The organism is Labrys methylaminiphilus subsp. lupini (genome assembly GCF_051161885.1).
GTDB lineage: Bacteria > Pseudomonadota > Alphaproteobacteria > Rhizobiales > Labraceae > Labrys.
In genome coordinates, this window is sequence record NZ_JBMDIH010000001.1 from 2,254,578 (window position 1) to 2,310,168 (window position 55,591).

The following is a 55,591-nucleotide window of genomic DNA, read 5'->3' on the forward strand; positions in this document are numbered from 1 at the left end:
GCCCTTTGACGTTCCGATGCAAGGCCTGGGCCTCTATGCTTGCCGCCGCGCAGCCTGGCCGGGTTACAACAAGCTTTTCCGTGGTTTTGGCGGCGAGGAAGGCTATATCCACGAGAAATTCCGCCAAGCGGGCGGGCGCACCCTGTGCCTGCCCTTCCTGCGCTGGATCCATCGCTTCGACCGCCCGACGGGCGCACCCTATACGATCAGTTGGCACGACCGCATCCGCAACTACATGATCGGCTTCGACGAGCTTGGCTTGCCGATGGACGGGATGCTGGCTCATTTCCGCGAGCATGTCGGCCCGAGCGCCGAGCCGATCATCCGGACCTGTTGGGAGGAAGTGGAACGACTGCGCCTCGCGCAGCCGGGCTAACGACGTCGAGTTGGTTTCAATACGGCGCTTTCAGTGCCTGCCGATATCACCCCTCGGAGCCCTGGGCGATCGGCGGCTGGAAGGCCAGGCCCATGTCCCACGGGAAATAGATCCAGGTATCCTGGCTCACCTCGGTGACAAAGGTATCGACCAGCGGGCGGCCGAGCGGCTTGGCATAGACGGTGGCGAAATGCGCCTTAGGCAGGCGGTCGCGCACCACCTTGGCGGTCGAGCCGGTGTCGACGAGATCATCGACCACCAGGATGCCTTCGCCGCCATTGGCGGCCAGCTTCTCGTCGACATCCTTGAGTACCTGCAGGCCGCTCTGGGTCTTGTAGTCGTGATAGCTGGCAATGCAGACGGTCTCGATCAGGCGGATGCCAAGCTCGCGCGAAATGATCGCTGCCGGAACGAGGCCGCCTCGCGTGATACAGACGATCGCATTGAAGGGGCCGCTGCCGGACAATCGCCAGGCAAGCGCACGCGCATCGCGGTGGAACTGATCCCAGGATACGGGGAAGGCCTTGTCCGGCTTGGGCGAGTTCATGATCCGGTCCCTAGCAGAAATTCACCAGCTTCATCCACGGGTGGATGAAGCTAGTGAATTTTGCAAATGTTAAAAGTCCAGCAGACTATGGTTCATGGGATCAAGGATCCCACGAGCCATAGTCTGCTGGTTCGCGGGTCGCTCTTCATAGCGGCGAAATCGAACCGATCAAGCCCCGAATTAGCCCTTCCACGCCATTTTGCGACCGATGAAGGCGCCCCGACCTCAGCGTTTGATGGTGGCGACCATCGCCTCGATGTCGGCCTTGGCAGCGGCGACCTTGGCCGCGTCCTTGCCTCGGATCACCAGCTGGGTCTGAAAGCCGGCCGGGCCGAAGGAGGGATAGGAGCCGATCGAGACCTCGGGATGGGCCTGCGCGATCGCCGCGAGTGGCTCGGCGACGGCGCCCTCGCCGATCCCCGGCCCCGGCGAAACGCTGTCCGATAGCGTGACGGCTCCCGTGCGCATCTTCAAAATGGCATTGTCGAGCATGCGCTGCATGATGTTGGGCACGCCCGCCATCACGATGACATTGCCCAGCATGAAGCCCGGCGCAGCGGAGACCGGATTGTCGACGAGTTCGGCCCCAGCGGGAATGCGCGCCATGCGCAGGCGGGCCGGTGTCAGGTTCACGGCGCCGCCATAATGCCGGGTCATCACTTCGACGGCGCGCTGGTCGATCTCGATGCCGACGTCGAAGGCCTTGGCGACGGAATCGGCGGTGATATCGTCATGTGTCGGCCCGATGCCGCCCGTCGACAGCACATAGTCATAGCGCGCGCGCAGGGCGTTAACGGCCTCGACGATGCGGTCCTCCTCGTCGGGAACGACACGCACCTCTTTCACGTCCACGCCGGCTCCGGTGAGGAATTCGGAGATGTAGCCGATATTCTTGTCCTTGGTCCGGCCCGACAAAATCTCATCACCGACGACGAGGATGGCGGCCGTCACGGATACCGGAGCGACTTGCTCGGGATTTGCAGAGAGCGTTTCCATAGGGCATTTCCGAATGATGTCGCTGTCGAGTGTCAGCGGAAGGTGGCCGACCGTCACTCGATGACAATACGCGGCTGAAGGCGTTGATCAACACCTTCCCCCGACAGACCAGCCCAAACCTGCGCCGCGATGCGGCGATAGATGCCGGCTTCCAGGCTGTCCGGCAAAGTGGCGGTCACCGGCCTGCCGGCATCCGAGCGCTCGCGCACTTCCATGGACAAAGGCAATTCGCCGAGGAAGGGCACGCCGAGTTTCTCGGCCTCACGCCGCGCTCCGCCATGACCGAAGAGATGGCTGACATGGCCGCAATTGGGGCAGGAGAAGGTGGACATGTTCTCGATGATGCCGAGGATCGGGACATTCACCTTCTGGAACATGCCGACGCCGCGGCGGGCGTCTATCAGGGCCAGATCCTGGGGCGTCGAGACGATCACAGCGCCAGCCAGCGGCGTGTTCTGCGCCATGGTGAGCTGCGCATCGCCGGTGCCCGGCGGCATGTCGACCACCATGACGTCGAGTTCGCCCCAGAGGACATCACGCAGAAGCGTCGTGAGCGCCGACTGCACCATAGCGCCGCGCCAGATCATCGCGGTCTCCTGATCGACCAGGAAGCCGATCGACATCGCCTTCACGCCATAGGCCTCAAGCGGAATGATCTTCTTGTCGGCATTCTGTTCGGGCTTGTCGGTCAAGCCGAGGAGTTTTGGAACCGACGGTCCAAATATATCGGCATCGAGCAACCCGACGCTCAGCCCCTGCGCGGCCAGGGCGATGGCCAGATTGCAGGCGGTCGTCGACTTGCCGACACCGCCCTTGCCGGAAGCGACGGCAATGACGCGCTTCACGCCGGGCAGAACCGGGGCCCGCTGCTGCGGCGCGTTGTGGGCGGCGGCCTGCGCCCGCGGGCCGGGCGGCTCCTGGCGCGCGGCACCGGCCGGCCGTTCGGCCGTCAGCCCGACCAGCACATTGGTGACGCCCGGTAGGCCGCGTACCGCATTTTCCGCCGCCGCTCGCACCGGCTCCATCGCCCGCGCCTCGGTCGCATCAATGGCGATGGCAAACATCACTTTCGAGCCGTCGACGCGGATTTCAGTCAGCCGGCCGGTCGAGGGCAGCGATTGGCCGCTTGCCGGCAGCTTGACGAGTTCGAGGGCGCGAATGACATCGGCTGGCGTCAGGGACAAGGAAGGATCCTCACGAAGCAAGGGAAGGTGGCGGCATAGCCGCCCCGGAAGATTCCCTCAAAATTGGGGAGCACGGCCGCGGCATTCAACCACCGCTGGCCTTGGATCGCGGAATAATAGGGCGCGCCGGCACGATTCTCCTATCGGACAGATTGCAGCAAAGGCACGAACGCAAGCCCCGTCACGAACGTGGCAGGCAGCAAACTTTATAGGAGCGCCTACAAACCAAAAGCACCTTGACCACGACACCAGGCAGCGAGACATTCAAGCCCGTCATATCCGTTCAGGGTCGGGGGACGCTCGGGCAGCGCCGTGCAGGCTTTGCCAGCTGGCGCATGCATTCCAGGAGTGACCGGCGATGCCTGTCATCGACCTCGATGTCATCCGCAATGCTGAAATCCATGACAAGCCCTACCGCCACATCATCGGCGAGGGTTTTCTCCGGAAAGACAAGATCCCGTCGCTGCGGCAGGATTTTCCAGCCATCGACAAACCCGGCTTTCTGACCGTCGCCGGCATGGCGCTGCGGGGCAGCTTCCGGGATCTGGTCGAGGAACTCGAAAGCAGCGCGATGGCCAGGTCCCTATCCGACAAGCTCGGCCTCGATCTCGATCCCCTGCCCCGGCTGACGACGATCCGCCGGCTCTCGCAACTCAAGGATGGCCGCATTCATACCGACAGCGAAAGCAAGCTCGCCACGTTCCTCGTCTACATGAACGACGACTGGGATGACGATGGTGGTTGCCTGCGCGTGCTGAACGGGCCTGATGATTTCGACGACATGACGGCCGAAATATCACCCGTCATGGGCTCATGCTTCGGTTTTCGCCGGGCCGCCAATTCCTGGCACGGCCACAAGCCTTTCGCCGGCGAGCGGCGCGTTGTCCAGATTACCTGGCTGAAGGATGCCAGCGAACTCGAGCGCAAGAAGAAGCGCAACAGCGCGGCCCAGTTCTTCAAAGGCATATTCGGACGTTGACAACAGCCTGCCCTGGCGGACTGCTAGGCCCCAGGGCAAATTCACGCCAAATATCAGCTGGCGCTGCGGCTGATCAGGACCAGTGTGAAGAGCATCATGCCCACTGTGGAAGCCGCCGTCCTGACACTGTTCCAGAACGTCCAATCCACCAAAAAGCGCTGCCAAAGTTCACTGGCCTGCGCCGTCTCGGGCTGAGCCGCAGCCAGCGCGTCGTTAAGCGGTACGTTCAAGGCCATGGTCACACCGACGCAGCCGACGAGATAGACCAGGCTGGCGGCGAGCAGCAGCTTGCCGCTCCACTCCCCCAGCCAGAACCAGGAGCCCAGGGCAAGACCGAGGCAAAGCACGGCCGTGCCCATGAAGGCCAGCATGAAGCCGGGATTGATCACGGTGACATTGATCGCCTGCATCGCCGCGATGCCGCTCGCCGGGGCCACGCGCCCGAGGGCCGGCATGACGAAATTGGAGAAGGCAAAGAAAATGCCCGCCACCAGACCGCTGCCGACCGCAGCCATGAAGGTGGTGACGTAAAGGGTGCGCTCAAGCATGGTTTCCTCCCCAGATGCCGGTGGCCGCGGTGCGGGCGACGTAGTCGGCAAAGCGGCGCGGCGGGCGGCTTAGTGCGCGCTCGACCCCATCGGCAATCGGTTCGTTGCGGCCATCGAGCACGGTAGCGAACAGATAGGTGACGAGTTCGATGACCTCAGGCGGCAGGCCCTGCTCGACCAGGCCGGCCCTGTAAGCCTGCTGGGACACCGGCACATAATCGATGCGGCGTCCGGCTGCCTCGGCGATCGCTGCAACGGCCTGCTCGAAGGTCAGGGCTTCGGAACCGGTGATCTCGTAGAGCTGGCGAGAATGCCTGGCATCGGCGAAGGCCGCTACGGCGATTTCAGCGATGTCGTCGGCATCCACGAAGGGCTCGGGCGCAAGCGTATCGGGCAAGACAACCTCCCCGGCCTGGATGGCATCGAGGAAGAAACTCTCGCTGAAATTCTGGAAGAACCAGCTGCAACGCAGGATCGTCCAATCCAGATCCGTGGCCTGCAGTGCCTCTTCCGCTTCCTGGGCTTCCGGCTCGCCCCGCCCGGACAGCAGCACGATCTTGCCGACGCCGGCGGCTTTGGCCTCGGCGAAGAACCGGCTCACCGCCGCCACCGCGCCGGGCAAGGCTAGGTCCGGCTGGTAGGCGACATAGACCGCGGCGATACCGTCAAGGGCGGCGGCCCAGCCTTCCGGCCTTTCCCAATCGAAAGCCGGCTGCGCCTTGCGCGAGCCGAGGCGCACGGACCGCCCCGCCTTTTCCAAGCCGTCGATGACTCGGCGACCCGTCTTGCCCGTGCCGCCCAACACCAGAACCGTACCTCTGGACCAATGTTCATTTGCCATTTCGACCTCCCGCTGATAAACATGAGTAATTCTCATATTTGAGAATGTGATAAATCCTCACATTTTTATTGTCAAGCCATGCCCGCAAAAAGATCTCTGACCGGCTCTCTCGACCAACCGACCACCGCACCGCTTCCCCGACGCGCGCCGGTCCAGCAGCGCAGCCGCGAGCGCATGGACAGGATTCTGGCGGTGGCGACGGCGATGATCGGGGCACGCGGCAGCGACCAGTTGAAGATGGGCGAGGTTGCCGAGCAGGCCGGCATCTCCATCGGCTCGCTCTACCAATACTTCCCCGACAAGAGCGCCATCATCCGCAGCCTCGCCGAGCGCTGCAGCGCCGAGAGCCGCCGCTGCATCGAGGATGCCCTGACACAAGTGCAATCGGTGGCGGAGCTGGAAACGGCCTATGGCTCGCTGATCGACATCTACTACGACATTTACCGGGCCGAGCCGGTGATGCGCGACATCTGGTCGGGCACGCAGGCCGACAAACAGCTCGCGGCCCTGGAACTCGCCGAAAGCCGCATCTGCGGCGGCATGCTGGCCGACGCCATGGCCAGAGCCCATGGCGCACCGGATGGTGCGAGCTATGCCGCCACGGCTTTCCTGATCTGGCAGCTCGGCGAGGCGACGATGCGCCTGGCAGTCTCGGTGGACGAAGAAGAAGGCGCTGCCCTCGTCGCCGCCTTCCGCCGGATGACACTGCGCGAGATCCTCACGCCGCTGCGGGAATAAGTCCCGGTTCCGGGCAGATCACAAGGCAGCCATGCGGTATTCAGAATTTTCTTTCCTGCCCGCATCCCCAGATGGCATAAGAATCGCACACGTTTAATCAGGTAGTTTCATGAGCTTCATCGACGCAGAACTGTCTCCCCAGCGCAAGAACGGCCAGATCAAGATCCATGGCCCGGAGGCCTTTGCCGGCATGCGCGCGGCGGGCAGGCTTGCGGCGCAGGGGCTGGACCTGATGGTGGACGCGGTGAAGCCCGGCGTCACCACTAATCAGCTCGACCGGATGCTGTTCGAATTCGCGATGGACAACAAGGCCTATCCGGCCACCTTGTTCTATCGCGGCTATCGCAAGTCGAGCTGTATTTCGCTCAACCATGTGGTCTGCCACGGCATTCCAGACGACAAGCCGCTGCAGGATGGCGTCATCCTCAACATCGACTACACCGTGGTGCTCGATGGCTGGCATGGTGACTCCAGCCGCATGTATACAGCCGGCGACATCGCCCGCCGCGCCGAGCGGCTGATGGAGGTCACCTATGAAGCGATGATGCGCGGCATCAACGTCATCAAGCCGGGCGCGACAACCGGCGATATCGGCTACGCCATCCAGAGCTATGCCGAAGCCGAGCGCTGCTCGGTGGTGCGCGATTTCTGCGGCCACGGTCTCGGCCGCCTGTTCCACGACGAGCCCAACATCCTCCACTACGGCCGGCGCGGCGAAGGCGTGGTGCTCAAGCCCGGCATGTTCTTCACGGTGGAGCCGATGATCAATCTCGGCCGCCCGGATGTGAAGGTGCTCAATGACGGCTGGACCGCGGTGACGCGTGACCGCTCGCTCTCGGCCCAGTTCGAGCACAGCATCGGCGTCACCGAGACCGGCGTCGAGATCTTCACTCTCTCCCCCGGTGAGTTGAATCAGCCGCCCTACGCCAAGGCTGCCTGAATGAAAGGGCTGCCTGAATGAAGAAGGGGCGCTCGCCATTGTCGGACGCCCCGCTTCCCGGCTTGGGCGAGGCAGCCCTGTTCCCCTCAGCCAGCGAACCGGGGGAGCCGCATTATCATGGCCATCGCGAGAGGCTGCGGCAGCGCTTCGCCGAGGCCGAGGGCCGGTTGCCCGACTATGAACTGCTCGAACTCATACTGTTCCGCTCGATTCCGCGCCGGGACGTCAAACCGCTCGCCAAGGCGCTGATCACCCGCTTCGGCTCGCTGGCGGAGGTCCTGGGTGCGCCGATCGCCCGGCTCAAGGAGGTCGATGGCGTCAGCGACGGCGTAGCCGGCGATCTCAAGATCGTCGAGGCGGCCGGCCATCGCCTCGCCAGAGGCGGCATCGCCAAACGGCCGGTGCTGTCGACCTCGGCAGCGCTCATCGATTATTGCCGCAGCACCATGGCCTTCGCCGAGCGCGAAATCTTCCGCATCCTCTTCCTCGACACCAAGAACGGCCTGATCGCCGACGAAGTCCAGCAACGAGGCACGGTCAATCACACGCCCGTATACCCACGCGAGGTGGTGAAGCGGGCGCTGGAACTCTCGGCCACAGCGCTGATCCTCGTGCACAACCATCCCTCCGGCGATCCCTCGCCCTCCTCGGCCGACGTGTCGATGACGCGCACCATCGCCGATGTCGCCGGGCCCCTCGGCATCGTGGTGCATGACCACATCATCATCGGCCGTGATGGCCATGTCAGCCTGAAGGCGCAGCGCCTGTTCTGAGCGCAGCTCTCATTGGGGGCATTGACCGCGGCTGAAGGCGCCTCTTTCCGGAAACGCCACCAGCTATTCGCTGCGCCGATATTTGCCTGGGAGCAGCGATGCGATGGCGGCCTTCGTCGCCCTCCCCGAGGCGTCCGGCACGATCACCTCGGCCGTCGGCGCATAGTCCGAGATCATCTCGCGGCACATGCCGCAGGGCGCGACGATCTCCATCGAGCCATCGCGATTGTGATAGACCGCGACGATCACCTCGATATCGGAAGAGCCGATCTCGGTGACGGCCCGCCCGATCGCCACCGCCTCGGCGCAAACCGCGATACGCCCCACATTGGCTTCGAGATGAACACCCGTGACGATCTCGCCGCTGCGAAGGCGCAAGGCGGCCCCGACGACATGCCAATCCGGCCGGTAGCGCGCAGCAATCGCCGCCCTGGCCGCTTCGATCAGCACCGTATCATCCACGTTCAGAACAGCCATGAATCCTCGCTTTGTTTACCGGTACCGGCCATGGTTGGAGAATATGACCGATTCCAGCCGGCGATAGCGCATCATGCCCGAATGATGGTAACGCCGAGCGCGCGGAAAGGCTCGACAGCCGGATCGGGCGTATCTTCCTCCACCAGCATGACGTCGATCTCCTCTATCGCCGCGACATGGAAGGGCGAGGCAGCGCCGAGCTTCTCCCGAGACGCCAGCACGACGGTTTCCGCGGCCTGCCGGCGCAGCGCCCGCTTGATGGCGGCCTCCTCGCTGTCGCCGGTGGTCAAGCCGATCTCGGCATGAATGCCCGTCACGCCCATGAAATAGATGTCGGCCCGGATGCGTGCGATCGCTTCGGCAGCGACAGCCCCCACGGCAACCATGGAATGACGGAACAGCCGGCCGCCGATCAGTTCCACCTCGATGCCGGCATGCCCCGCCAGCTCCACCGCGACGTTCGGACTATGGGTCACCACCATGGCCCTGAGGTTGGGGTCGAGATGACGCGCAAGCTGCACCGCCGTGGTACCGCCGTCGAGCATGACGACCTGTCCCGGACGCACCAGGCGCGCAGCCGCGCGGCCGATGGCGATCTTGCCAGCCGCCGAGACGTCGCGGCGCTGAGCGAGATCACCCATGGCCGGCGAAGCCGGCAGCGCGCCGCCATGGACACGCTGCAGCAGCCCCTCGCCCGCCAATTCGCGCAGATCCCGGCGGATGGTATCCTCGGACAGGTCGAGCTCCCGGCTGACCGTCTTGGCGACGACGCGCCCGTCCCGGCAGAGAACCTCGAGAATGTAAGCCTTGCGCTCGCTTGTGAGCATGACGCCGTCCGCCTCACGAATTTTCTTGACTATGCACGAAATTGCACGAAATTTAAGGCCCACTCAAGAAAATTCACGATATTTCGTGCAGAGAGGCTTCCATGAGCTTGGCGGATCGGGTGCGGGTCGAGGATGTCGAACTCCTCTCCGACAACTGGTATGTCCTGAAGAAGACGACGTTTCTCTATCGTCGCGGTGATGGGAGCTGGCAAAGGCAGAGCCGGGAGACCTATGATCGCGGCAATGGCGCCACCATCCTGCTTTACGATCCCTTGCGGCGCACCGTCATTCTCACGCGCCAGTTCCGCTATCCGGCCTTCGTCAATGGCTGCGACGATCTCTTGATCGAAGCCCCGGCCGGCCTGCTCGACAATGCAGGTCCGGAGGAACGTATACGGGCTGAGACCGAAGAGGAAACCGGTTTCCGGATTCACGAAGTCCGGCGTGTGATGGAGGCCTATATGAGCCCGGGCTCCGTGACCGAGAAGCTCTATTTCTTCGTCGCGCCCTACGGCCCCGGCGATCGCGTCGGCGCCGGCGGCGGCCAGGCGGAGGAAGGCGAGGACATCGATCTCCTCGAACTCGACATCGACGAGGCCCTGGCGATGGTTGCGCGCGGCGAGATCCGGGACGGCAAGACCATCATGCTGCTCTACCATGCCGCCTTGCATCTCTTCGGCAAGACGGCGGTCGCCGCGGCGTGACGCCTCGCCCCGGTCGGGCTCGCCTCAACTATCGTGCCGTCTCGATCACGATCTTGCCGAAGGCGCCTCGATCAAGATGATCGAGCGCGGCCGGAAGCTCGGCGAAGCCGTAGCGCTTGTCGATGACGGGTTCGAGGCCAAGCGTATCGACAGCCCGCACCAGATCCTCCTGGGCCCGGCGATGACCGACGCCGATGCCCTGGACCGTCAGGCCCTTGAGCATCAGGGGAACCACCGGCGCCGAGACCTCGATGCCTTCCAGCACGCCGATGACGGAGATGCGCCCTCCCATCGCCGCCGCCTGCACGGACTGCCCCAGGTTGGCGCCCCCTGCAATTTCCAGGATGTGATCGGCTCCACGATCGCCCGTCAGGCGATGGGTGGCCTCAACCCAGTTTTCGCGGCTGCGATCGATGCCATGGTCGGCGCCGAGTTCCCGGGCCCGCGCCAGCTTGTCGGCACTGCCGGACGTGACGATCACCCTGGCCCCCGCGGCCTTGGCGATCTGCAGCCCGAACAGCGAAACCCCGCCGGTGCCTTGCACCAGCACGGTCTTGCCGGCCAGAGGCGTCCCGCGCTCCACCAGCGCGAACCAGGCCGTCAGCCCAGCCACCGGCAAGGTGCTCGCAGCGGCATCGTCGAGAGTGGCTGGCGCAAGGGTGAACCAGTCTTCCGGAAAAGCGACATAGTCCGCAAGAACGCCGGGCCGCATGCCGCCCAAGGTGCGGTAGGGCGGCACGCGGGCCGTACCGTCGTTCAGCCCGTCGATCCAGCCGGGAATGAAGGTGGAGATCACCCGGTCGCCCGGTTTGAATCGCGTGCTTGCCTCTCCAATCGCCTCGACGACACCCGCCATGTCCGATGCCGGGGTGAAGGGGAAGGCCAGAGGCTGGCCGAAACCGGTCTCGATCACCAGCTTGTCGCGGTAGTTCAGGGAAACGGCGGTCACTTTGACCAATATCTCACCCGCCGCCGGCTGAGGCTTCGGCACGTGTTCGAACACGAGCCGATCGCGCCCGATCGCATTCATGGACCACCGTTTCATCTGCTCCGTCATCGCCATTCTCCATCGGCTGTGGGAGCGGCACAGTAATGTTGAATTTCAAGCACCAGTGGCGATATAATTTCCGTTCATTGGTTCTGTTTTATCTACAAGATCGTTCTTGCAATGGTGGATCGTCTCACGGGTGTCTCGGTTTTCGTCGAAGCGGTGGAGGCTGGCGGCTTTGCCGCCGCTGCCCAACGGCTCAACCTCTCGCGATCGGCTGTCGGCAAATCGATCGCCCGGCTCGAAGAACGGCTGGGCGCCCGCCTGTTCCATCGCACCACGCGCAGCCAGGCGCTGACCGAGGACGGCCAGGTCTTCTATGAGCGCTGCCTGCGGGCGCTGGCCGAGATCCGCGACGGCGAGGCCATGCTCGACAGCGGCCGGCGCGACGTCAGTGGTCGGCTGCGCGTCACCATGCCGGCCCTGTTCGGACGTGCCTGCGTCACGCCGCTTCTGCTCAAGCTCGCGGCCCAGCATCCGGCTCTCGAACTCGAGCTCAATTTCAACGACAGGCGCGTCGATCTGATCGAGGAGGGCTATGACCTCGCCATTCGCAACGGCACCCTCGAATCCGACGCGAACCTGATCACGCGCCGTGTCGCCCAGCAGCGCATGACGGTGTGCGCCGCACCTGCCTATCTGCGCGAGCACGGCGCCCCCCTCACCCTCGCCGCCATCGCCGACCATCACGCCATTCTCTACGGCCGTTCGGGCCAGCCGCGGTCATGGCTATTTCCGGTACAAGGCGGGCCTTCCGTCGAGATCATGCCTAGGAGCCGCTTCATCTTCGATGCCCTCGACGCGGTCGCCGATGCGGCGGTGGCCGGAGCGGGCCTTGCCTGGATGCCCTGTTGGCTGGTGGCCGACCGTGTACGCAGGGGCGAGTTGATCCGGGTGCTGACGGAACATCCGGGCCTGGTCTTCGATGTGCATGCCCTCTGGCCACGCTCCCCGTTGCAACCGCTGCGCGTGCGTGCCGCCATCGACATACTCGTCGCGAACCTTTCCCGCTTGATGAGCAACGAGGTCGGCCTCTGAAGGCGTAATGCGGGTAATTTAAGAAGGAAACGCCTTGAACTGGCATAGCCGGGCTTGACCCGGCTATCCAGAAGCCGCCTGCGCGGCGCGGCGATCCAGGCCGGAATGCCATGCCCTTGCCATCGGGCACGAATGGGATTATCCATTAATTAATTAACATATTAAATATCTAAAAATCCCACTCGGTCTTCTCGGCAATGATGAGTGCTTCGAGGCGACAAATCGAGGGCGACAGGAGGAAGCCGTGGCACATCAGGGCTATTCGCAAGGGGATGTCGCTGCGCGGGACTTCGCGATCGATCTGGATACCCAGGCAGTTGGAAACGCAATCCATCGGTTCACCGCGTGGAGGATCATGCCCCTACTGCTGGCGTGCTACGTCTTCGCCCATCTCGACCGCATCAATATCGGCTTCGCCAAGCTGCAGATGACATCCGATCTCGGCTTCAGCAACACCGCCTATGGCCTGGGCGCCGGCCTGTTCTTCGTGGCCTACGCCCTGTTCGGCGTGCCGAGCAATCTGATGCTGGACAGGCTCGGCCCGCGGCGCGGGATCACCCTCATCATGCTCGTCTGGGGAGTTCTCTCGGCCTCGACCTTCCTGGTGACCTCCGCCCAGCAGTTCTACGGCCTGCGTCTCCTTCTCGGCATCGCCGAGGCCGGCTTTTTCCCAGGGGTTCTCGTCTACATCAACCGCTGGTTTCCGCAGCGCCGACGCGGCCAGATCACGGCGCTCTTTGCCCTCGCCGTACCGGCAGCCGGTCTGCTCGGCGGCCCGATTTCGGGCAGCATTCTCGAAAGCTTCAACACCATTGCAGGCTTGCGCGGCTGGCAGTGGATGTTCCTGCTCGAAGGCCTGCCCGTCATCCTGCTCGCCTTCGTGGTCTACGCCGCCCTACCGGACACCGTGCGTGATGCCTCGTGGTTGAGCGAACCACAGAAGGACCACCTGATGGCAACCCTCGCTGCCGAACAGAAGCCGACAGCGAATATCTCGTTATCCCAATGCATTCGGGATCCCAGGGTTTGGCAACTGGTCGGCATCTATTTCGCCGTGATGCTTGCCGTGAACACGATTGCCTTCTGGACGCCGGCCTTGATCAATGGCGCCGGCATTACCAGCGACATAAGGATCGGGCTCCTCAGCGCTGTGCCCTATCTGGCGGGCTGCGTCTTCATGCTCGCCGTCGGCCTTTCATCGGATCGGTTCAGGGAGCGCCGCTGGCATCTTTGCATTCCGCTGCTGATGGCCGCCTGCGGTCTTGCCATCGTCGGCCTCGATCCCGGCAATCCGGTATCGACCATGCTCGGATTGACGCTTGCCGGCATGGGCGCCAGCACCTCCCTGCCCCTGTTCTGGCAATTACCGCCTGCTTTCATGTCTGCGGCTGTCCTGGCAGCCGGCATCGCCTTTGTGAGTTCGCTCGGCAATGTCGCAGCCTTCCTCGCCCCCTATTTCATCGGCTGGATGCGCGATGCGACTCAGAGCTCATCGCTTGCGCTCTACTGCGTGGCGGCTCTCATCGCTATTGGCGGTCTCGCCGTGTTGCGCCTGCCGGCCTCACTCGTCAATCCCCGGTAACCGACTGCCCCCTGATAGGTCGACCGCACTGGAGGCTTCAGCCGCCATTTCAGGCAAACGATGCCAGCGCGGCAGGCAAGTTGCCTTTGCGGTAGGCAAATCCGCAATTCTGCTCACGATCTCATCAATCGATATGCGCAGACCGCTTGCCGCCTTGCACGATCTCGCTCAATGTAACGCCAGATTGCACGTCTGGAGGGAATGCATGGCGGCGTTCGATGAGATGACACTGAGCGACGGTTCCATTCGACCCGCCTACGCCGATTTCGCGCAGTGGCTGTCCACGGCCCCAAAGGAATTACTGACCCATCGACGCAATGAGGCCGAGCTGCTGTTCAGGCGCATCGGCATCACCTTCGCGGTCTATGGCGATAAGGCCGGCGCCGAGCGCCTCATCCCCTTCGACATCATCCCACGCATCCTGGCGGCGCAGGAATGGGCGACGCTCAAGCGGGGCCTCGAACAGCGCGTGCGCGCGCTCAACATGTATATCAAGGACGTCTACGGCAAACGCGAAGTGGTACGCGCCGGCGTGGTGCCGGAAGACCTGATCTTCAACAATCCCGCCTTCCGCCCCGAAATGGCGGGCCAGAGCGTACCGCACGACGTCTATGTCCATATTGCCGGCATCGACATCGTGCGCGTCGACGCCGATACATTCTACGTGCTCGAGGACAATGCCCGCACGCCCTCCGGCGTCTCCTACATGCTGGAGAACCGCGAAGTCACCATGCGCCTGTTCCCGGAAGTGGTGGCACGCCACCGCATCGCCCCCGTCGAGAACTATACGGACGAACTGCTCGCCACGTTGCGCTCGATCGCCCCGCGCTCGGCCTCGCGCGATCCGGTCGTGGTGCTGCTTACCCCCGGCATGTACAACTCGGCCTATTACGAGCACTCCTTCCTGGCCGATCGCCTAGGCATCGAGATCGTCGAGGGGCGCGACCTCTTCGTGCGGGACGAGATCGTCTATATGCGCACCACCGAGGGGCCCCGCCGGGTCGACGTGATCTATCGGCGCATCGATGACGACTTCCTCGATCCTCTCGCCTTCCGCCCGGACTCCGCTCTCGGCGTTCCCGGCCTGATGACCGCCTACCGCGCCGGCAATGTCACGCTGACCAATGCCGTCGGCACTGGCGTCGCCGACGACAAGGCCGTTTATTCCTATATGCCTGACATCGTGCGCTTCTTCCTCGGAGAGGAGCCGATCCTACGGAACGTGCCGACGCATCGCTGCCGCGAGCCCGAAGCCTTGGCCTATGTGCTCGACAATCTCGAAAGCCTGGTGGTCAAGGAGGTCTCGGGATCAGGCGGCTATGGCATGCTGATCGGCCCGCATGCCAGCAAGGCCGAGATCGCCGATTTCCGCGCCAAGCTGAAGGCCCATCCCTTCGGCTATATCGCCCAGCCGACCTTGGCGCTCTCGACCTGTCCCTGTTATGTCGAGGAGGGAATTGCCCCCCGCCATGTCGACCTTCGCCCCTTCGTCCTCACCGGCTCGGACAAGATCCGCATCGTGCCGGGCGGCCTGACCCGGGTGGCCTTGAAGGAAGGTTCTCTGGTGGTCAATTCCAGCCAGGGCGGGGGTACCAAGGATACTTGGATCCTGGACCGATGAGGCAGGCCATGCATTGTCTATTATCGCTCCTCCCGCCTCCTCCCGTTCGGACGAAGAGCCATGCTGTCGCGTACCGCTGATAATCTGTTCTGGCTGGCCCGCTATGTCGAACGGGCCGAATATCTCGCCCGCATCCTCGATGCGGCCTATCGGCTGTCCTCCCTGCCGGCTTCCTATGGCGGCCTGACCACGGAATGGGAGAGTGCAGTGGAGACGGCGGGATGCGGTCCAGCCTTCTTTGCCGCCTATGAGGAGGCCAATGAGCGTACGGTCACCGAGTTCCTGGCCTTCTCCGCCGAGAACCCCTCCTCGATCCGGAACTGCTTCGAGATGGCACGCACCAATGCCCGCGGCGTCCGCACGGCGCTGACCGCGGAGATGTGGTCGACCATCAACGACTCCTGGCTCCAGCTCAAGCGCTACAATCCTTCGCATATGAGCCGCGAGGAAGTCTCCCGCTTCCTCGACTGGGTCAAGGGCGTCTCCCTGATGTTCGACGGCTCGGCCTATCGCACCATGCTGCGCAACGATGCCTACGCTTTCGCGCGCCTCGGCCTGTTTCTGGAACGCTCCGACAACACGGCACGTATTCTCGACGTCAAATATCATGTGCTGCTGCCACCGTCCGAAAGCGTCGGCGGCAGTCTCGATTACTTCCAATGGACGGCCATTCTGCGCGCCGTCTCCGCCCTCACCGCCTATCACTGGGTCTACAAGGAAAGCCTCAAGCCGTGGCTGGTCGCCGACCTTCTGATCCTGAACACGCAGATGCCACGCTCCCTCGCTTCATGCTATGAGAACCTCAATGGGAATCTCGATCAACTCGCACAGGTCTATGGCCGGCAGGGCCCAGCCCAGCGCCTGGTGCGCGTGACCCAATCGCGCCTCCAAAATCTGAGTATCGACGAGGTTTTCCAGTCCGGGCTGCATGATTTCATCACCGATTTCATCACCGACAACAACAATCTAAGTGCGGCGATCGCCGAGCAATATCTGATCTGAGAGACTGTTACGGACCATGCGCATCTGCGTCGCCCACGAGACCGTCTATCGCTACGAGCGGCCGGCCAAATCCGTGATCCAGACCCTTCGCCTGACCCCACGCTCGCATGACGGCCAGCATGTGGTGCGCTGGCGCATCGACGTGGACCAGGATGTCAGATTGAGCCAGGCCGAGGATGCGTTCGGCAATATCAGCCATGCCTTCGCGGTGATCGGCAGCATCGACAGCTTGACGGTGCGCGTGGAAGGCGAGGTGGAAACCCATGACAATGCCGGTGTGCTGCTCGGCGTCGTCGAGCGCTTCCCCGTCTCCCTCTATCTGCGCGATACCGATCTCACCCGTGCCGATGTCTCGATCCAGGCGTTCGCCCGCCAGAGCGTAAGCGAGGCCGAGGGCGGTCTTGCCGCCTGCCATGCCTTGATGCAAGCGATCCATAATCGCATTGACGTCAGCCGCGATCCGAAACGACTGGCATCCGGCCTGGTGGAGGCGTTCGCCGCCGGCAACGGCGTCGCGCAGGACGTCAGCCATCTCTTCATCGCTTGCGCCCGCACGCTCGGCATCCCGGCCCGCTATGTCAGCGGGCTGCTCTGGCAGCCACAGGCGCAGCAAGGCAGCGCCAGCCATGCCTGGGCCGAGGCCTATGTCGAAGGTCTGGGTTGGGTCGGCTTCGACCCGACGCTGCCGGTCTGTCCGACGGTCCACCATGTCCGTGTCGCGGCCGGCCTGGACTATCTTGGCGCTGCGCCGGTCCGGGGCGCCCATTACGGCGGCGATGGCGAAAGCCTGGAGGTGACGGTCGATATCGCTGAAAAGGGCGAGCGCCCGCAGGCACAGCATCAGTCACAGAGCTGAGTTTTAAACCCAACCGCCCGTGTCAGGGTCAATGGAGTGTCAAGGCAGGCTGGAATCGTGTTCGTGCTCGTAACGCACTGCGCCCGGACGTAATTTCGGCGTAAGCTTGCTTACGGCGAACAAAGCGAGGACACCGACGACATACCCCACCTGCAGGGTCACGGCGATCGCCACCATGTCGATCAAGGCCACGCCAAGGCCGAATCCTGCCACCCAGATAACGATGGCGCTGCCGACAGACGCGACCACGGCGACGATCGTGAAGGCCAGCACTGGAACGAAGGTTCCGCACACAACCCCTAGCGCCATCGCTACGATGACAGGCCAGATCACGAACATTGTCCTCTCCAAGTATGCCGATGCTCTGCCACCGGAACCCGGTATTTGGCCGCACCCGCCTGCGCGACCGACCCTCGCTTCACCGTATCTGTTCGAGCATTGCCTTGTGTCGAAGCTCCTCCGAAAGAAGGGCGTTTACACCCGGGAAGCTCGATCTCCTTCTTTAGAAAATGCCCCGACAGTGAGCATATTCTCCACGAAGGAAGCAATGCCCTATTCGGATTAGGTAAGCATAATATGCTATCGGCGTGACAGGAAAGTAGTTTCTTGGCGTCGAGAGAGGTATGGGGCTGCCCTGACGACTTTTCCAGTGTCAAGCTCCCGCTATCGTCACCGACCCAGCTTGAGCTCGAGATAGGCAAGGCGTCAGATCGGCGTCAGCACATCTTCGGCGTGTCAGGAAGCGAGCACCTTGCCGGGGTTCATGAGACCCGAGGGGTCGAGCAGGTCCTTGACCGATCGCATCAAGGCCAGCTTGACCGGATCGGCCGTGGCGTAGAGGGCATGGATACGCTTGGAGCCGACACCGTGCTCGGCCGAGAATGAACCGCCACGCAAGCGGATGCCGCCATAAAGCACGGCCTCCACGCCGGCGATATCGTCGGGCGTCAGCGCATCCGCCGCCCGGTTGAGCATGATGTGCAGATTGCCGTCGCCCAGATGGCCGAAGACAAAGGGAGCGAGCCCTGGCGAGACGCCCGCCAGGCCGGCAACACTGGCGCGGACATAGTCGTCCACCTGTGACAAGGGCAGCGAGACGTCGAAACTCGGCGAGTTGGGATAATCGACATAGAGGACTGCGGATTCCTCGCGCAACCGCCAGATCGCCTGCTCCTGCGCCAGCGAACTCGCCAAGACGGCGCTGGTCTCGGGATGGACGTCCAGCAATTCCTCATAGATCGCCGCCAATTCTTCCTGCAGTGCCGCTTCGTCGGCACCGCCCAGGGAAAGGATAAGATAGATCTGGTGGTCGAAGGAAAAGTCGGGCGCCGACCAACCGAAATGGCGGGCGGCATAACGGAAGTAATCGGCCCACATCGCCTCGGCCGCACGCAATTCGCCGACCCGCGCGTCGAGGGCGCGCCGGATGGCGGCAAGTGCCGCGGGCACCGAGCCGAAACCGAAAAGGGCGACGGCATGGGCTTTCGGTACGGCGTCCAGTTTGATTGCCACCTTTGTGACGATGCCGAGCGTTCCCTCGGCCCCGATCAATAGATGCTTGAGATCGTATCCGGCGGAATTCTTCACCACCCGGGTGAGATCGGAATAAACAGACCCATCCGGCAGCACCGCTTCCAGGCCGAGGATGCGATGGCGCGTCACACCATTGCGGAAGGCCATGATGCCCCCGGCATTGGTGGAGATCATGCCGCCTATGCTGGCCGACCCCCGTGCCGGGAGGTCGATGCCGGGTTCGAGATGATGGACGAGTGCTGCCTCCTGCAGAGCCTGAAGCGTGCAGCCGGCTTCCACCACCGCCACGCGCTCATCGGCGTCGAGCCGCTCGATCCGGTTCAAGCGGCGTGTCGATACGACGACCTGTCCCGCCATCGAGATACCGCCGCCGACGAGACCGGTGCGACCACCTTGCGGCACGATCGAGACGCCGTCGCGCAGGCAAAGCCTGACGATCGCAGCGACTTCCCCGGTCGTCGCCGGCGAGACGACGGCTGAGGCGCCGAGATTATCCGGCTCTTCGCCTGGGTCGAGCTCGGCGATCGCCTCGCCAGTACGGATATGGGTGGCACCGACGATGGAGGCGAGATCGGACAGAAAGTCCGCCGGCAGCCCGTTTTCCTGCGCGATCATCGCCTTACCCCATTACTCTTCGCCGTGAGCGCTCAGGCCGCGCGGCGCAGAGCCTGCGCCATGCAATGAATGCCGCCGCCCGTCTTGGATATCTCGCCGGTGTCGACGGCCGCAACCTCGAATCCGCGTGCCTTGAGCTGGCCGATCAGGCTCTTGCTCGCGGTGGGCGCGATGATCCGGTCATTGCCGAGCGACATGAAGTTGCAGCCGAGCGCCATGGTGTCCTGGAACGGTACGTCGATGATCTCGTGGCCCTTGGCCTTCAGCCAGTCGACGATACCGGGCTCGGTGCAAGCCAGGCATACCGCCGTCAGCTTCGGGGCGATCGGCACCACCATCAGGTCGATATGAACGTAATATTCGTCGATGAAGGCAAGCCGGGTTTCCCAGCCTTCCTTTTCGAACCACTCGGCAACCTGGCGGGCGCCCTCCTCCTGGGTGCGGGCTCCACCGCAGCCGATCAGCACGCAACCTTCCTCGATCACGTTGAAATCGCCGCCCTCGAAGGTGCCAGCCGTCACCATGTCGTAGATCGGAATGCCCATCTTCTCATAGGCCCGGATGGCGGCATAGTTCTCGCCCCGGCGCCACCAATTGGCCATGGCGGTGATGACGACGCCATAGGGGGTCATTACGCTGGAATCGCGCGTATAGACCTGCATCGGCAATTCGACTTCCGGCTCCAGCCAGTGAATGTTGACGCCGAAATGCTCATAGGCCGAGGCGAGTTCCTTGTGCTGGGCCTGCGCCGTCTGGATGTTGCAGGGCGCCTCGCGCAGATGCTTGCGCGACAAGGAGCTGGTCGCCATGTGCCGGAGATAGGCCGGAGAGCCGAGCAGAACGTCGGTCAGGCGGTCGGTCTCGTTGCGAAAGCCCCAATGCTTGAGCGGCTTGGTGCCGCCGGCGAGATTCCGGCGACGCAGGGTGAAGGCGTCGTCGACATGGATCTGTTCAATGCGGTTCATGGTCGTTTCCCTTTTCATCAGGTGGGGATCCACCATTCGCGCCCGCGAACGGTGGTGACATATTCAGGCCAGCGAAAGCCGATCGGCGGCGGATAATCGGCCAGCGGTGGGATCCAATTGGAGCCGCCGACGCCGCCGCCGGTACGTTCCTCGAACTCGCGACGGGCGGCGGCGCGCGCCTCCCCGTCCTCGATCAGGCGCAGGGCCGAGAGCGCGATCGTCTTGGCAGCGGTCGTCACCATCGGATCGATGGTGGCAGGCATGCCGCCCAGCGCATTCATCACCCAGCCCGGATAGGTGTAGCCCTCCGGCGCCCTGAGGGCCGGCCGGGCCACGTAGAAGCGTGCCGTCGGGGCATGCCAACTCATGTCGGTATAGTCGTCCGAGGTCGAGTTGAGCTGCGAGGGCGGCAGATCCCGCCGCAGGATCGCCTCGGCTTCCTGCGGGGCGATCAAACGCTCGCATTCGGCCAGGAAGGGCTTTTCCATCGGCTCCAGGCCAAGATTGACCTGGATCTCGCGGGCGAGCCGGCAGGCTTCCTCGCCCCAACGCGGCGCTCCAACCGTTGACATCGCGTCCCACACCACATTGGCGATGGCATGGTTGGCCAGGCCCGGGCGCGACTTGCACACCCAGTGGCGCTCGTAACGGCAGCCGGTCATCTTTGCCGCCATCTCCGCATTGCGGTCGAGCATGGCAGTCGCCTGCTCGGCCATGTCGAGGGTGGGCATGCGCATCATGTACTGGATCTCGGCGAGGCCCGCGGGGAGATTGTCCGCCGTCGCCTGGCCGGCCGTCAGGATCGCCTCGCTGATCGACCAGCCGCCCTGATGGGTCAGCATGGAATCACGCAGGGCCTTGGAGGCCATGTACATCATCATCAGCGCGTCATTGGCGCCGGGCGCGCGCACGGCGGAATGCGATTGCGGGATCGGCGCTCCCGCCGCCCGGTTCCAGGCTTCCGGCTCGTCGCAGACAAAGCGGTAGATCATCGAATAGGCGGCGCCGCAATGGGTATCCCAACGCACCGTGTTGCACATCGGCAGCATGTAGAAGGGATGGAAGGAGAGCATGCCGTCGAGGCCGTCATAATAGCCCTTGGCGGCATGGAGGGGCTTGGATCCCCTCACCTTCTCGGCCGGTTCGCCAGTGAAGCGCAGCGTGCCGGCGAGGCCGTGGCGCTCCATCGCCTGTTTGGTGGCGAGCAGGCCGCCAAGGCTGGAGGTGCCCAGCGCCGAATGGGGGTCGGTGTGGCCGCCGGCGTGCTCGCTGAGGCCCGGGCGCGGGCGCTTGACGGTGGCCGCATCCTGGCAATTGCCAGGCACCGCGTCATATTCGGCATACATGCCGATAACAGGCCCGCCCGGTTTGCTGGTCCAGTGCGCACAGAAGGCCGTCGGCATGCCGGCCGAACCTTCCTCGACGGTAAAGCCATGCCGGCGCAGGAGATCGACATACCAGCGCGCGGATTCGTATTCGCGCCAGGCCGTCTCGCCGAGGTCGAAGATGGTGCGCGTCCAGGTCGACAGATCACCGGCGATGGCATCGACATGCGCGAGCGCCGTTTGCTGAGCTGAACTGGTCACATTCCACCTCCCTGATTGCCATGGAGGATAAGCGGTGAACAACGCTATCAAAAAGTGATAAGTTTTGCTTGTTTGAGCAAATTCCATTCACCAATTCGATACCCACCCAGGGCGCGAGATTTCCGGAGCCTCCTTTGCGTATTCCCTCCACCCAAGCCCTGCGCGCCCTCGACAGCTTCGCGCGCCACGGCAGTGTCTGGCGCGCCGCCGAAGAACTCTTTCTCACGCGCAGCGCCGTCAGCCATCAATTGCGTTTGCTCGAGCGCGATCTAGGCTTCGATCTCCTGGAGCGCAACGGCAAGGGCGTAATGCTGACCGCGCGCGGGCGCCACTATGCCAACGAAGTGCGCAAGGCGCTCACGGTGATCGGCGACGCCTCGCTACAATATGGCGGCAGGGGCGTCGCCGGCACGCTGCAGGTGAGCTGCACCCCTGGTTTCGCATCGCTGTGGCTGTGCACCCATATCGCGGAATTCCAGGAGATGTACCCCGACGTGTCATTGCGCGTGGTGACGCCGCGGCGGCTCGACGACGTCTCCAATCCCGATGTCGACCTCTTCATCACCTTCGGTGATGGCAACTGGCCCAACCGGGCCGTCGAACTGCTGTGCGAAGTGCAGTTCACACCGTTGTGCAGTCCCGCTTTGCTCAACAAGGTCGGTGGTCTCAACGAGCCCTCGGACGTGCTGAGGGCGCCGCTGCTTCACCTGGGCGACTTCGACGATTGGACGCGCTGGCTGGCGCTCGCCAATGTCGAGAATCCCAATGCCGAATGCGGCATGATCTTCTCCGACATGAATCTCGTCTTCGCCGCGGCCACCGCCGGCCAAGGCATCGCCATGGGAGACGAGTTGACCTGCAACACCGCCATGAAGGCCGGCCAGTTGGTCCGCCCCTTCGACCTCGCCATCAAGTCCCCCCGCTCCTATTTCCTGGTGATGGAGCATGCCAAGGCCGGCCATGCCGTGTCGCAGGCCTTCGCGGATTGGTTGAAGTCGGCTTTGGCGCAGACCAGCTCGACGCATCGTTCCAATTATGCTTGAGCGCCTGTAGCGGGCTACCCGTTGGGGTGAATCAAATTTTTCCCCAGAGGCAACAACATTCAATTGTCGTGAACGATAATCACGCTTAGGCTTTGAACGGTTTTCCGGGAGGATATGCATGGCGCAAAGCGGCGGGGTAGCGGCCGGCAAGGCAGCCGGTCATTCGAGCATCGAACACGCTGCCGAGATCCGGGCCCAAGGCATCGGCAAGACATTCGGCAAGTTCGCGGCGCTCAAGGACGTTTCGCTCACCATTGCCCGCGGCGAGTTCCTCACCCTGCTCGGGCCATCGGGCTCCGGCAAGACCACCTTCCTGATGATCCTCGCCGGTTTCGAAAAGCCCACCGTCGGTCGCCTCACCCGCGACGGGACCGATATCACCACTCTCTCCGCCGAAGAGCGCGCCTTTGGCATGGTGTTCCAGGGCTATGCGCTCTTCCCGCACATGACGGTGGAACAGAACATCGCCTTCCCGCTGCATATCCGGAAGATGCCCGGCGACGAGATCCGCCGCCGCGTCGGCGAGATGGTGACCCGCGTCGGCCTCTCCGGCCATGGCCACAAGCTTCCCTCCAAGCTTTCCGGCGGCCAGCAGCAGCGCGTGGCACTGGCGCGGGCGCTGGTGTTCGAGCCGCCTGTGCTCCTGCTCGACGAGCCCTTCTCCGCCCTCGACAAGAACATGCGCAACTCGATGCAGGACGAGGTCAAGCGCCTGCACGAGGAACTCGGCACCACCTTCATCTTCGTCACGCATGACCAGAGCGAGGCGATGGCACTCTCCTCGCATGTGGCAATCTTCAACCATGGCCAACTCCTGCAGGTCGGCACGCCGCAAGAGGTCTATGAGAAGCCGACCAACCGTTTCGTCTCGGAATTCCTGGGCGACATCAACCTCCTGCCGCTGCACGACGTCCAGCGGGAAGCCGGCAACGCCCGCGGCTCCTGCGATGGAACCCTGCTCGACGTGCCGTCCCAGACCCATATCGGCAAGACCGGCATCCTGGCCATCCGCCCGGAGCATATGGATATCTCGGTGACCCCTCAGGCGGACGCCGTCAATTGCCTGGCCGGCACCGTGACGGCTTCGACCTATCTCGGCTCCGCCACCAAACTGTCCCTTGCGACCAGGAGCGGCACGCCGGTCAGCCTGACCCTGCCGACGGACAAGGCGACACAAGCCCTGGCGAACGGGCCGGACCTTTGGCTTACCTGGCCGAAGAGCAAGGGCTTCCTGTTGCCCGAAGAGGCCTGAGCCCCAGTTCTATCCGACGGTAAATCCAACAAGAACAAGCAATTAAAGCATAATTCCCACCATCCGCCTTCAGAGACCCAACAGGGGAACATCGGCTATGAATGAAGCCTTCCAGAAAGACTGTCTCGAAATCCTCGCCTCGAAGGTCGAAGCCGGCCAGATCAGCCGCCGGCGCTTCGCCCAGCTCGCCGCCATGGTGCTTGCCGGCGCGCCCTTCGCCCTGCGCGCCGATCCGGCCCGTGCCGATGGCGGCCAATTGGTGCTGGTCAACTGGGGCGGTGACGCAATCAAGGCCTACGATGCCGCCTATGGCCAGTCCTTTCTCAAGGATACCGGTATCACCGTGAAGGAGGATGGCAGCGGCCCGACCGAGGGCGGCATCATCGCCCAGTCCAAGAGCGGCAAGCCGACCTGGGACATCGTGGACGCCGACCCGTTCTCCGCCATTTCCCTGGGCAAGCAGGGCATGCTCGAGCCCATCGACTATAATGTGGTCGACAAGTCCAAGTTCCGGCCTGGCTTTGGCTGGGAGCATGCCTCCTCGACCTATTTCTTCTCCTATATCATCGCCTATGACGCCTCCAAATATGGCGACAAGGCCCCGACCGGCATGGCCGATTTCTTCGACGTGCAGAAATTCCCGGGCAAGCGTTCGCTCTACAAATGGGGCGCCGGCATGTGGGAGGCGCTCTTGCTGGGTGACGGCGTCGCACCCGAGAAGCTCTACCCTCTCGACCTCAAGCGCGCGCACGACAAGCTGGCCGCCTTCAAGGAAAACATCGTGTCCTATTGGGGCGGCGGCGCCGAGAGCCAGCAGGTGCTGCTGAGCGGCGATGCTTCGATGGCCCTGATCTGGTCGACCCGCGCCTCCATCCTGGAAAAGGATTCCGGCGGGCAGGTCAAGTTCATCTGGGACCAGGGCCTGATCTCGCCTGGTGCCATGGCGGTGATCAAGAACAACCCCGGCGGCAGGGACAATGCGATGAAGTTCATCGCCAGCGCGCAGGATCCCAAGAAGCAGCTGGTAATGTTCGACATGCTCGGACAGGGCCCCGCCAATCCGGCGACCGACGCCCTCATCCCCGCCGATCAGAAGCGCCTCAACCCGGTCGATCCGGTCAATATCGGCAAGCAGGTGGCGCTCGACATGAACTGGTATGCCGAAAATTACGGCGCGGCGCTGGATGCCTACACCAAGATCATTTCGGCCTGACCTTTCATCCACTGCCCGGGCAGGACCCAAGCCCGGGCAGTGAAGACATGCGAGAGCTTTCATGCACAAGCCTTTGTCTTCGCTCTCATTCCTGGTTCTGGCAGGACCGCTTCTGGCGTTCCTGACGTTGGTCTATCTCATTCCCTTCCTTGGCGTGGCCCAATGGAGCATCACGCTGCCCGAACCGGGATTGACGCAATATCAAAGGCTTGCCGGCGATCCCTTGGTGCTCTCGGTCTTCCTGCGCACCTTCCGTATCTGCGCCATGGTGACGGTAATCACCGTCATCGCCGCCTACATGATCGCCTATGTCTGGGTGCGCGGTACGCCGATGCAGCAGCGCCTGGCGGAACTGTGCATCCTCATCCCCTTCTGGATCTCGGTGCTGACCCGCGCTTTCGGCTGGCTCGCTTTGCTGTCCAATCGCGGCCTGGTCAACAGCTGGCTCCAGAGTCTGGGCTTCATCTCGGAGCCGCTGACGCTGGTGCGCAACGAATTCGGCGTCATCATCGGCATGTCGCATTTTCTTATTCCCTTCGCCGTGTTTCCGCTGGCCTCGGCCATGCGCAGCCTGGATGAGCGCGTCTTCCTCGCGGCACGCGGCATGGGAGCCGGTTCGATGCGCATCTTCTGGTCCGTTTTCGTGCCGATGACCTTTTCCGGCATCATCGGCGCCACGCTCATCGTCTTCGTGTTCGCCCTCGGCTTCTTCGTCACACCCGCCATTCTCGGCGGCGGCCGCAGCGTGATGGTGGCCGAACTCATCTATCTGCGCATGTTCCAGAGCCCGGACTGGGGCCTGGGCGCGGCGATCAGCGTCACGCTGGTGGTGATCGTGGCGGTGCTGATGGGCCTGCTGTTCCGCTATGCCCGCCTCGGCGATACGGGAGTGTCCAAATGACGTCGCACCGCCCCGGCCTGATCGCGCTCACCGCGGCCGCCCTCGTCGCCATTTTCCTGCTGCTGCCACTGCTGGCCGTGGTGCCGGTGTCGTTCACGGCGGCCCGCTATCTGTCGATGCCCAACGGTAATTATGCCCTGACCCATTACCGCACGCTCTTCACCAATCCGGACTGGGCCAATGCCATCCTGCTCAGCATCCGCATCGGCGTGGTCTCGTCGGCGCTTGCTACCACGCTGGCGACCTTGTTCTGCGTCGGCATCTGGATGTTCCGCCCCCGCTTCAGCGCGGCCCTTGTCGGCTTCGTGCTGCTGCCGATGATCGTGCCGCCGGTCGTTTCGGCGATGACGCTCTATTTCCTGCTCACGGGACTGTCCCAGGTCAGCTCCGCCATCGGTTTCGATACCTGGCTCGGCGTCGTGCTGGCCCATGTGGTGATGATCGTCCCCTTCTGCGTGGTGCTGATCCTGGTCTCGCTCAGCCAGGTCGACCGGCGCATCGATCTGGCTGCCCGCGGCATGGGCGCCAGCGTCTGGCAGCGCGCCACCAGGATCATCCTGCCCAACATCAAGTTCGGGCTGCTGACGGCGGCTATGCTCTCCTTCGTGCTGTCCTGGGAGGAAATCGGCGTCACCCTCTTCATCACCAGCGTGAACGCCATCACCCTGCCCCGGCTGATGTGGAGCGGCGTACGCGACAACATCGATCCGGCCATCGCCGCGATCTCCGTCATCCTGATCGTGCTGACCACGCTGGTGCTGGTCCTGCGCATGGTCTATTCGAGCCTGCGTTCCGCGCCGAAGCACTAAAAGGTTGCCCTGCCGCCTTTTGCCGCTGTCTCGACCGACGCTGCGCCCGTAGGCGGCAAACGAATCTTGCTCTATGGGAAGATCGCTGCAGCCTGGGGTTCGGGTTCGCATGGGGGCACCGCCGGCGGGCGGCTTGGGAGTTCAGTCGATGACCTATTGCGTCGGGATTTCGGTTCGCGAGGGCCTGGTGATGATCGCGGATACGCGCACCAATGCCGGCATCGACAACATCGCCACATTCCGCAAGCTGCACGTGTTCGAGGAGCCGGGCGAGCGCGTGCTGGCGGTTTGCACCTCGGGCAACCTGTCCGTTAGCCAGGCCGTATTGGACCACATCCAGGAGGGCCTGGAAAATCCCGATACCGGCGCCGTCGACACATTGATGAGCATGCCCAGCATGTTCAAGGCCGCTCAGTTGATCGGCCGGGCCATCCGCGCCGTCTACGCCACCGATGGCCGCAGCCTGGAGGAGCATAACAGCCGCTTCGACGTGGCCTTCCTGTTCGGCGGACAGATCAAGGGCGGCAAGATGCGACTCTTCATGATCTATTCTGCCGGCAATTTCATCGAGGTTACGGTCGATACGCCCTATCTGCAGATCGGCGAGCACAAATATGGCAAGCCCATCCTCGACCGCGCCGTGAACTACGAGACGGAAATGCCGGATGCCCTCAAGGTCGGCCTGATCTCGATGGACTCCACCATGCGCTCCAATCTCGGCGTCGGCATGCCGATCGACATCCTCACCGTGCGGCGCGACGCGCTCAAATCCGAGATCAGCCATCGCATCGAGCCGGGCGAGCCCTATTTCCACGATTTGCGCGAACGCTGGTCGGCAGCCTTGCGGGCGGCCCACATCGCCATTCCCAGACCGCCCTACATCATCGGCAAGACAGGCGTGCTCGACACGCCCTGAACCATAACGCATCGGCGCATGTCCTACGGCCAGACAGCGGAACGCCGCGGAAAATCCGTCAAGTCTGGAATGAAGTTAAACAAGAACGTGATGGTTCGTGATCGCCTTGCCGGTCGCGCGGGCTGGAAAGACACCGGCGGGTGACCTAAGGCTGCTCTTCCCCTAAAGCAAAACGCTTTAGCCATCCACGGAAGGAGCAGCATGTCACAACCATCGACGCAATCGACCCTCCAGGCCTATGCGCCGACCATCCTTTCCCTTGTTCGCATCGTCGCCGGCCTGATCTTCCTGGCGCACGGCACCCAGAAGCTGTTCGGTTTTCCGGCACTCCCGCCCGATCGCGAGATCGCGCTCTTCAGCCTGATGTGGTTCGGCGGCATTCTCGAGGCCTTTGGCGGTCTGCTCATCGTGATCGGCCTGTTCACCCGCCCCGTCGCCTTCATCCTTTCCGGACAGATGGCGGTGGCCTATTTCATGTTCCACGCACCGAAATCCTTCTTCCCGGCCCTGAATGGCGGTGACGCCGCCATCCTCTATTGCTTCCTCTTCCTCTATTTCGTTTTCGCCGGCCCCGGATCGATCAGCGTGGATTCGGCACGCGAACGGTAGGATCGAACCGCAGCCACCATGCGGATATCCAGGTCCGCCACGGATCGACAAGGGGCGGATGAAGCGTTAGGTTGCCCTCCCTGAATCGGCGCGGGATTGAATTGGGTTGAAACCGAACCCATTTCGGCCTGGGCCGATCCTCCTCGCCATGGAAATGGCCACCTCGGCCACCGGGGCTGGTCGCCTAAAACAGGAAGCGTGGTCACGAAACGCTTGTTGTTCCGGACCCTCCATTCCAAATGCTGCGGGCTTCCCGGGCCTTTGCCCGATCGCACGATGCATGGTGAGGATCATGGCCAATACCGGGCCCGTGCCGGTCGTTCACGCGATCCGGCATAGGCCTGTCTCCGCCTGGACTGGATGAATGAAATCGACGCTGCTTTCGATCGCCCTGATCGCCCTTACCCTGACACCTGCTCTTGCGCGCCAGAACAACCGGACCGAAGCCGGTCTCGCAAAACTGGCTCCCGCCGATCGGTTTCAGCAAGCCTGCGACATTGAATTGATGGAAAGGCTGCGCCACGAATCCCGGCCCTACAAACCTGACAGCGTTATCGCCTATGCGCTGGGGGATCCCCATGTGACGGGCGACACCCTCAAGGGCGATGGCGGCGCCTTCCGCAGCGGCGGGATCTGGTACCAATATTCCTTCAGCTGCGAAGCGACACCCGATCGCATGAAGGTGATATCTCTGGACTACAGGATCGGCGAAGCCGTGCCGCGCGACCAATGGGATTCCCACGGCCTCTCCATCCACTGATCCTTCGCAACCTCCGGTGGCGAGCAGACATGAGCCGAGCAGACATGAGCAAGGACGGTTCGATCGGCATCATCCGCCGGATCCAGCGTTTTCCGGTCAAATCCATGGGCAGCGATGCCCTCGACACGGTCGAGCTGCGCTGGAACGGCCTGGCAGGCGACAGGCAATATGCCTTCGTGAAAACCAATGACCGCGGCCGCTTCCCCTACCTCACCGGCCGGGATCTGCCGGATCTGCTGCGCTATCGCGCCCGCTACCTCAAGCCGGAAGATCCCAAGGCCTCGGCGCTAACCGTGGCCTCGCCCAAAGGCGGCGAATACGACATCGACGATCCTGCTTTGTGCCGGGAATTGAGCGAGGCCGCCGGCGAGGCCGTGCATCTGATGCAACTCGGGCGGGGCCATTTCGACAGCGCCGTCCTCTCGCTGGTCAGCACCACCACGGCAGGGCGCCTGGCGCAGGCCCATGGCGGCGACATCGATCTGCAGCGTTTCCGCATCAACCTCCTTGTCGAACCCACGGATGCCGAGACCTGGGAGCGCGACTGGCTCGGCAAGCGGGTCGCCATCGGCAATCAGGAGGTCCGGCTGCGCACCGACCGGCCGATCGACCGCTGCGTGATGATCACCCTCGATCCTCAGACAGCCCAGCGAACGCCTGCCATCATGAAGACGGTCGCGCGCCAGTTCGCCAACCAGATCGGCATTTACGGCACCGTGGAGCAGCCCGGGCCGATCAGCCAGGGCGACAGCATCCGCTTCATCGAAGCGTAATTGCTTACGGGGTTTGCGCCGCCCTCAAACAGGACTTGTCCGAACCGCCCGTCTCATACCAAAAGCCTCGAAAATGCCGACGCATTCTCGGCTGGTAATTGCTTAAGGTCGTCCAGCCCCTCAACGGTAGGAGGCGAGCAGTTACCTCGGCTTGAACACCTGACGATTTTCAACACCAAATCAAAGATTTGGCGAAAATCGTCCGAAGAAACCAGGCGTCACTTCCAATGCTTCCTGGCATCAGAAGACCGCCAGAGCACCCTGGAACATCAGATAGCCGAGGCCGGCCGTGATCAGCAGGCCCAGGCTGGTGGCGACATAGCCGGCGAGGATCACCGCGCCGTCGCGCTCCACCAAGCCGAGACCGAGGATGCAGATCGGGATACCGAGCGGGATGGCACCGATGACCGGAATGGCTGGAAGCAGTGCCAGGCCCAGGACAAACCCGACAATGCCGATGATACGACGCGAGCGTGCATCGGCGAAAGGCGCCAGGCGAGGCGTGGCGAACCGCTCGACCCACTGGATCCAGGGCTCCGCCCTGGTGACGAGTCGCTGCAGATCCTTGCGGGCGAAACTGCGGCGGGCGAGGAATTGCGGCAACCATAGATTGTCGCGGCCGAGGATCATCTGTGCGGCGATCAAAGTAATGATGAAACCGCAAACGGTGGCAAGGCCGGGAATGGGCAGGCAGATCGGTATGCCGAACAATAGGAACAGAATACCGAAGGCGCGGTTGCGCATGGCGGCCGTCAGGTCACCGAAATAGATACGGTCCTCTCCTTCCGCCGAAGCGATAGCCGCAAGGAGTTCGGATGTTCTGGGGTTACGCGGTTCCAAAATAAGGCTGACTCGTGAGATCCTTGCCGGGCTTATAGTGGGACTCTGCGACAATTTCGAGATGATTGTGCTGTCCAATTCCAAACTGGGCGTCGCACACGTCATTTGCGGATGGGTGTTGTGCTTTTGCCGCACAGTTCCCTTCGCAGCACAGCGTACCATGCTGCATCGCAAGGCCTTCGCACTCGTGCTTTCTTGTCGCAGGGGCCGTTCGCCCGCTTTGTTCGAAAAATCGAAAAAATCGCGAAAAACCCCGTGAAAATGGCCCTCAACTTTTCAAGCTTGTCACTTGACCACCGAAAAGAGGGGGTCCAGACTGGAATTATTCCGATCTGCTATATGAGAGTCTTCCGTTCAGGCCGCCAAATGAATGACGGCGAACATAGAGAGGACAACAGATCGCGAACCGGTTGGAGGACCCCATGGCTTCCGTTTCGCTTCTCGTCAATGGACGGGAAATTACGGCTGATATTGATCCACGTACATTGCTTGTCGATTTTCTGCGCGAGCATCTGAGGCTTACCGGCACCCATGTCGGCTGCGATACCAGCCAGTGTGGTGCCTGCGTGGTGCATATCGATGGCAAGGCCGTCAAATCCTGCACCACCCTCGCCGTTCAGGCCAGCGGCGGCTCAGTGACCACCATCGAGGGCCTCGCCAATAACGGCCAGCTCCACCCGATGCAGGAAGCTTTCAGAGACAATCACGGCCTGCAATGCGGCTTCTGCACGCCCGGCATGATCATGACCTCGGTTGCCATGGTCGCCCGGCTCGGCGGCGATCTCGACGAGACCACCATCCGCCATGAACTCGAAGGCAATATCTGCCGCTGCACGGGCTATCACAACATCGTCAAGGCGGTGGCGGCAGGTGCCAAGGCGATGACCGAAGGCGAAACGCTACAGGCGGCCGAATAACCCTATTCTCTCCTGGATGCGTCACCTCGAACAAGTTTGGCGGCCTATAGGCACCATCGGCTGACGCTCCAACCTCGAGCTTTTCATCGACTCTCTCGGCGAAGCCTTTGTTTGCCGGGGATTATTCCAATCCTGATGGGGAGAGAATGTTATGAACGCCACAGGCGTGGGCGCACCGGTGCGCCGCAAGGAAGATTTCCGCTTCATTACCGGCAAGGGCAACTATACCGGCGACATCAATCGCCCGGGGCAGGCCCATGCCTATTTCCTGCGCTCGCCGCATGCCCATGCGGCGATCAAGTCGATCGACATCGGCGCGGCCCGCAAGCTGCCGGGTATCATCGAGATCCTCACCGGCGAGGATCTGGCGCAGGACAAGATCGGCGGCCTGATCTGCGGCTGGATGATTCACTCCAAGGACGGCTCGCCGATGAAGGCCGGCGCCCATCCGGCCCTGGCGCAGGGCAAGGTGCGCTATGTCGGCGATCACGTCGCCGTCGTATTGGCCGAGACCCTGGCCCAGGCCAAGGACGGCGCCGAAGCCATCAACGTCACCTATGAGGCACTCCCTTCCAGCGCCGATACCGCCAAGACCCAGGCCAAAGGCGCTCCCCAGGTCCACGCCGAAGCCGAGAACAACACGGTGTTCCAGTGGCACCTCGGCGACAAGGCGGCCTCCGACGCGGCCTTCAAGACCGCCAAGCACATCACCAAGCTCGACATCGTCAACAACCGCCTGGTGCCCAATGCCATCGAGCCGCGTGCCGCGCTCGGTGATTACGATTCCGGCACCGAGGCCTATACGCTCTACACCACCTCGCAGAACCCGCATGTCGCCCGCCTGGTGCTCTCGGCCTTCATCGGCATTGCGCCCGAACACAAGCTGCGCGTGATCGCCCCCGACGTCGGCGGCGGCTTCGGCTCCAAGATCTTCATCTATGCCGAGGAGACGGTGTGCGTGTGGGCCGCCAAGCGCATCGGCCGGCCGGTGAAATGGACCGGAGACCGCACCGAGGCCTTCCTGGCCGACGCCCATGGCCGCGACCACGTCACCCACGCCGAACTCGCCGTCGACGCGAACAACAAGATCACCGGCCTGCGCGTCCACACCATCGCCAATCTCGGCGCCTATCTGTCGACCTTCTCCTCCAGTGTGCCGACCTATCTCTATGCGCCGCTGTTGTCGGGGCAGTACGATATTCCGGCTGTTTATGCCGAGGTCGACGGCGTCTACACCAACACCGCTCCCGTCGACGCCTATCGCGGCGCCGGGCGGCCGGAGGCTACCTTCGTGGTCGAGCGTCTGGTCGAGGTGGCGGCGCGCGAACTCGGCCTGGATCCCGCCAAGTTCCGCAAGAAGAACTTCGTGAAATCCTTCCCGCACCAGACCCCGGTGATCATGACCTATGACGCCGGCGATTATAATGCCTCGCTCGACAAGGCGATGGAGCTGCACGACGTCAAGGGTTTCGGCGCCCGCCGCCGTGCCTCGGAGCGGGCCGGCAAGCTGAGGGGCCTGGGCTATTCGGCCTATATCGAGGCTTGCGGCATCGCGCCCTCGGCGGCCGTCGGCTCGCTCGGCGCCGGAGTCGGCCTGTGGGAATCGGCGGAGATCCGCGTCAATCCGATCGGCACCGTCGAGGTGCTGACAGGGTCGCACAGCCACGGCCAGGGCCACGAGACGACCTTTGCCCAGTTGGTCTCCGACCGGCTCGGCATTTCCATCGACTCCGTCGCCGTCGTGCATGGCGATACCGACAAGGTGCAGTTCGGCATGGGTACCTACGGCTCGCGCTCCGGCGCGGTCGGCATGTCGGCCATCGTCAAGGCGGTCGACAAGGTCATCGCCAAGGGCAAGAAGGTCGCCTCCTATGTGCTGGAAGCGTCGGAGGGCGACATCGAGTTCAAGGATGGGCGCTTCTCGGTGGCCGGCACCGACAAGGGTCTCGCCTTCGGCGAGGTGGCGCTGCAGGCCTATATCGCCCATAAATTCTCCGGCCAGGACCTCGAGCCCGGCCTGAAGGAAGGCGCCTTCTACGATCCCACCAACTTCACCTTCCCGGCGGGCGTGCATATCTGCGAAGTCGAGATCGATCCCGATACCGGCGTCACCACCATCGACAAATGGACGGCGGTGGACGATTTCGGCGAACTGATCAACCCGATGATCGTCGAAGGCCAGGTGCATGGCGGCATCGCCCAGGGCGTCGGCCAGGCTCTGCTCGAAGGTGCTGTTTATGACAAGGACGGCCAGCTCCTGACCGCTTCCTTCATGGATTATTGCATGCCGCGCGCCGACGACCTGCCCTCCTTCAATGTCGGCATGACCAAGACAGTCTGCCCCTCCAACCCGCTGGGCATCAAGGGCTGCGGCGAGGCTGGTGCGATCGCGGCACCACCAGCGGTGATGAATGCCATCACTGACGCCATCGGTCTCGAAGACATTGCCATGCCGGCCTCCCCCCAGGTCGTGTGGAACGCCGTCCAGCGCGCCGCCAAGGGCAAGAAAGCCGCGGAATAAACGGAGGCGGGTCTTTGGACCCGCCTGGAACCACGAACCGATCAAGCAAGGCGGGTCTTAAGACCCGCCCCCCAGTCTAACCGGGAGCCTCCCATGTATCCGTTCACCTATCAGCGCCCGACTTCCGTCCGGGGAGCCGTCGCCGCCCTCGCCAAGGCCGAGGACGCCAAACTGCTCGCTGGCGGGCACACCTTGCTGCCCACCATGAAGCAGCGCCTCGCCAGCCCCACCACCCTGATCGACCTCACCAAGATCGAGGGCCTCAGCGGCATCGAGGTGAAGGGCCGAAACCTCATCATCGGGGCCACCACCACTCATGGCGAGGTGGCTGACAGCGCCACTGTCGGCGAAGCCATCCCGGCGCTCGCCGCTCTTGCCGGCATGATCGGCGATCCGGCGGTGCGTTCGCGCGGCACCATCGGCGGCTCGATTGCCAACAACGATCCCGCCGCCGACTATCCGGCCGCCGCCCTGGCTCTCAACGCCACCATCATCACCAACAAGCGCAAGATTCCGGCCGACGAATATTTCACCGGCCTGTTCGACACCGCGCTGGAGGAAGGCGAGATCGTCACCAAGATCTCCTTCCCCATTCCGGCCAAGGCTGCCTACCAGAAGTTCCCCAATCCCGCTTCGCGCTACGCCCTGGTCGGCGTGTTCGTGGCCAAGAAGGGAAGTTCGGTACGGGTCGCCGTCACTGGAGCCGGCTCCGACGGCGTGTTCCGCCACACCAAGGCGGAAGAAGCCCTGTCGTCGCGCTTCCACGCCAAGTCGCTCGATGGGGTGAGTCTGTCGTCGAAGGGGCTCAATGGCGATATTCACGCCAGCGCCGACTATCGCGCCCATCTGATCGGCGTTCTGACCAAGAGAGCCGTGGCCGCGGCGAAGTGAGGTAAGCCGAGAACGCGAGCGTCCTCTGGGATCGCAGGTGTCTCGCCTGCTCTTGGCAACGGGACGCTCGCGGAAAGGAAGATGCAGGCGAGACGCCTGCGGTCCCAGGATCATGCCCGAACCAGAATTCTTCACGGATCTTGCGAAAACCCGCCTTGAAGTGGTGATCGCCAACATCACCACGCTCGCGGTGGACGCCATCGTCAATGCCGCCAACACCTCCCTGCTCGGCGGAGGGGGTGTGGACGGCGCCATCCATCGCGCCGCCGGACCGAAACTGGTGGCCGAGTGCCGCATGCTGAACGGCTGCAAGGTCGGCGATGCCAAGATCACCGGCGGATACCGGCTGCCGGCCCGCCACGTCATCCATACCGTCGGCCCGGTCTTCAACGGCGGCGGCCAGGGGGAGGCGGCGAGGCTCGCCTCCTGCTATCGGCGCAGCCTGGAAGTCGCTGCTGCCAACGCCATTGCCTCCATCGCCTTTCCGGCCATCTCCACCGGGATCTACCGCTATCCCGCCGACGAGGCAGCCGGCATCGCCATCGCGACCGTGACCGATACCCTGCCGTTGCTCACGGCGCCCCCTTCGCTGATCGTGTTCTGCTGCTTTGACGCGGGCACGGCCACCCATTACCGCCAGGCCTTCGCGGATGCGGGCCTCGCCCCCTTCTGATGCCGGAGGGCTCAAGAACCGATATCCCACGGTTTCGCTTCGACCTGACGGGACTCGTCCTATAGAGCAAAGTGCGATATCTCTGAATTGTACTTTGCTCTAATTCTTTGTTTTTACGTGTTTTCTTAATCGAAAAGTCTTTCAACTTTTCTGGAAAACACTCTAATGCCGGCAGATTTCAGGAGTTTGCCTTGCCTACCCCCCTTCCCGCTTCCATCGACGCAACAGCCGCCCTGCTCGCCGAGGCCGATTACGTGGCCGGACGAGACCTTGCCACCGTCTTGTTCCTTGCCCTGCGCATGGGCCGACCGCTCTTCCTGGAAGGGGAAGCCGGCGTCGGCAAGACCGAGATCGCCAAGGTGCTGTCCGCGACGCTGGGACGCCCCTTGATACGCCTGCAATGCTATGAAGGCCTCGACATCGCTTCGGCGGTGTATGAATGGAACACCATGGCGCAGATGATCGAGATCCGCCTGGCCGAGGCCGGCGGCAGCGTCGACCGCGCCAGCCTGGGCTCCGATCTCTTCTCCGAACGCTTCCTGATCGCCCGGCCCATCCTGGAGGCTGTGCGCCCTCAGGCCGGTGGTGCGCCGATCCTGCTGATCGACGAACTCGACCGCACCGACGAAGCCTTCGAAGCCTATCTCCTGGAGGTCCTCTCGGATTTCCAGGTCACCATCCCCGAATTCGGCACGGTCAAGGCGGAATCGCCGCCCATCGTGGTGATCACCTCCAACCGCACCCGCGAGATCCATGACGCTCTCAAGCGGCGCTGCCTCTATCACTGGGTCGACTACCCCAGCGCCGAGAACGAGCTCGAGATCCTGCGCCGCAAGGTACCCCATGTACCGGCCAAGCTGTCGCGCGAACTGATCGGCTTCGTACAGGCACTGCGCCGGGAGGACCTGTTCAAGTCCCCGGGCGTCGCCGAGATGCTGGATTGGGCCACCGCCCTGACCGAACTCGACGCGGTGGCGCTCGATCCCGCCCTCGTCTCCGACACGCTCGGCGTGCTCCTGAAATATCAGGACGACATTGCCCGCCTCTCCGGCAGTCAGGCCAAAAGGCTGATCGACAGCGTCAAGGCCGGGGCGCAGACCCATGCCTGAAGGTTGCAGCTTCCTGGCCGAGACGCGCGTTCTTTACCCTCTCCTGGAGGGGGAGGGTCGACGCGAAGCGTCGGGGTGGGGTGAAAAGGTGCGGTCTTGCCGGACTTGGATTGGCGAGACGGAATTCTTGCGAGGTGGTCACCCCACCCCGGACCTCCGGTCCGACCCTCCCCCTCCAGGGGAGGGTAGAAAGTCGTCCCGTTCATCCATGGCGGGAGTGGATGATGGCTGACCCCATGCCAATCACGCCCAGCCGCCTTGCCGACAACATCGCCTATTTCGGCCGCTTGCTGCGCGACGCCGGCCTGCCGGTCGGTCCCGCCAGCGTGCTCGATGCCATCCGGGCGGTGGAGACGGCAGGCCTCGGCGCCAAGCAGGATTTCTACTGGACGCTGCACAGCGTTTTCGTGACGCGGCATGAGCAGTCCCTGCTGTTCCGCCAGGCCTTCGAGTTGTTCTGGCGCCAGCGTGCCCTCACCGAAAAGCTCATCGCCATGATGTCTCCCCAGGCGGTGGCGATGAAGGAACCGCCCAAACCCAAGGCCGGTGCCCAGCGCGTCAACGACGCCTTCTACAAGGAACCGCCTCGCGAGGTGGAGGAAAAGCAGCTCGTCGAGTTCGACGCGCGCCTGACCATGTCGGAGCACGAGATTCTCAAGCAACGGGACTTCGCTCAGATGACAGCGGAGGAAATCGTCGCGGCCAAGAAGGAGATGGCGCAACTGCGCCTGCCCTTCGACATCCAGCCGACGCGCCGCCTCAGGCCCGGGGGCAGCGAGGTCATCGACCTGCGAAGGACGTTGAGGGCTGCCATGCGCAGCGGCGGCGATCTCGTCACCATCGCCTATCGGCAAGCCGGCGAGAAACATCCACCCCTCGTGGCGCTTTGCGACATATCCGGCTCGATGGCGGATTATTCCCGCCTGTTCCTGCACTTCTTGCATGCGATCTCTGAAAGGGGCCGGCGCGTGCATGCCTTCGTCTTCGCCACGCGGCTGACCAACATCACCCGGTCCCTGCGCACGCGTGACCCGGACGAAGCACTCGAACATGCCTCCCGTGCCGTCAGGGACTGGGATGGCGGCACCCGCATCGCCCATTGCCTGGAACGTTTCAACAAGGACTGGTCGCGCCGCGTGCTCGGCCAGGGCGCCACGGTGTTATTGATCACGGACGGGCTGGAGCGCCAGGTCGATCCCGGCCTCGCCAAGGAGCTCGATCGCCTGCATCGCTCCTGCCGTCGCCTGATCTGGCTCAATCCGCTACTGCGCTTCGATGCCTTCGAAGCACGGGCCGCCGGCATCAAGGCCATGCTGCCGCATGTTGACGAATTCAGGACCATTCACAATCTGAGGAGCATGGGCGATCTGGTGAAAGCCCTCGACCGCAAGGCCGATGCCTCAGCCGATCCCAAGAGTTGGTTAAAACGCGTTGGTTGACGGGCAATACAGCTCACTTAAGGAGGAAACCTTCCAAATTGTCATAGCCGGGCTTGCCCTCAACCGGACCGGTTGTCCGGTGTAGATCCACAAGCCACCCGCGCAACAGGGCCCAAGCCTGGATTGCGGGGTCAAGCCTGGCAATGACAAAGGTTGTGCAAACTCCAAGACGCTCAAGTGAACTGCATTGCGGCTGAAAGCCCTGTTTCAAGGAGCAATTTCGATGAGTGATACTGCCAGCAATTTCGCCTCCGACACCGACATCCTCGCCAGCGCCCAGCACTGGCGGGAACAGGGCAAGGGCGTCGCCATCGCCACCGTGGTGGAGACCTGGGGCTCGGCACCACGGCCGACGGGCTCGAACCTCGTGATCGACGAGGACGGCAATTTTCTCGGTTCCGTCTCCGGCGGCTGTGTCGAAGGTGCGGTGGTCACCGAAGCACTCGACGTCATCCAGCAAGGCAAGCCGCGTCTGCTCGAATTCGGCGTCGCCGACGAGACCGCCTGGCGGGTCGGCCTGTCCTGCGGCGGCACCATTCGGGTCTATGTCGAGAAACTGGACTGAAGGCCCCCTTCTTTCGCAACATTCCCGCAGGCTCTGCCATGAAACTTGCCACCCTCCAGGCCCTCAACCGGGCCAAAGCCGCCCGCAAGGCCGTTCTTCTCGTCACCGATCTCGACACAGGTGAGGAACGTCTGGTCGAGGAAAGCGCGATCCCGGCCGATCCGCTCGCCTCCGTGCTTTCGCAGCAATTGCGGCAGGGTCGCTCCGCCACGATCGAGCAGGACGGCAGGCGCCATTTCATCACTGTCCACGTGCCGCCGGTACGTCTGGTGATGATCGGCGCCGTCCATATCAGCCAGGCCCTGGCGCCCCTGGCCCGACTCGTCGGCCAGGATCCGATCATTGTCGACCCGCGCACCGCTTTTGCCACGCCCGAGCGCTTTCCCGGTGTCAAACTGTTCGCCGAATGGCCCGATATCGCCTTGCCTCCCCTCGGCATAGACCGTTACACCGCCTTCGTCGCCCTGACCCACGACCCGAAAATCGATGACGGAGCGCTGATACATGCGCTCGAACGCGATTGCTTCTATGTGGGAGCGCTTGGTTCGCGCAGGACGCATGCGCGCCGCATCGAAAGGTTGTGCGAGGCCGGGGTTGGCGAGGCGGCGCTGGCACGTATCCATGCGCCTATCGGCCTCGACATCGGTGCCATCAGCCCGGCCGAGATCGCCGTCTCGATCATGGCCGAGATCACGAGCGCACTTCGATTGGAAAGCGGCGAGAGGCAACCCAGGCCACCCGCCCTGTCAAAACCCTGTTATAAGTGATTGTTTTTTCATGTTTTTCGGTGAAATTTCTATCGATCAGGCTCTAGGCGGCGTTGCTGTCCATTCGATCCGCAAGGGCGGGCTGGTCCTCAAGAAAGGCACGCATATCCGGCCGACCGAAATCGAAGCGCTGCGCCGCGAAGGGGTCGAGTCCATCGTCATCGCCAGGCTCGATCCCGGCGATGTCGGCGAGGACATTGCCGCCGAGCGCATCGCCGCAAAACTGAGAGGCCATGGCGTGCGAGTAGCCGAGCCTTTCACCGGCCGGGCCAATCTGTTTGCCGAACAGGCCGGCGTGCTGGTAATCGATCGCGACGGCGTCGACAGGGTGAACGCCATCGACGAGAGCATCACCTTCGCAACTCTGCCCGCTTTCGATACGGTCAAGGCCGGCGAGATGATTGCGACGGTCAAGATCATCCCCTTTGCGGTCGAGGCTCCGACATTCGAGCGCGCGCTCGCCAGCCTGGGTGCCCCGATCATCCAGATCGCTCCCTTCCGCCCGCTCAAGGTCGCTGCCGTCTCCACTCTGCTTCCCGGCCTGAAGGAAAGCGTGATCGCCCGCACCCTCCAGGTCCTGAAAGAGCGCCTGGCGCCGGCCGCGGCCAGGCTCGTCCTCGACGAAAGGGTGCCGCACCAGGCCCCTGCCCTGGCGCAGGCGCTCGAGCGCGCAAAGGCGGCGCAGGCCGATCTCACCATCATCTTCGGTGCCTCGGCCATTGCCGACCGGCGCGACGTCATTCCCGCGGCCATCGAGATATCGGGTGGCGCCGTCGAACATTTCGGCATGCCGGTCGATCCGGGCAATCTCCTGCTGCTGGGGCGTTCCGGCACGATGTCTGTGCTGGGCGCACCCGGCTGCGCCCGCTCGCCCAAGGAAAACGGCTTCGACTGGATCCTGCATCGACTGCTGGCCGGCCTGCCGGTCACGCGCGCCGACATCGTCGGCCTCGGCGTCGGGGGCCTGCTGATGGAGATCGTCAGCCGTCCGCAGCCGCGCGCCGCCGCCGAAAAGCCGGGCGCGAGCCCTCCGACCGTCGCGACCATCGTCCTTGCCGCTGGCCGCTCCACGCGCATGGGCGGGCCGAACAAGCTGCTGGAGGACTATGCCGGCAAGCCGCTCGTCCGTCACGCGGTGGAAGCGGCGCTTGCCAGCCGGGCCAGTTCGGTCACGGTGGTCACAGGCCATCAGCAGGCGGAGGTTCGTGCTGCCCTTGCGGGGCTGGCTGTTACCTTCGTGCATAATCCGGCCTTCGCAGACGGCCTCTCCACCTCGGTGCGCGCCGGCATTGCGACCCTTCCTGTCGAATGCGACGCGGCCCTGATCGCGCTGGGCGACATGCCGCTGGTGGATGGCGCCCTGCTCGACCGGCTGATATCGGCCTTCGAACCCGACAAGGGTGCCCTCATCGTGCTCCCCGTCACGCAGGGGCAGCGCGGCAACCCGGTGATCTGGGCGCGGCGATTCTTCGATGAGCTGCAAGCCATCGAGGGCGATGCCGGCGGCCGACAGATTCTCAAGGCGAACAGCGATGCGGTGGTCGAGATTCCCGTCTCTTCGATCGCCGCGAGCTTCGATGTGGACACCCAGGAGGCGCTAGCGCGGTTGCGACAAATCCCAACCTGACATTTTGTTGCTAAGCCCGGCGCCGACGCTTTCGTCTACACAGTATGTGCGCAATTATTCAGCAACATTCTTTCCCTTGATGAAGGATAGTATGGCTATCGAAATTTTTGTGTGGATCTAGACGAAATCTAACAGCCATTACACGTTTGTACGACTGGAGCCATTCAGCCGCTAAATCGTTTTTTCGGCGTTACTAGGTCAAAATTGACGCTTCCGGCGCCAGCCGACGCTATAAAATTCGCCGGGCTGCATAAATATTTCGTGATTTCCAGAAACTTCGCCTTCGAGACCACCACGGTGATTGTCAGTTTGCAAAGCGCTTGCTATGACAGGAAATCGTCGAATGACTGCCTGTCTCTTAGGCAAAAATCCCGCCAAAGGGAGACCAGGAGAAGCAAGGACGGCGTCGACAGAGGGGAAAGTTTGTAGACGATGGCAGAGTTTTTACAGCAGCTCATCAACGGGCTGGCGGTAGGATCGCTATATGGTCTCATCGCCGTAGGTTACACGATGGTGTTCGGCATCATCGGCATGGTGAACTTCGCTCATGGCGATCTGTTCATGCTCTCAGCGATCATCGCCTTCATCTGTTTCGTGATCCTGGTCACCTTGCTCGGCCTTTCATCGGTCATCGTGGCCTTGCTGGTGGTGATGGCAATCGGCATGGTCCTCACCAGTGTCTGGAACTGGGCCATCGAGCGCATCGCCTACCGTCCTCTGCGCGGCTCCTTCCGCCTTGCTCCCCTGATCTCCGCCATCGGCGTCTCCATGGCACTGTCGAACTTCGTACAGGTCAGCCAGGGCGCCGAGTCCAAGGCGATCCCCCACGCGGTGGACGCCGCCCTCAGCGCCAAGTACCAGATCTGGTCGGAGGTCTCGGCGGACGGGCGCGCCATGGACGCCTCGCTCTCTCTCAAGGCCATCCTGATCTTCGTCACCACCGCCGTGTTGCTGGCGATCTTCTGGTACATCGTGTCCAGGACCTCGCTCGGCCGCGCCCAGCGCGCCTGTGAGCAAGACCGCAAGATGGCCGCCCTGCTGGGCGTCGATGTCGATCGCACCATTTCCATCACCTTCATCATGGGTGCGGCCCTGGCCGCCGTTGCCGGCCTGATGTTCCTGGTGCTCTATGGCTCCGTGAACTTTCGTGACGGCTTCGTGCCTGGTGTGAAGGCCTTCACCGCCGCGGTGCTCGGCGGCATTGGCTCCCTGCCCGGCGCCGTGCTGGGCGGCATGCTGATCGGCCTGATCGAGAAACTCTGGGAAGGTTCCTTCGAGGGCGACGTTGCGGCCTATCGCGACGTTGCGGTGTTCTCCGTGCTCGCCATCACGCTGATCTTCATGCCGCAAGGCCTGCTGGGACGCCCCGAAGTGGAGAAGGTGTGATCATGGCCGCAACCGGCACCACGCGTATTTCATCGGCCGAGCTGTTCAAGGATCTCATCTTCTGGGCCGTGATCTCCACCTGCATGTTCCTGCCTGTGGTGGGGCTGACGACCTATTCCGACCAGGCGACCAACAGTTTTCGCTTCAACCTCCTCAATCCCGATTTCGGCTTCGGCAAGCGGTTCGGCGGCTTGATCACCACCGCCGTGCTCGTCGGCCTCATCGTCCTGATCCGCCTGTTCGTCCTGCTGCGCCCGCAGCGCCCGGAACACAAGGCGCCCTCCAAATTCGCGGCGGCCATGACGCGGATCGGCATGTCGCCCTGGGTGATGTGGTTCGGCGCCGGGCTTGCCGTCGTCTTCCCGCTGGTCATGCTGTGGGGCCTCGGCGACAAGGGGTCTCTGAAGTGGATCGACAGCTACGGCATCCAGATCATGATCTACATCATGCTGGGCTGGGGGCTGAACATCGTGGTCGGCATGGCCGGCCTGCTGGACCTGGGCTATGTCGCCTTCTATGCCGTCGGCGCGTATTCCTACGCACTTTTGTCCGTCTATTACGGCATGACCTTCTGGGAGTGCCTGCCGATCGCAGGCTTCCTCGCCGCACTCTGGGGCATCATCCTCGGCTTTCCCGTGCTGCGCCTGCGCGGCGACTATCTCGCCCTCGTCACGCTCGCCTTCGGTGAAATCATCCGCAGCGTGCTGGTGAACTGGAAATCCTTCACCCACGGCAATGACGGCATCACCTCGATCAAGCCGCCCACCTTTTTCGGCATCCCCTTCACCGCCGGGCCGAACGGTTTTGCCAAGACCTTCGACCTTGCCTTCTCGCCGATCTACGGCAAGATCTTCTTCTACTATGTCATTCTCATTCTCGCGGTGATGACGGCCTATATCACCAGCCGTATGCGCCGGCTGCCGGTTGGCCGCGCCTGGGAAGCGTTGCGCGAAAACGAGATCGCCTGCCGCTCGCTCGGCATCAACACCACCACCACCAAGCTCGCGGCTTTCGCCAGCGGTGCCTTCTTCGGCGGTCTCGCCGGTGCCTTCTTCGCAGCCAAGCAGGGCTTCATCAATCCCGAGAGCTTCGTGTTCCAGGAATCGGTGATGGTGCTCGCCATCGTGGTGCTCGGCGGCTCGGGCAGCCTGCTCGGCGTGGTCGTGGCCGCCATCCTGCTCGTCGGCGGCTCGGAGATCCTGCGTGAACTCACCTTCATGAAATGGATCTTCGGACCCGATTTCGACCCGAGCCAGTATCGCCCTATGATCTTCGGCCTCGCCATGGTCTCGATGATGCTGTGGAAGCCGCGTGGTCTCATCTCCAATCGCGCTCCGACCGTCTATCTGAAGGAACGCAAGATCGTCTCCGGCGCCCTTGTACAGGAAGGTCACGGATGAGCGCGCCCGGGAACAACGACATGATCGACCCTGCCCTCGCCTCGCACGCCCATCCTGAACAGCACTGGCATGGCGATCCGATCCTCAAGGTCGAGAAGCTGACCATGCGGTTCGGAGGCCTTACCGCCGTCAACGCCGTCTCGTTCAATTGCGGCCGGGGCGACATCACCGCTTTGATCGGCCCCAACGGTGCCGGCAAGACCACGGTGTTCAACTGCATCACCGGCTTTTACAAACCAACGGAAGGCCGGATCGGCCTGCGTCACGGTTCGGCGGCGGCCTGGGACGAATTCGACGCCCTGACCGCCACCACCCTGCAAAAGCTCAGCCATGGCCAGGATACGCTCTATCTGCTCGAGCGCATGCCAGACTTCATGGTCTCCCGCCAGGCAAAGGTTGCCAGAACCTTCCAGAACATCCGCCTCTTCGCAGGCATGACGGTTCTGGAGAATTTGTTGGTCGCCCAGCATGTTCACCTGATGCGCGCGTCGGGCTTCTCCGTCTTCGGCATTCTCGGCCTGCCCACCTACAGCCATGCCGAGAAGGCCGCGGTCGAGAAGGCGAAATACTGGCTCGACAAGACCGGCCTGATGGCGCGTGCCGACGATCCGGCTGGCAGCTTGCCCTATGGCGACCAGCGCCGCCTGGAGATCGCCCGCGCCATGTGCACCGAGCCGGTCCTGCTTTGCCTGGACGAACCGGCGGCCGGCCTCAATCCGAGGGAAAGCCTCGATCTCAACAAGCTGCTGCGCACGATCCGTAACGATCACGAGACCTCTCTTCTCCTGATCGAGCACGACATGTCCGTGGTCATGGAGATTTCGGACCATGTGGTGGTGCTCAATTACGGCACCAAGATCTCTGACGGCACGCCCGAGCAGGTCCGCAACGATCCTGCCGTGATCGCCGCCTATCTCGGCACCGACGAGGAAACGGAGAGTTGAACATGTCCTCGCCCCTGCTGACCGTGCGTGGCGTCCACACCTATTACGGACAGGTGCACGCTCTCAAAGGTGTCGACGTCGACATCAACCCGGGTGAGATCGTCACCATCATCGGCGCCAATGGCGCCGGCAAGTCCACCTTGATGATGACGGTTTTCGGCTCGCCCAAATGCCGTGTCGGTTCGATCTCCTTCGACGGGCAAGACATCACCGATATGCCGATGCATGAAATCGCCCGGCTGCGCATCGCCCAGTCCCCCGAGGGACGGCGCATCTTCCAGCGCATGACGGTCTACGAGAACTTGCAGATGGGTGCCGAGATCGACGGCAATGCCCATTTCGCCGAGGACCTCGAGCGCATGTATACGCTCTTCCCCCGTCTGAAGGAGCGTGCCAGCCAGCGTGGCGGTACACTTTCAGGTGGCGAACAGCAGATGCTGGCGATCGCCCGCGCCCTGATGAGCCGGCCTCGGCTCTTGATGCTGGACGAGCCCTCGCTCGGCCTCGCGCCTCTCATCGTCAAGCAGATCTTCGACGCGGTGCGGGTGCTCAACGAGACTGAGAAATTGACCGTTTTCCTCGTCGAGCAGAATGCTTTCCATGCACTGCGGCTAGCGCATCGAGGCTATGTCATGGTCAACGGCGCGATCACCATGTCCGGCACCGGCAAGGAACTGCTCGCCCGGCCCGAAGTGCGCGCAGCCTATCTGGAAGGGGGTCATTGAGATGGAAACCTATCTCTATGAGGACAAGCTGTTCGTCTTCGTGCTCGTCACCTTGCTGATGGGTGGCTGGGCCGCCTGGATGACCGGCAAGGCCAGCGCCTCGACCTGGAGCCGCTACCCGATCTTGTTCTTCTATCTGGTGCTGCTGACCATGGCCGTGCGCTTCCTCCACCAGGCGCCGTTCGGGGGCAACATGTTTTCCCCCTATTACTTCGTGGTCGATCTCGTCATCATCCAGCTCATCGGCCTCCTGTCTTATCGCGTCCGGCTCGCCAAGCAGATGGTCGGCAAATATGGCTGGATGTTCCAGCGATCGGGAGCACTTGGCTGGAGCGCACGCTCGAGCGGGGAATGATCGAATACAAGCAACAACGAAATCGGATGAGCTGTACGCGCAACTTTGGCTGACGGCCTCGTTCACGTCCTGACTATCCGCAGACCGGAGCCGCAAGCTCCACCAAGCCACTGGGAGAACGACATGAAAAAAGTCTGGTTGACAGGCGCAGCGCTGGCGGCAGGCCTGCTGCTCAGCACGTCCGCCTTCGCGCAGATCAAGATCGGCATCGGTGCACCGATCACCGGTCCGAGTGCTGCCTCCGGAGCCCAGATCAAGCAGGGCGCGGAACTCGCCATCAAGAACCTCAATGCGGCCGGCGGCGTGCTCGGACAGAAGCTGGAATTGACGGTCGGCGACGACCAGTCCGATCCCAAGCAGGGCGTTTCGGTTGCCAACAAGTTCGTCGGCGACGGCGTGACCTGGGTGGTAGGACACTACAACTCCGGCGTGACCATCCCCGCTTCGGAGGTCTATGGCGACAACGGTATCGTCGCCATCACCCCCGCCGCCACCAACGAAAAGGTAACCGACCGCAAGCTCTGGGGCATGTTCCGCACCTGCGGCCGCGACGACCAGCAGGCCAAGGTCTGGGTGGACTATGTCAAGGCCACCTATCCCGGCAAGAAGGTCGCCATCGTCCATGACAAGACCACTTATGGCCAGGGCTTGGGCGAAAACGCCAAGAAGCTGATGGCGGCCGACGGCATGAAGGAAGTCCTGTTCGAAGGTGTGAACACCGGCGAGAAGGACTATTCGGCCATCGTTACCAAGCTCAAGGCGGTTGGCGCCGACGTGCTGATCTATGGCGGCCTCTACACCGAAGCCGCCCTGATCCTCAAGCAGCTGCGCGACCAGGGCATGCAGACCGTGATGGTCTCCGGCGACGGCCTGGTCTCCTCGGAATTCGCCACCATTGGCGGCGATGCCGTGATCGGCACCCAGATGTCCTTCGCGCCCAAGGCCGAGGATGATCCGTCCAACGCCGCCATCGTCAAGCAGTTCAAGGACAGCGGCTTCACCCCGGAAGGCTATACGCTGAAGGCCTATGCGGCGGTCCAAGTCCTGGCCCAGGCCGCGGAACAAGCCAAGTCCGCCGATCCGCAGAAGATCGCCGAGGTAATGCACTCCGGCAAGGCCTTCAAGACGGTGATCGGCGATGTCTCCTATGACGACAAGGGCGACATGAAGCAGATCGACTACGTCATCTTCTCCTGGAAGAAGGGCCCAGACGGCAAGATCGACTTCTTCCAGAACAAGTAATCTGCCTTCTTTTCCACGATACCTCGATCGCCCCGGTTCGCTGGGGCGATTTCTTTGAAGGCCCCCTCTTCACGGCTCGGATTGGGCCGTGACGTAGGACATGACGCAGGGAGAGAGGACTAACCCGCCCTCCCCTTTGCGAATTCGCCTGAATTTCCGTGACAAGCCGTTGGAAATTTAGACAATGGCGTCATCGGGTGCAGCCGAACCGATCCAGAAAAGAACGGTCTGCGCCCAGTACAACAGGGAAGAACCCCCATGAACAAACTTTCATTGGCCGGCGCTGTACTCGCGGCGGGCCTCGCCTTGGGCGGTAGCGCGCAGGCGCAGATCAAGCTCGGCGTCGGCGGCCCGATGACCGGCCCTGCCGCCTCCTACGGCCTGCAGACCAAGGCAGGCGCCGAGATGGCGGTGAAGGACATCAACGCCAAGGGCGGCGTGCTCGGCCAGAAGATCGACGTCAGCGTCGGCGACGACCAGGCCGATCCCAAGCAGAGCGTCTCGGTCGCCAACAAATTCGTAGGCGACGGGATAACCTGGGTCATCGGCCATGTGACCTCCGGCGGCGCCATCGCTGCTTCGGATGTCTATGCCGACAACAACATCATCAACGTCACGCCGTCGGCCTCCAGCGAGAAGCTGACCGATCGCGGTTTGTGGAACACCTTCCGGACCTGCGGCCGCGACGACCAGCAGTCCAAGGTGTGGGCGGACTATGTCCTGGCTCATTTCAAGGACAAGAAGATCGCCATCGCGCATGACAAGCAGACCTATGGCGAAGGTCTTGCCAAGGGTGCGAAGAAATACCTCAACGATTCCGGCGTGAAGGAAGTGCTTTACGAGGGCGTGAACGCTGGTGAGAAGGACTATTCCGGTCTCGTCACCAAGCTGAAGTCCAGCGGTGCCGACGTGCTGCTGTGGGGCGGCTACTACACCGAGGGTGCGCTGATCCTCAAGCAGTTGCGCGACCAGGGCGGCAAGACCATCATGATGGGCGCCGACGGCCTCAACTCGCCAGAATTTGCCACCATCGGTGGTGATGCCGTGGTCGGCACGCTGATGACCTTCGCGCCCAAGATCGAAGACTACCCGGCCAATGCCGATCTGGCGAAGCGCTTCCGCGAGGGCGGCACCGATCCGGCCGGCTTCACCCTGCTGGCCTATGCCGGCGTGCAGGTGCTGGCCCAGGCGGCCGAAGAAGCCAAGTCCGCCGATCCGCAGAAGATCGCCGAGGTCATGCATTCGGGCAAGAAGTTCCAGACCGTGATCGGCGAGATCTCCTACGACAAGAAGGGCGACCTGGCCCAGCCGGCCTATGCCATCTACAGCTGGAAGAAGGCCGCGGACGGCAAGATCGCCGCCGAGCAGAACCCCTCCTGAGGCCTCTGTCTCCATCGCGATGAATGAACATGACCCGCTCCGGTTCCACCGGGGCGGGTTTTTATCTGGCGGAATTGGCGCTCTTTCGAAAAGCCCTGAACGGGCCTTCCCCTCTAAAACCAATCCCGCGTGAAGTTTGACGCGCTGACCGGTATCAGCCGAGCTTGCTCAGGATCGGAAAGGTGTTCTGCAGCCAGATCGCGAAATCGGCCATGCCGCCGGTCAGGAAGGCAACGCCTGCGACCACCAGCAGCCCGCCCATCGCCTTCTCCACCGTGCCGAGATGAGTCCGGAAGGAGCGCAGGAAACGCATGAAGGGGTTCATGGCAAAGGCGGCCACCACGAAAGGCAGTCCCAGGCCGAGCGTGTAGATGGCGAGCAAGGTCACCCCCTGGCTGACGCTGCCATCCTTGCCCGCCACGGCGATCACCGTGCCCAGAACCGGCCCGATGCAAGGCGTCCAGCCAAAGGCGAAGGCCAGCCCCATCACGAAGGCGCCCCACGGGCCGGAGCCTGTGCCGGCCTGCAGGCGCGCCTGGCGATAGAGCAGGGAAATGCGCAGGATCCCGAGAAAATGCAGGCCCATGGCGATGATGACGATACCTGCCAGCAGATAGAAGGGATCGATCGAGTTGGCCCATGAGGCGGGGAGAATCCCCTTCTCGGCCAGGGCGCTGAGGCCATTGGCCATCGCCCTGCGCAGGACGAGGAGATAGGAGGCGCCGGCACCGAGAGAGATGAAGATGGTGGCAAGGCCGGCCACGAAGCACAGGGCCGAGATCACCGCACGGCGGCGGATACTCTTGTCGATGGTCTGTCCCGTCATCTCGTCCAGCGTGGAGCCGGCTAGGAAGGTCAGATAGGGCGGCACCAGCGGCAGCACGCAGGGCGAGAGGAAGGAGAACAGGCCGGCCACGAACACGGCAGGCAAGGTAATATCGGCCATGGACCCATCCAGAACAGGCATTTACGCGTCTGCACCGCCTTTGGGCGGCGAAACCCTTGCTCTAGCGCGCCCACGCCTTTTGCCCAAGCCCGTTTCGTCGAACTCCCTGTCTCGTGATCGGAAGTGATACCAGGAGGCATTGAAAATGACTCCTGGTTCCGTCCCGCGATTTTCGCCAAATCTTTGATTTGGTGTCGGAAATTGCGGAGTGTTCAAGTCTCATATGCGTCAGCATATTCGAGACTTGGTATGATGTCGCAGGGCTGCCTCGGCATGAGGCCGATTGTCTCGCTCCGCCGGCGGTGCCAAGCTGCCGACGATCGGAGAACGATTCATGCGCAATCTCATTACCGATGTCGCCGGCGTGCTGGTCGGCAATGCCGAAGACGCCAGGATCGCCTCCGGCACGACGGCGGTGGTGTTCGAGGAGCCGGCCGTGGCCGCCGTCGACGTGCGCGGCGGCGCACCGGGCACGCGGGAAACCGACCTGCTCGCCCTGGAGCGGACGGTCGAGCGCATTGATGCGATCGCCTTGTCGGGCGGTTCGGCTTTCGGCCTGGAAGCCGGCGCCGGCATCGGGGCCTGGCTGGCCGAGCACGGCCGCGGCTTCCAGGTCGGCGCCGTCAGGGTTCCGATCGTTCCCGGTGCCATCCTGTTCGACCTCCTCAATGGCGGCGACAAGCGATGGGGACGCTATCCGCCCTATCGCGAACTCGGTTTCGCCGCGGCCGGGGCAGCGGCCGATACGTTCGCGCTGGGATCGGCCGGCGCCGGGCTGGGCGCCACCACGGCCGGTCTGAAAGGCGGGCTCGGTTCGGCCTCGGTACGATGCGGGCTTCATACCGTCGGGGCGCTGGTGGCCGTCAATGCCCTCGGCAGCGCGACCATCGGCGACGGCGCTCATTTCTGGGCAGCGCCTTATGAGCAGGCGGGGGAGTTCGGCGGCTTCGGCCTGCCAGCTCCATGGCCTGATGATGCGCTGGCGTTGCGCCACAAGGCCATGCAGGCCGGCAACACCACGATTGCGGTGGTGGCGACCGATGCCGTGCTCACCAAGGCACAGACCAAGCATTTCGCAGTGATGGCGCAGGATGGTCTCGCCCGGGCTATTCACCCGATCCATACCCCGCTCGACGGCGATACCGTGTTTGCCGCCGCCACGGGTCGCGTAGTGCTCACTGAGCCGATCGGCGATCTGATCGCCCTCGGCACCGCGGCGGCGCATGCCCTGGCACGGGCCTGTGCCCGCGCCATCTACGAAGCAAGCGCCCTGCCCTTCCCCGGCACTCTCCCCAGTTGGCGGGATCGCTTCCAGGGAGTGCAGAGGTCCTCGTCCACCGTATAGTCGGAATTCTGATTTGCAGGTGACGTTCCTGTGTCATTGCGAGCGAACAACGGAATTACGGCTCTGATCCTGGACTGTATTTCCAAAAACGGGCGAGGACGCCCGCGCTCCCAAGCACCGCCTCAACGATTGCAATAGGCGGCTGGCTCTGGCAGGTACTGCCCGTTCACCGCGAACTTTCCAGCCCAGGATATGCCATGTCTCGCCCGATCATCATTGCCCCCTCCATTCTCTCGGCCGATTTCGCCGCACTCGGCGCGGAAGTCCGGGCGATCGAGGAGGCCGGCGCCGACTGGGTGCATTACGATGTGATGGACGGGCATTTCGTGCCGAACCTCACCATCGGCGCCGGCGTCGCTGCTGCCTTGCGCCCGCATGTGCGCACCAAGCTCGATGCCCATCTGATGATCTCGCCGGCCGATCCCTATGTGGAGGATTTCGCCAAGGCCGGCTGCGACACCATTACCATCCACGCCGAGGCCGGCCCGCATCTGCATCGCTCGTTGCAGCATATCAGGAAGCTCGGCAAGCGCGCGGGCGTGGCAATCAATCCGGGCACCTCGCCCGAGGTGGTCGACTATGTGCTCGACCTCGCTGACCTCATCCTGGTGATGACGGTCAATCCCGGCTTCGGCGGCCAGGCCTTCATTCCCGAGACCTTGTCGAAGATATCAGCCATCCGGGCCCGGGTGGGCAAGCGCGACATCGATATCGAGGTCGATGGCGGCATCACGCCAGAAACCGCACCGCTGGTGGTGCGGGCCGGCGCCAATGCGCTCGTCGCCGGTTCCTATGTATTCAAGGGCGGTCCATCCGCCTATGCCGCCAACATCGCCGCCATTCGCGAGGCTGCGACCGCCGCCCGCTGAGATATCGCGGCTCTCCCGTTTTCGATTTGCGTTTCACTTTCCCGGTGCCGCGCCTAAAAGGGCGCAAAAGGACCCTGCCATGATCCCACGCTATAGCCGCCCGCAAATGGTCTCCATCTGGGCGGAGCAGTCCCGTTTCCGCATCTGGTTCGAGATCGAGGCCCACGCCACCGACAAGCTGGCCGAGCTCGGCGTCGTGCCCAGGGAAGCGGCTGCCAAGGTCTGGGAGAAAGCCAGGGACGCAACCTTCGACGTGGCCCGCATCGACGAGATCGAACGGGAAGTGAAGCACGACGTCATCGCCTTCCTCACCCATCTGGGAGAGATCGTCGGCCCGGAAGCACGCTTCCTGCATCAGGGCATGACCTCTTCGGACGTGCTCGACACCTGCTTTGCCGTGCAGCTTTCGCGGGCCGCCGACCTGTTGATCGCCGATGTCGACGAGGTGCTCGCGGCCCTTCGCAAGCGTGCCTTGGAACATAAATACACGCCCACTATCGGCCGCAGCCATGGCATCCATGCCGAGCCGGTCACCTTCGGCCTCAAGCTCGCCCAGGCCTATGCCGAGTTTGCACGCAACCGCGAGCGCCTCGTCGCCGCGCGCAAGGAAATCGCCACCTGCGCGATATCGGGCGCCGTCGGCACCTTCGCCAATATCGATCCGGCTGTAGAGGCCTATGTGGCGGAGAAGATGGGCCTTGCCGTCGAGCCGGTCTCTACGCAGGTGATCCCGCGCGATCGCCACGCGATGTTCTTTGCGACTCTCGGTGTCGTCGCCTCCTCGATCGAACGCCTCGCCACCGAAATCCGCCATCTCCAGCGTACCGAAGTGCTGGAAGCCGAGGAGTTCTTCTCCGCCGGGCAGAAGGGCTCGTCGGCCATGCCCCACAAGCGCAATCCCGTACTGACCGAAAACCTCACCGGCCTCGCCCGCATCGTGCGCTCGGCCGTGACGCCGGCCCTGGAGAACGTGGCGCTCTGGCATGAGCGCGACATCTCGCACTCCTCTGTCGAACGCATGATCGGTCCCGACGCCACAGTCACGCTGGATTTCGCCCTGGCTCGCCTTGCCGGTGTGATCGACAAGCTGATGATCTACCCGGAAAACATGCGCCGCAATCTCGACCGCCTCGGCGGCCTGCACAACTCGCAGCGCGTGCTGTTGGCCCTCACCCAGGCCGGCGCCAGCCGCGAGGATTCCTACCGCCTGGTTCAGCGCAACGCCATGAAGGTCTGGCGTGGCGAAGGCGATTTCCTCGCTTTCCTCAAGGCCGATCCTGAGGTCTCCGCCCTGCTTTCGGATGCAGCTCTCGAAGCGATGTTCGACGAGGGCTACCATTTCAAGCATGTCGACACGATCTTCGATCGCGTCCTCGGCTCAGAAACCTGAGCCAAGGCGCGGGAACCTGCGCCGAAATCGAGCGTTCGCTTGATAGTTGTGGACGAGCGGCGCCGCGGGAGCATCCTGGCTTCCGGTTCGCCGCCTCGCTCCAATGCAGATTCGTTGATCGGGCCACAGGCACGATCAACGAATTTGCAAGATATCAAAGATTTGCAGAGTTTCTCGGCGAGACCTGTTCGCCGGCCTCGTCGGGAAACTCTGCTTGGAATAGGCTCATGGTCTTGAGTCGCGGCGGCCTCGATCGCCTGACGATGCACTCAATCGAGCCGGGGAAACATCGACGTGCGCATTTCCGATACCGACATCCTGATCGTACCGGGCCTCGGCAATTCCGGCCCGGGTCACTGGCAGTCGCGCTGGCAGGCGAAGCTCTCGACCGCCCGCCGCGTCGAGCAGGACGACTGGGACCATCCCGAGCGTGAAGCCTGGGTGAACAGGCTCGTGGAGGCGGTGCAGGGATCGAGCCGGCCAGCCATCGTCATCGCCCATTCGATCGGCGTGATCACCACCGTGTTCGCGGCCGAGCGTCTGAAGGGGCATGTCATCGGTGCGATGCTGGTGGCGCCGTCAGATTGGGACAAGCCGGATCTGCTGCCGGGCTATGATCTCAATTTCAATCCGATCCCGATGACGGCCCTGCCCTTCCCGTCGCTCCTGGTGGCGAGCCGGAATGATCCCTATTGCGAGATCAACCGCGCCAGTTCCTTTGCCGAGGCCTGGGACAGCGAATTCGTCGATGCGGGCGAAGCCGGCCATATCAATGTGGAATCCGGCCACGGTCCCTGGCCGGAAGGCCTGTTGCGCCTGGCTTCGTTCCTGTCAAAACTCATGCACGAGAGCCAATAGCGCGCCCTAAAGAGCTCAATAACTCGGGCCCGCTGGCCCCGCATGGCCGCGCGCAGCCTTCAAAGCGGCCTGGGCGCCGGCGGTAAGGAAGGCCCAATCCGAACCGATGCCCATGATGTCGAAGCCAAGCTCGGCATTGCGGGCCGCCGCTTCGCCATTGCCGCAATAGATCGCCGTCAGCTTGTTGCGGGCTTTGGCCGCGGCGAGAACCCGTTTGATCACTTCGACCGATTCCGGGAGTTGATGATCGAGCCTGGCGCCCTTGCTCAGGCTGATCGACAGATCGCTTGGCCCGACGAAGACGCCATCGAGACCCGGCACGTCGAGTATCTCCTCCAGCGCATCGGCCGCCTGCCGCGTTTCGATCATCGCGAGCGCAATCAATTGATCGTTGGCGGCGGTGCGATAGCTTTCCGTTTCCGCACCGAACAGGGAAATGGCGCGGGTACCGCCCCAGCTCCGACCGCCAACCGGCGGGTATTTCAAGGTGTCGACCAAGCGGCGGGCATCCTCCACCGAATTGATCATCGGCAGGATGGCGAGCTCGGCGCCAACATCATAGAGCCGCGCGGCATCGCCGAAACCGTCCAGGCCGACCCGCACGCCCGTCGGCGTGTTGGCCAGATGTGCTGCGCTGATCGCATCACGCGCTTCGCCGAAGGAAGCCTCGCCATGCTGCAGGTCGATGATGACGGCGTCGAACCCGGCGCGACCGAGCGCCTCTGCCATACGCGGATAGCCCGCCCCCATCCAGGCCGCAAAGATCTTTTCGCCTTTGGCCAGGCGCGTGCGCAGCGTGGGGGCAGTCATCGCATTTCCGATCACATTGCTGCGATGCCCCGCCGAGGCGGGGCATCGTGAAAGATGGGTTGAATGAACACGGTCAAACGCCGTCGCTCAAACGCCGTTTTGGATTTCCTGCACCGCACGGCCGAGCAGTTCGGTCATGACCTGGCGGACCTGCGGCTCGCTCATGCTCAGATTGGCTTCGGCGAAATCGCTGAGCACCTTGCGCACCACGTCGTGGTCGCCGGCCTCCTCGAAGTCCGACAGGACGACTGATTTGGCGTAGGCGTTGGCTTCGTCACCCGAAAGGCCGAGTTTTTCGGCGGCCCACAGGCCAAGGAGCTTGTTCCGGCGAGCGGTCGCCTTGAAGCGCAGATCCTCATCATGGGCGAACTTGCTTTCGAAAGCCTCTTCCCGCTTGTCGAAGGTGGTCATCCGTTAAAATCCTGTTCAGCTACCGGTTTTCCTTGAAGGACCGGCCATGCCTGTTGCATATAGGCGCGCAATCCCCAAATCAAATTAATGCGCCGTAACGCCCTCTCCTCCCAGGATGCCGGGCGTCTT

57 protein-coding genes (1 of these 57 running past the window's edge) are annotated in these 55,591 nt (G+C 63.1%); 40 read left to right on the forward strand and 17 right to left on the reverse strand.

Annotation, left to right across the window (positions count from 1 at the left end; translation table 11 throughout):
* A protein-coding gene (locus ACN6KF_RS10600; RefSeq protein ID WP_434956808.1) for a glycosyltransferase family 2 protein crosses the window boundary here: on the forward strand, positions 1 to 376 show its 3' end. 1,433 nt of this gene lie to the left of the window's left edge; 376 of the gene's 1,809 nt are visible here — the last part of the coding sequence; its start codon lies off the left edge, out of view; it ends in the stop codon at positions 374 to 376.
* Between the two features lie 46 nt (positions 377 to 422).
* Here ACN6KF_RS10600 and gpt read toward each other — a convergent pair whose 3' ends face one another.
* The 3 genes from gpt to ACN6KF_RS10615 form a co-directional block, all read right to left on the reverse strand.
* Positions 423 to 923, reverse strand: a complete 501-nt coding sequence (gpt, locus tag ACN6KF_RS10605) for a xanthine phosphoribosyltransferase (protein ID WP_434956809.1) — start codon at positions 921 to 923, stop codon at positions 423 to 425.
* Between the two features lie 225 nt (positions 924 to 1,148).
* The gene (locus ACN6KF_RS10610; protein ID WP_434956810.1) at positions 1,149 to 1,919 is read right to left on the reverse strand and encodes a competence/damage-inducible protein A; all 771 of its coding nucleotides are present in this window, start codon (positions 1,917 to 1,919) and stop codon (positions 1,149 to 1,151) included.
* A gap of 53 nt (positions 1,920 to 1,972) precedes the next feature.
* Entirely contained in the window at positions 1,973 to 3,103 is a 1,131-nt protein-coding gene (locus ACN6KF_RS10615; RefSeq protein ID WP_434956811.1) for an Mrp/NBP35 family ATP-binding protein, read from the reverse strand.
* A gap of 358 nt (positions 3,104 to 3,461) precedes the next feature.
* On the opposite strand from ACN6KF_RS10615, the gene ACN6KF_RS10620 reads away from it, so the two are divergent.
* On the forward strand, positions 3,462 to 4,082 hold the full coding sequence (locus tag ACN6KF_RS10620; RefSeq protein WP_434956812.1) for a 2OG-Fe(II) oxygenase family protein: 621 nt from the start codon (positions 3,462 to 3,464) through the stop codon (positions 4,080 to 4,082).
* Between the two features lie 53 nt (positions 4,083 to 4,135).
* Here the strand turns inward: ACN6KF_RS10620 and ACN6KF_RS10625 are convergent, their stop codons facing one another.
* Positions 4,136 to 4,630 carry an anthrone oxygenase family protein gene (locus ACN6KF_RS10625; RefSeq protein ID WP_434956813.1) on the reverse strand — a complete coding sequence of 165 codons (495 nt, stop codon included), beginning with the start codon at positions 4,628 to 4,630 and terminating at the stop codon, positions 4,136 to 4,138.
* On the reverse strand, positions 4,623 to 5,471 hold the full coding sequence (locus ACN6KF_RS10630) for an NAD(P)H-binding protein (protein WP_434956814.1): 849 nt from the start codon (positions 5,469 to 5,471) through the stop codon (positions 4,623 to 4,625). Before ACN6KF_RS10630 ends, ACN6KF_RS10625 begins: the two co-directional genes overlap by 8 nt.
* Positions 5,472 to 5,645: 174 nt before the next feature.
* Here ACN6KF_RS10630 and ACN6KF_RS10635 point away from each other — a divergent pair, with 174 nt between their 5' ends.
* The 3 genes from ACN6KF_RS10635 (at position 5,646) to radC (ending at position 7,922) form a co-directional block, all read left to right on the forward strand.
* The gene (locus ACN6KF_RS10635; protein WP_434956815.1) at positions 5,646 to 6,209 is read left to right on the forward strand and encodes a TetR/AcrR family transcriptional regulator; all 564 of its coding nucleotides are present in this window, start codon (positions 5,646 to 5,648) and stop codon (positions 6,207 to 6,209) included.
* 109 nt (positions 6,210 to 6,318) lie between these two features.
* Positions 6,319 to 7,149, forward strand: a complete 831-nt coding sequence (gene map / locus ACN6KF_RS10640) for a type I methionyl aminopeptidase (RefSeq protein ID WP_434956816.1) — start codon at positions 6,319 to 6,321, stop codon at positions 7,147 to 7,149.
* 17 nt (positions 7,150 to 7,166) lie between these two features.
* Positions 7,167 to 7,922, forward strand: coding sequence for a RadC family protein (gene radC / locus ACN6KF_RS10645; RefSeq protein ID WP_434956817.1), 756 nt, complete (start codon positions 7,167 to 7,169; stop codon positions 7,920 to 7,922).
* Between the two features lie 63 nt (positions 7,923 to 7,985).
* Here radC and ACN6KF_RS10650 read toward each other — a convergent pair whose 3' ends face one another.
* Entirely contained in the window at positions 7,986 to 8,399 is a 414-nt protein-coding gene (locus ACN6KF_RS10650; protein WP_434956818.1) for a cytidine deaminase, read from the reverse strand.
* 71 nt (positions 8,400 to 8,470) lie between these two features.
* Positions 8,471 to 9,226 carry a DeoR/GlpR family DNA-binding transcription regulator gene (locus tag ACN6KF_RS10655; protein WP_434956819.1) on the reverse strand — a complete coding sequence of 252 codons (756 nt, stop codon included), beginning with the start codon at positions 9,224 to 9,226 and terminating at the stop codon, positions 8,471 to 8,473.
* Between the two features lie 101 nt (positions 9,227 to 9,327).
* Between ACN6KF_RS10655 and ACN6KF_RS10660 the strand changes: the two genes are divergently transcribed.
* The gene (locus ACN6KF_RS10660; protein WP_434956820.1) at positions 9,328 to 9,930 is read left to right on the forward strand and encodes an NUDIX hydrolase; all 603 of its coding nucleotides are present in this window, start codon (positions 9,328 to 9,330) and stop codon (positions 9,928 to 9,930) included.
* A gap of 28 nt (positions 9,931 to 9,958) precedes the next feature.
* Here the strand turns inward: ACN6KF_RS10660 and ACN6KF_RS10665 are convergent, their stop codons facing one another.
* Positions 9,959 to 10,987, reverse strand: a complete 1,029-nt coding sequence (locus ACN6KF_RS10665; protein ID WP_434956821.1) for a zinc-dependent alcohol dehydrogenase family protein — start codon at positions 10,985 to 10,987, stop codon at positions 9,959 to 9,961.
* A gap of 114 nt (positions 10,988 to 11,101) precedes the next feature.
* On the opposite strand from ACN6KF_RS10665, the gene ACN6KF_RS10670 reads away from it, so the two are divergent.
* Entirely contained in the window at positions 11,102 to 12,016 is a 915-nt protein-coding gene (locus tag ACN6KF_RS10670; RefSeq protein WP_434959650.1) for a LysR family transcriptional regulator, read from the forward strand.
* Between the two features lie 169 nt (positions 12,017 to 12,185).
* On the opposite strand, the gene ACN6KF_RS10675 is transcribed toward ACN6KF_RS10670, so the two are convergent.
* On the reverse strand, positions 12,186 to 12,350 hold the full coding sequence (locus ACN6KF_RS10675) for a hypothetical protein (protein ID WP_434956822.1): 165 nt from the start codon (positions 12,348 to 12,350) through the stop codon (positions 12,186 to 12,188).
* Between the two features lie 21 nt (positions 12,351 to 12,371).
* Between ACN6KF_RS10675 and ACN6KF_RS10680 the strand changes: the two genes are divergently transcribed.
* The 4 genes from ACN6KF_RS10680 to ACN6KF_RS10695 all read left to right on the forward strand — a co-directional run bounded on the left by ACN6KF_RS10680 (position 12,372) and on the right by ACN6KF_RS10695 (position 17,077).
* Positions 12,372 to 13,598, forward strand: a complete 1,227-nt coding sequence (locus ACN6KF_RS10680; RefSeq protein ID WP_434956823.1) for an MFS transporter — start codon at positions 12,372 to 12,374, stop codon at positions 13,596 to 13,598.
* A gap of 205 nt (positions 13,599 to 13,803) precedes the next feature.
* On the forward strand, positions 13,804 to 15,219 hold the full coding sequence (locus ACN6KF_RS10685) for a circularly permuted type 2 ATP-grasp protein (RefSeq protein WP_434956824.1): 1,416 nt from the start codon (positions 13,804 to 13,806) through the stop codon (positions 15,217 to 15,219).
* A 60-nt stretch (positions 15,220 to 15,279) separates the two neighbouring features.
* Positions 15,280 to 16,221, forward strand: a complete 942-nt coding sequence (locus ACN6KF_RS10690; protein ID WP_434956825.1) for an alpha-E domain-containing protein — start codon at positions 15,280 to 15,282, stop codon at positions 16,219 to 16,221.
* Positions 16,222 to 16,237: 16 nt separating this feature from the next.
* Positions 16,238 to 17,077, forward strand: a complete 840-nt coding sequence (locus ACN6KF_RS10695; RefSeq protein WP_434956826.1) for a transglutaminase family protein — start codon at positions 16,238 to 16,240, stop codon at positions 17,075 to 17,077.
* 39 nt (positions 17,078 to 17,116) lie between these two features.
* On the opposite strand, the gene ACN6KF_RS10700 is transcribed toward ACN6KF_RS10695, so the two are convergent.
* The 4 genes from ACN6KF_RS10700 to ACN6KF_RS10715 all read right to left on the reverse strand — a co-directional run bounded on the left by ACN6KF_RS10700 (position 17,117) and on the right by ACN6KF_RS10715 (position 21,776).
* The gene (locus ACN6KF_RS10700; RefSeq protein WP_434956827.1) at positions 17,117 to 17,416 is read right to left on the reverse strand and encodes a hypothetical protein; all 300 of its coding nucleotides are present in this window, start codon (positions 17,414 to 17,416) and stop codon (positions 17,117 to 17,119) included.
* A gap of 396 nt (positions 17,417 to 17,812) precedes the next feature.
* Positions 17,813 to 19,225 carry an FAD-binding oxidoreductase gene (locus tag ACN6KF_RS10705; RefSeq protein WP_434956828.1) on the reverse strand — a complete coding sequence of 471 codons (1,413 nt, stop codon included), beginning with the start codon at positions 19,223 to 19,225 and terminating at the stop codon, positions 17,813 to 17,815.
* A gap of 32 nt (positions 19,226 to 19,257) precedes the next feature.
* Positions 19,258 to 20,190, reverse strand: coding sequence for a dimethylarginine dimethylaminohydrolase family protein (locus ACN6KF_RS10710; RefSeq protein ID WP_434956829.1), 933 nt, complete (start codon positions 20,188 to 20,190; stop codon positions 19,258 to 19,260).
* A 17-nt stretch (positions 20,191 to 20,207) separates the two neighbouring features.
* On the reverse strand, positions 20,208 to 21,776 hold the full coding sequence (locus ACN6KF_RS10715; protein WP_434956830.1) for a zinc-binding metallopeptidase family protein: 1,569 nt from the start codon (positions 21,774 to 21,776) through the stop codon (positions 20,208 to 20,210).
* 134 nt (positions 21,777 to 21,910) lie between these two features.
* On the opposite strand from ACN6KF_RS10715, the gene ACN6KF_RS10720 reads away from it, so the two are divergent.
* The 9 genes from ACN6KF_RS10720 (at position 21,911) to ACN6KF_RS10760 (ending at position 30,052) form a co-directional block, all read left to right on the forward strand.
* Positions 21,911 to 22,819, forward strand: a complete 909-nt coding sequence (locus ACN6KF_RS10720) for a LysR substrate-binding domain-containing protein (RefSeq protein WP_434956831.1) — start codon at positions 21,911 to 21,913, stop codon at positions 22,817 to 22,819.
* A 118-nt stretch (positions 22,820 to 22,937) separates the two neighbouring features.
* Positions 22,938 to 24,071 (forward strand): ABC transporter ATP-binding protein, encoded by a 1,134-nt coding sequence (locus tag ACN6KF_RS10725; protein WP_434956832.1) that lies wholly within the window; start codon positions 22,938 to 22,940, stop codon positions 24,069 to 24,071.
* A gap of 97 nt (positions 24,072 to 24,168) precedes the next feature.
* Entirely contained in the window at positions 24,169 to 25,284 is a 1,116-nt protein-coding gene (locus ACN6KF_RS10730) for an ABC transporter substrate-binding protein (protein ID WP_434956833.1), read from the forward strand.
* A 61-nt stretch (positions 25,285 to 25,345) separates the two neighbouring features.
* On the forward strand, positions 25,346 to 26,185 hold the full coding sequence (locus ACN6KF_RS10735) for an ABC transporter permease (protein ID WP_434956834.1): 840 nt from the start codon (positions 25,346 to 25,348) through the stop codon (positions 26,183 to 26,185).
* Entirely contained in the window at positions 26,182 to 26,994 is an 813-nt protein-coding gene (locus ACN6KF_RS10740) for an ABC transporter permease (protein ID WP_434956835.1), read from the forward strand. The genes ACN6KF_RS10735 and ACN6KF_RS10740 overlap by 4 nt, the downstream gene beginning before the upstream one ends.
* Before the next feature lie 148 nt (positions 26,995 to 27,142).
* Complete coding sequence (locus ACN6KF_RS10745; RefSeq protein ID WP_434956836.1) at positions 27,143 to 27,910, forward strand: proteasome-type protease; 768 nt, start codon at positions 27,143 to 27,145, stop codon at positions 27,908 to 27,910.
* Positions 27,911 to 28,111: 201 nt separating this feature from the next.
* On the forward strand, positions 28,112 to 28,519 hold the full coding sequence (locus tag ACN6KF_RS10750) for a DoxX family protein (RefSeq protein WP_434956837.1): 408 nt from the start codon (positions 28,112 to 28,114) through the stop codon (positions 28,517 to 28,519).
* A gap of 364 nt (positions 28,520 to 28,883) precedes the next feature.
* Positions 28,884 to 29,279 carry a DUF930 domain-containing protein gene (locus tag ACN6KF_RS10755; RefSeq protein ID WP_434956838.1) on the forward strand — a complete coding sequence of 132 codons (396 nt, stop codon included), beginning with the start codon at positions 28,884 to 28,886 and terminating at the stop codon, positions 29,277 to 29,279.
* 29 nt (positions 29,280 to 29,308) lie between these two features.
* Positions 29,309 to 30,052: an MOSC domain-containing protein gene (locus tag ACN6KF_RS10760; protein WP_434956839.1), complete on the forward strand. Its 744-nt coding sequence runs from the start codon at positions 29,309 to 29,311 to the stop codon at positions 30,050 to 30,052.
* A gap of 240 nt (positions 30,053 to 30,292) precedes the next feature.
* Here the strand turns inward: ACN6KF_RS10760 and ACN6KF_RS10765 are convergent, their stop codons facing one another.
* Complete coding sequence (locus ACN6KF_RS10765) at positions 30,293 to 30,892, reverse strand: exopolysaccharide biosynthesis protein (protein ID WP_434956840.1); 600 nt, start codon at positions 30,890 to 30,892, stop codon at positions 30,293 to 30,295.
* A 422-nt stretch (positions 30,893 to 31,314) separates the two neighbouring features.
* Here ACN6KF_RS10765 and ACN6KF_RS10770 point away from each other — a divergent pair, with 422 nt between their 5' ends.
* From ACN6KF_RS10770 to ACN6KF_RS10845, 16 genes are all read left to right on the forward strand, one after another.
* Positions 31,315 to 31,809, forward strand: a complete 495-nt coding sequence (locus ACN6KF_RS10770; protein ID WP_434956841.1) for a (2Fe-2S)-binding protein — start codon at positions 31,315 to 31,317, stop codon at positions 31,807 to 31,809.
* A gap of 151 nt (positions 31,810 to 31,960) precedes the next feature.
* Complete coding sequence (locus ACN6KF_RS10775) at positions 31,961 to 34,330, forward strand: xanthine dehydrogenase family protein molybdopterin-binding subunit (protein WP_434956842.1); 2,370 nt, start codon at positions 31,961 to 31,963, stop codon at positions 34,328 to 34,330.
* A 93-nt stretch (positions 34,331 to 34,423) separates the two neighbouring features.
* Positions 34,424 to 35,221, forward strand: a complete 798-nt coding sequence (locus ACN6KF_RS10780) for an FAD binding domain-containing protein (protein ID WP_434956843.1) — start codon at positions 34,424 to 34,426, stop codon at positions 35,219 to 35,221.
* A 112-nt stretch (positions 35,222 to 35,333) separates the two neighbouring features.
* Positions 35,334 to 35,894 (forward strand): O-acetyl-ADP-ribose deacetylase, encoded by a 561-nt coding sequence (locus ACN6KF_RS10785; protein ID WP_434956844.1) that lies wholly within the window; start codon positions 35,334 to 35,336, stop codon positions 35,892 to 35,894.
* A gap of 191 nt (positions 35,895 to 36,085) precedes the next feature.
* A complete protein-coding gene (locus ACN6KF_RS10790; RefSeq protein ID WP_434956845.1) occupies positions 36,086 to 37,003 on the forward strand; it encodes an AAA family ATPase in 918 nt (305 codons plus the stop codon).
* Between the two features lie 236 nt (positions 37,004 to 37,239).
* Entirely contained in the window at positions 37,240 to 38,442 is a 1,203-nt protein-coding gene (locus ACN6KF_RS10795; RefSeq protein WP_434956846.1) for a vWA domain-containing protein, read from the forward strand.
* Positions 38,443 to 38,665: 223 nt separating this feature from the next.
* A complete protein-coding gene (locus ACN6KF_RS10800) occupies positions 38,666 to 39,007 on the forward strand; it encodes an XdhC family protein (protein ID WP_434956847.1) in 342 nt (113 codons plus the stop codon).
* 38 nt (positions 39,008 to 39,045) lie between these two features.
* Complete coding sequence (locus ACN6KF_RS10805) at positions 39,046 to 39,774, forward strand: XdhC family protein (protein WP_434956848.1); 729 nt, start codon at positions 39,046 to 39,048, stop codon at positions 39,772 to 39,774.
* 10 nt (positions 39,775 to 39,784) lie between these two features.
* The gene (locus ACN6KF_RS10810; protein ID WP_434956849.1) at positions 39,785 to 41,401 is read left to right on the forward strand and encodes an NTP transferase domain-containing protein; all 1,617 of its coding nucleotides are present in this window, start codon (positions 39,785 to 39,787) and stop codon (positions 41,399 to 41,401) included.
* A 432-nt stretch (positions 41,402 to 41,833) separates the two neighbouring features.
* A complete protein-coding gene (locus ACN6KF_RS10815; protein WP_434956850.1) occupies positions 41,834 to 42,787 on the forward strand; it encodes a branched-chain amino acid ABC transporter permease in 954 nt (317 codons plus the stop codon).
* Between the two features lie 2 nt (positions 42,788 to 42,789).
* On the forward strand, positions 42,790 to 44,187 hold the full coding sequence (livM, locus tag ACN6KF_RS10820) for a high-affinity branched-chain amino acid ABC transporter permease LivM (RefSeq protein WP_434956851.1): 1,398 nt from the start codon (positions 42,790 to 42,792) through the stop codon (positions 44,185 to 44,187).
* Between the two features lie 20 nt (positions 44,188 to 44,207).
* Complete coding sequence (locus tag ACN6KF_RS10825) at positions 44,208 to 45,131, forward strand: ABC transporter ATP-binding protein (RefSeq protein WP_434959651.1); 924 nt, start codon at positions 44,208 to 44,210, stop codon at positions 45,129 to 45,131.
* A gap of 2 nt (positions 45,132 to 45,133) precedes the next feature.
* Entirely contained in the window at positions 45,134 to 45,856 is a 723-nt protein-coding gene (locus ACN6KF_RS10830; RefSeq protein ID WP_434956852.1) for an ABC transporter ATP-binding protein, read from the forward strand.
* Position 45,857: 1 nt separating this feature from the next.
* A complete protein-coding gene (locus ACN6KF_RS10835; protein ID WP_434956853.1) occupies positions 45,858 to 46,211 on the forward strand; it encodes a DUF6867 family protein in 354 nt (117 codons plus the stop codon).
* Between the two features lie 123 nt (positions 46,212 to 46,334).
* Entirely contained in the window at positions 46,335 to 47,453 is a 1,119-nt protein-coding gene (locus ACN6KF_RS10840) for a branched-chain amino acid ABC transporter substrate-binding protein (RefSeq protein WP_434956854.1), read from the forward strand.
* Positions 47,454 to 47,711: 258 nt separating this feature from the next.
* On the forward strand, positions 47,712 to 48,833 hold the full coding sequence (locus tag ACN6KF_RS10845; RefSeq protein WP_434956855.1) for a branched-chain amino acid ABC transporter substrate-binding protein: 1,122 nt from the start codon (positions 47,712 to 47,714) through the stop codon (positions 48,831 to 48,833).
* A gap of 154 nt (positions 48,834 to 48,987) precedes the next feature.
* Here ACN6KF_RS10845 and ACN6KF_RS10850 read toward each other — a convergent pair whose 3' ends face one another.
* Positions 48,988 to 49,779, reverse strand: coding sequence for a cytochrome c biogenesis CcdA family protein (locus ACN6KF_RS10850; protein WP_434956856.1), 792 nt, complete (start codon positions 49,777 to 49,779; stop codon positions 48,988 to 48,990).
* Between the two features lie 334 nt (positions 49,780 to 50,113).
* On the opposite strand from ACN6KF_RS10850, the gene ACN6KF_RS10855 reads away from it, so the two are divergent.
* From ACN6KF_RS10855 to ACN6KF_RS10870, 4 genes are all read left to right on the forward strand, one after another.
* On the forward strand, positions 50,114 to 51,124 hold the full coding sequence (locus tag ACN6KF_RS10855; protein WP_434956857.1) for a P1 family peptidase: 1,011 nt from the start codon (positions 50,114 to 50,116) through the stop codon (positions 51,122 to 51,124).
* A gap of 197 nt (positions 51,125 to 51,321) precedes the next feature.
* Positions 51,322 to 51,993 carry a ribulose-phosphate 3-epimerase gene (gene rpe, locus ACN6KF_RS10860; protein WP_434956858.1) on the forward strand — a complete coding sequence of 224 codons (672 nt, stop codon included), beginning with the start codon at positions 51,322 to 51,324 and terminating at the stop codon, positions 51,991 to 51,993.
* A 79-nt stretch (positions 51,994 to 52,072) separates the two neighbouring features.
* The gene (purB, locus tag ACN6KF_RS10865; protein ID WP_434956859.1) at positions 52,073 to 53,383 is read left to right on the forward strand and encodes an adenylosuccinate lyase; all 1,311 of its coding nucleotides are present in this window, start codon (positions 52,073 to 52,075) and stop codon (positions 53,381 to 53,383) included.
* Between the two features lie 294 nt (positions 53,384 to 53,677).
* Positions 53,678 to 54,241: an RBBP9/YdeN family alpha/beta hydrolase gene (locus ACN6KF_RS10870; protein WP_434956860.1), complete on the forward strand. Its 564-nt coding sequence runs from the start codon at positions 53,678 to 53,680 to the stop codon at positions 54,239 to 54,241.
* A gap of 15 nt (positions 54,242 to 54,256) precedes the next feature.
* Here the strand turns inward: ACN6KF_RS10870 and ACN6KF_RS10875 are convergent, their stop codons facing one another.
* Positions 54,257 to 55,051, reverse strand: coding sequence for an HpcH/HpaI aldolase family protein (locus ACN6KF_RS10875; protein ID WP_434956861.1), 795 nt, complete (start codon positions 55,049 to 55,051; stop codon positions 54,257 to 54,259).
* Positions 55,052 to 55,138: 87 nt separating this feature from the next.
* A complete protein-coding gene (locus tag ACN6KF_RS10880) occupies positions 55,139 to 55,462 on the reverse strand; it encodes a DUF1476 domain-containing protein (protein ID WP_311938783.1) in 324 nt (107 codons plus the stop codon).
* Between the last annotated feature and the right edge of the window lie 129 nt (positions 55,463 to 55,591).

Bases quoted from the DNA above. Each gene is read 5' to 3' on its own strand.
- ACN6KF_RS10800 (WP_434956847.1), top strand. From the start codon at position 38,666: ATGAGTGATACTGCCAGCAATTTCGCCTCCGACACCGACATCCTCGCC.
- ACN6KF_RS10700 (WP_434956827.1), bottom strand. From the start codon at position 17,416: ATGTTCGTGATCTGGCCTGTCATCGTAGCGATGGCGCTAGGGGTTGTG.
- ACN6KF_RS10850 (WP_434956856.1), bottom strand. From the start codon at position 49,779: ATGGCCGATATTACCTTGCCTGCCGTGTTCGTGGCCGGCCTGTTCTCC.
- ACN6KF_RS10730 (WP_434956833.1), top strand. From the start codon at position 24,169: ATGAATGAAGCCTTCCAGAAAGACTGTCTCGAAATCCTCGCCTCGAAG.
- ACN6KF_RS10690 (WP_434956825.1), top strand. From the start codon at position 15,280: ATGCTGTCGCGTACCGCTGATAATCTGTTCTGGCTGGCCCGCTATGTC.
- ACN6KF_RS10610 (WP_434956810.1), bottom strand. From the start codon at position 1,919: ATGGAAACGCTCTCTGCAAATCCCGAGCAAGTCGCTCCGGTATCCGTG.
- ACN6KF_RS10745 (WP_434956836.1), top strand. From the start codon at position 27,143: ATGACCTATTGCGTCGGGATTTCGGTTCGCGAGGGCCTGGTGATGATC.
- ACN6KF_RS10655 (WP_434956819.1), bottom strand. From the start codon at position 9,226: ATGCTCACAAGCGAGCGCAAGGCTTACATTCTCGAGGTTCTCTGCCGG.
- ACN6KF_RS10830 (WP_434956852.1), top strand. From the start codon at position 45,134: ATGTCCTCGCCCCTGCTGACCGTGCGTGGCGTCCACACCTATTACGGA.
- ACN6KF_RS10760 (WP_434956839.1), top strand. From the start codon at position 29,309: ATGAGCCGAGCAGACATGAGCAAGGACGGTTCGATCGGCATCATCCGC.
- ACN6KF_RS10875 (WP_434956861.1), bottom strand. From the start codon at position 55,051: ATGACTGCCCCCACGCTGCGCACGCGCCTGGCCAAAGGCGAAAAGATC.
- ACN6KF_RS10685 (WP_434956824.1), top strand. From the start codon at position 13,804: ATGGCGGCGTTCGATGAGATGACACTGAGCGACGGTTCCATTCGACCC.
- ACN6KF_RS10880 (WP_311938783.1), bottom strand. From the start codon at position 55,462: ATGACCACCTTCGACAAGCGGGAAGAGGCTTTCGAAAGCAAGTTCGCC.
- ACN6KF_RS10835 (WP_434956853.1), top strand. From the start codon at position 45,858: ATGGAAACCTATCTCTATGAGGACAAGCTGTTCGTCTTCGTGCTCGTC.
- ACN6KF_RS10675 (WP_434956822.1), bottom strand. From the start codon at position 12,350: ATGGATTGCGTTTCCAACTGCCTGGGTATCCAGATCGATCGCGAAGTC.
- ACN6KF_RS10755 (WP_434956838.1), top strand. From the start codon at position 28,884: ATGAAATCGACGCTGCTTTCGATCGCCCTGATCGCCCTTACCCTGACA.
- ACN6KF_RS10635 (WP_434956815.1), top strand. From the start codon at position 5,646: ATGGACAGGATTCTGGCGGTGGCGACGGCGATGATCGGGGCACGCGGC.
- ACN6KF_RS10620 (WP_434956812.1), top strand. From the start codon at position 3,462: ATGCCTGTCATCGACCTCGATGTCATCCGCAATGCTGAAATCCATGAC.
- ACN6KF_RS10705 (WP_434956828.1), bottom strand. From the start codon at position 19,225: ATGATCGCGCAGGAAAACGGGCTGCCGGCGGACTTTCTGTCCGATCTC.
- ACN6KF_RS10825 (WP_434959651.1), top strand. From the start codon at position 44,208: ATGATCGACCCTGCCCTCGCCTCGCACGCCCATCCTGAACAGCACTGG.
- ACN6KF_RS10805 (WP_434956848.1), top strand. From the start codon at position 39,046: ATGAAACTTGCCACCCTCCAGGCCCTCAACCGGGCCAAAGCCGCCCGC.
- ACN6KF_RS10630 (WP_434956814.1), bottom strand. From the start codon at position 5,471: ATGGCAAATGAACATTGGTCCAGAGGTACGGTTCTGGTGTTGGGCGGC.
- ACN6KF_RS10785 (WP_434956844.1), top strand. From the start codon at position 35,334: ATGCCCGAACCAGAATTCTTCACGGATCTTGCGAAAACCCGCCTTGAA.
- ACN6KF_RS10845 (WP_434956855.1), top strand. From the start codon at position 47,712: ATGAACAAACTTTCATTGGCCGGCGCTGTACTCGCGGCGGGCCTCGCC.
- ACN6KF_RS10660 (WP_434956820.1), top strand. From the start codon at position 9,328: ATGAGCTTGGCGGATCGGGTGCGGGTCGAGGATGTCGAACTCCTCTCC.
- ACN6KF_RS10710 (WP_434956829.1), bottom strand. From the start codon at position 20,190: ATGAACCGCATTGAACAGATCCATGTCGACGACGCCTTCACCCTGCGT.
- ACN6KF_RS10770 (WP_434956841.1), top strand. From the start codon at position 31,315: ATGGCTTCCGTTTCGCTTCTCGTCAATGGACGGGAAATTACGGCTGAT.
- ACN6KF_RS10680 (WP_434956823.1), top strand. From the start codon at position 12,372: ATGCCCCTACTGCTGGCGTGCTACGTCTTCGCCCATCTCGACCGCATC.
- gpt (WP_434956809.1), bottom strand. From the start codon at position 923: ATGAACTCGCCCAAGCCGGACAAGGCCTTCCCCGTATCCTGGGATCAG.
- ACN6KF_RS10780 (WP_434956843.1), top strand. From the start codon at position 34,424: ATGTATCCGTTCACCTATCAGCGCCCGACTTCCGTCCGGGGAGCCGTC.
- ACN6KF_RS10795 (WP_434956846.1), top strand. From the start codon at position 37,240: ATGCCAATCACGCCCAGCCGCCTTGCCGACAACATCGCCTATTTCGGC.
- livM (WP_434956851.1), top strand. From the start codon at position 42,790: ATGGCCGCAACCGGCACCACGCGTATTTCATCGGCCGAGCTGTTCAAG.
- map (WP_434956816.1), top strand. From the start codon at position 6,319: ATGAGCTTCATCGACGCAGAACTGTCTCCCCAGCGCAAGAACGGCCAG.
- ACN6KF_RS10810 (WP_434956849.1), top strand. From the start codon at position 39,785: ATGTTTTTCGGTGAAATTTCTATCGATCAGGCTCTAGGCGGCGTTGCT.
- ACN6KF_RS10740 (WP_434956835.1), top strand. From the start codon at position 26,182: ATGACGTCGCACCGCCCCGGCCTGATCGCGCTCACCGCGGCCGCCCTC.
- ACN6KF_RS10665 (WP_434956821.1), bottom strand. From the start codon at position 10,987: ATGACGGAGCAGATGAAACGGTGGTCCATGAATGCGATCGGGCGCGAT.
- purB (WP_434956859.1), top strand. From the start codon at position 52,073: ATGATCCCACGCTATAGCCGCCCGCAAATGGTCTCCATCTGGGCGGAG.
- rpe (WP_434956858.1), top strand. From the start codon at position 51,322: ATGTCTCGCCCGATCATCATTGCCCCCTCCATTCTCTCGGCCGATTTC.
- ACN6KF_RS10775 (WP_434956842.1), top strand. From the start codon at position 31,961: ATGAACGCCACAGGCGTGGGCGCACCGGTGCGCCGCAAGGAAGATTTC.
- ACN6KF_RS10735 (WP_434956834.1), top strand. From the start codon at position 25,346: ATGCACAAGCCTTTGTCTTCGCTCTCATTCCTGGTTCTGGCAGGACCG.
- ACN6KF_RS10855 (WP_434956857.1), top strand. From the start codon at position 50,114: ATGCGCAATCTCATTACCGATGTCGCCGGCGTGCTGGTCGGCAATGCC.
- ACN6KF_RS10695 (WP_434956826.1), top strand. From the start codon at position 16,238: ATGCGCATCTGCGTCGCCCACGAGACCGTCTATCGCTACGAGCGGCCG.
- ACN6KF_RS10750 (WP_434956837.1), top strand. From the start codon at position 28,112: ATGTCACAACCATCGACGCAATCGACCCTCCAGGCCTATGCGCCGACC.
- ACN6KF_RS10725 (WP_434956832.1), top strand. From the start codon at position 22,938: ATGGCGCAAAGCGGCGGGGTAGCGGCCGGCAAGGCAGCCGGTCATTCG.
- ACN6KF_RS10625 (WP_434956813.1), bottom strand. From the start codon at position 4,630: ATGCTTGAGCGCACCCTTTACGTCACCACCTTCATGGCTGCGGTCGGC.
- ACN6KF_RS10650 (WP_434956818.1), bottom strand. From the start codon at position 8,399: ATGGCTGTTCTGAACGTGGATGATACGGTGCTGATCGAAGCGGCCAGG.
- radC (WP_434956817.1), top strand. From the start codon at position 7,167: ATGAAGAAGGGGCGCTCGCCATTGTCGGACGCCCCGCTTCCCGGCTTG.
- ACN6KF_RS10840 (WP_434956854.1), top strand. From the start codon at position 46,335: ATGAAAAAAGTCTGGTTGACAGGCGCAGCGCTGGCGGCAGGCCTGCTG.
- ACN6KF_RS10815 (WP_434956850.1), top strand. From the start codon at position 41,834: ATGGCAGAGTTTTTACAGCAGCTCATCAACGGGCTGGCGGTAGGATCG.